This is a genomic window from uncultured Stenotrophomonas sp., from assembly GCF_913778665.1.
Taxonomy (GTDB): Bacteria; Pseudomonadota; Gammaproteobacteria; order Xanthomonadales; family Xanthomonadaceae; genus Stenotrophomonas.
Genome location: NZ_CAJYVQ010000009.1, coordinates 276,178 through 333,848 on the forward strand (window position 1 = coordinate 276,178; position 57,671 = coordinate 333,848).

At 66.8% G+C, this 57,671-nt stretch carries 43 protein-coding genes and 1 pseudogene (2 of these 44 only partly in view); 19 read left to right on the plus strand and 25 right to left on the minus strand.

Translation table 11 applies throughout. From position 1 onward, the window contains the following. On the plus strand, window positions 1-1,355 hold the 3' end of the coding sequence (locus QZ853_RS13610) for a VIT domain-containing protein (RefSeq protein ID WP_295574149.1). The gene continues 1,564 nt to the left of window position 1, outside the view; 1,355 of the gene's 2,919 nt are visible here — the last part of the coding sequence; its start codon lies beyond the left edge, outside the window; the stop codon is at window positions 1,353-1,355. A 60-nt stretch (window positions 1,356-1,415) separates the two neighbouring features. Here the strand turns inward: QZ853_RS13610 and QZ853_RS13615 are convergent, their stop codons facing one another. Together QZ853_RS13615 and QZ853_RS13620 are read right to left on the minus strand one after the other, a co-directional pair. Then, window positions 1,416-2,402, minus strand: a complete 987-nt coding sequence (locus tag QZ853_RS13615; protein ID WP_295574151.1) for a phosphatase PAP2 family protein — start codon at window positions 2,400-2,402, stop codon at window positions 1,416-1,418. Between the two features lie 9 nt (window positions 2,403-2,411). Then, window positions 2,412-3,620, minus strand: coding sequence for an acyltransferase family protein (locus tag QZ853_RS13620; protein WP_295574153.1), 1,209 nt, complete (start codon window positions 3,618-3,620; stop codon window positions 2,412-2,414). A gap of 135 nt (window positions 3,621-3,755) precedes the next feature. Here QZ853_RS13620 and QZ853_RS13625 point away from each other — a divergent pair, with 135 nt between their 5' ends. After that, window positions 3,756-4,658: a LytTR family DNA-binding domain-containing protein gene (locus QZ853_RS13625; RefSeq protein ID WP_295574157.1), complete on the plus strand. Its 903-nt coding sequence runs from the start codon at window positions 3,756-3,758 to the stop codon at window positions 4,656-4,658. 33 nt (window positions 4,659-4,691) lie between these two features. On the opposite strand, the gene QZ853_RS13630 is transcribed toward QZ853_RS13625, so the two are convergent. Continuing rightward, window positions 4,692-5,432, minus strand: coding sequence for a M48 family metallopeptidase (locus QZ853_RS13630; RefSeq protein ID WP_295574159.1), 741 nt, complete (start codon window positions 5,430-5,432; stop codon window positions 4,692-4,694). Between the two features lie 197 nt (window positions 5,433-5,629). On the opposite strand from QZ853_RS13630, the gene prfB reads away from it, so the two are divergent. The 7 genes from prfB (at window position 5,630) to QZ853_RS13665 (ending at window position 17,080) form a co-directional block, all read left to right on the plus strand. Continuing rightward, window positions 5,630-6,755 (plus strand): peptide chain release factor 2 gene (prfB, locus tag QZ853_RS13635; RefSeq protein WP_295574162.1). Its coding sequence is split into 2 segments (ribosomal slippage): window positions 5,630-5,704 and window positions 5,706-6,755, totalling 1,125 coding nucleotides; the frame shifts between segments, so codons are not numbered across the junction. A gap of 218 nt (window positions 6,756-6,973) precedes the next feature. Beyond that, the gene (locus QZ853_RS13640; RefSeq protein ID WP_295574165.1) at window positions 6,974-7,756 is read left to right on the plus strand and encodes a helix-turn-helix transcriptional regulator; all 783 of its coding nucleotides are present in this window, start codon (window positions 6,974-6,976) and stop codon (window positions 7,754-7,756) included. A gap of 496 nt (window positions 7,757-8,252) precedes the next feature. Continuing rightward, window positions 8,253-9,638: an NAD-dependent succinate-semialdehyde dehydrogenase gene (locus QZ853_RS13645; RefSeq protein WP_295574168.1), complete on the plus strand. Its 1,386-nt coding sequence runs from the start codon at window positions 8,253-8,255 to the stop codon at window positions 9,636-9,638. A gap of 63 nt (window positions 9,639-9,701) precedes the next feature. Further along, window positions 9,702-11,342, plus strand: coding sequence for an acetolactate synthase large subunit (locus QZ853_RS13650; protein ID WP_295574171.1), 1,641 nt, complete (start codon window positions 9,702-9,704; stop codon window positions 11,340-11,342). 162 nt (window positions 11,343-11,504) lie between these two features. After that, a complete protein-coding gene (gene lysS, locus QZ853_RS13655; RefSeq protein WP_295574174.1) occupies window positions 11,505-13,016 on the plus strand; it encodes a lysine--tRNA ligase in 1,512 nt (503 codons plus the stop codon). 205 nt (window positions 13,017-13,221) lie between these two features. After that, window positions 13,222-14,361: a two-component system response regulator gene (locus QZ853_RS13660; protein WP_295574177.1), complete on the plus strand. Its 1,140-nt coding sequence runs from the start codon at window positions 13,222-13,224 to the stop codon at window positions 14,359-14,361. 1 nt (window position 14,362) lies between these two features. Beyond that, entirely contained in the window at window positions 14,363-17,080 is a 2,718-nt protein-coding gene (locus QZ853_RS13665; RefSeq protein WP_295574181.1) for a response regulator, read from the plus strand. Between the two features lie 12 nt (window positions 17,081-17,092). Here the strand turns inward: QZ853_RS13665 and QZ853_RS13670 are convergent, their stop codons facing one another. From QZ853_RS13670 to betI, 5 genes are all read right to left on the minus strand, one after another. Further along, window positions 17,093-17,962 carry a crotonase/enoyl-CoA hydratase family protein gene (locus tag QZ853_RS13670; RefSeq protein WP_295574184.1) on the minus strand — a complete coding sequence of 290 codons (870 nt, stop codon included), beginning with the start codon at window positions 17,960-17,962 and terminating at the stop codon, window positions 17,093-17,095. Window positions 17,963-18,161: 199 nt separating this feature from the next. After that, window positions 18,162-19,838: a long-chain fatty acid--CoA ligase gene (locus tag QZ853_RS13675; protein WP_295574187.1), complete on the minus strand. Its 1,677-nt coding sequence runs from the start codon at window positions 19,836-19,838 to the stop codon at window positions 18,162-18,164. A 219-nt stretch (window positions 19,839-20,057) separates the two neighbouring features. Beyond that, window positions 20,058-21,740 (minus strand): choline dehydrogenase, encoded by a 1,683-nt coding sequence (betA, locus tag QZ853_RS13680; RefSeq protein ID WP_295574190.1) that lies wholly within the window; start codon window positions 21,738-21,740, stop codon window positions 20,058-20,060. Between the two features lie 99 nt (window positions 21,741-21,839). Beyond that, window positions 21,840-23,312, minus strand: coding sequence for a betaine-aldehyde dehydrogenase (gene betB / locus QZ853_RS13685; protein WP_295574193.1), 1,473 nt, complete (start codon window positions 23,310-23,312; stop codon window positions 21,840-21,842). Window positions 23,313-23,349: 37 nt separating this feature from the next. Further along, window positions 23,350-23,940, minus strand: coding sequence for a transcriptional regulator BetI (betI, locus tag QZ853_RS13690; protein WP_295574196.1), 591 nt, complete (start codon window positions 23,938-23,940; stop codon window positions 23,350-23,352). 170 nt (window positions 23,941-24,110) lie between these two features. Here betI and QZ853_RS13695 point away from each other — a divergent pair, with 170 nt between their 5' ends. Continuing rightward, window positions 24,111-25,661: a BCCT family transporter gene (locus QZ853_RS13695; RefSeq protein ID WP_295574199.1), complete on the plus strand. Its 1,551-nt coding sequence runs from the start codon at window positions 24,111-24,113 to the stop codon at window positions 25,659-25,661. 106 nt (window positions 25,662-25,767) lie between these two features. Next, a complete protein-coding gene (locus QZ853_RS13700) occupies window positions 25,768-26,217 on the plus strand; it encodes a hypothetical protein (protein ID WP_295574202.1) in 450 nt (149 codons plus the stop codon). A 121-nt stretch (window positions 26,218-26,338) separates the two neighbouring features. Here QZ853_RS13700 and acnA read toward each other — a convergent pair whose 3' ends face one another. Beyond that, the gene (acnA, locus tag QZ853_RS13705; RefSeq protein WP_295574204.1) at window positions 26,339-29,092 is read right to left on the minus strand and encodes an aconitate hydratase AcnA; all 2,754 of its coding nucleotides are present in this window, start codon (window positions 29,090-29,092) and stop codon (window positions 26,339-26,341) included. Window positions 29,093-29,263: 171 nt separating this feature from the next. Then, on the minus strand, window positions 29,264-30,166 hold the full coding sequence (locus QZ853_RS13710; protein ID WP_295574207.1) for a LysR family transcriptional regulator: 903 nt from the start codon (window positions 30,164-30,166) through the stop codon (window positions 29,264-29,266). A 109-nt stretch (window positions 30,167-30,275) separates the two neighbouring features. Here QZ853_RS13710 and QZ853_RS13715 point away from each other — a divergent pair, with 109 nt between their 5' ends. The 8 genes from QZ853_RS13715 (at window position 30,276) to acnB (ending at window position 39,032) form a co-directional block, all read left to right on the plus strand. Next, window positions 30,276-31,397 (plus strand): 4-oxalomesaconate tautomerase, encoded by a 1,122-nt coding sequence (locus QZ853_RS13715; RefSeq protein ID WP_295574323.1) that lies wholly within the window; start codon window positions 30,276-30,278, stop codon window positions 31,395-31,397. A 76-nt stretch (window positions 31,398-31,473) separates the two neighbouring features. Then, window positions 31,474-32,535, plus strand: coding sequence for an ABC transporter substrate-binding protein (locus QZ853_RS13720; protein WP_295574210.1), 1,062 nt, complete (start codon window positions 31,474-31,476; stop codon window positions 32,533-32,535). Window positions 32,536-32,549: 14 nt separating this feature from the next. Next, window positions 32,550-33,383 carry an ABC transporter ATP-binding protein gene (locus QZ853_RS13725; RefSeq protein WP_249844102.1) on the plus strand — a complete coding sequence of 278 codons (834 nt, stop codon included), beginning with the start codon at window positions 32,550-32,552 and terminating at the stop codon, window positions 33,381-33,383. Next, window positions 33,367-34,143: an ABC transporter permease gene (locus tag QZ853_RS13730; protein WP_295574214.1), complete on the plus strand. Its 777-nt coding sequence runs from the start codon at window positions 33,367-33,369 to the stop codon at window positions 34,141-34,143. Before QZ853_RS13725 ends, QZ853_RS13730 begins: the two co-directional genes overlap by 17 nt. Window positions 34,144-34,277: 134 nt before the next feature. After that, complete coding sequence (locus QZ853_RS13735; RefSeq protein ID WP_295574217.1) at window positions 34,278-35,702, plus strand: porin; 1,425 nt, start codon at window positions 34,278-34,280, stop codon at window positions 35,700-35,702. Between the two features lie 65 nt (window positions 35,703-35,767). Beyond that, a complete protein-coding gene (locus QZ853_RS13740; RefSeq protein ID WP_008268694.1) occupies window positions 35,768-35,992 on the plus strand; it encodes an AbrB/MazE/SpoVT family DNA-binding domain-containing protein in 225 nt (74 codons plus the stop codon). Between the two features lie 6 nt (window positions 35,993-35,998). After that, the gene (locus tag QZ853_RS13745) at window positions 35,999-36,397 is read left to right on the plus strand and encodes a type II toxin-antitoxin system VapC family toxin (RefSeq protein ID WP_010482492.1); all 399 of its coding nucleotides are present in this window, start codon (window positions 35,999-36,001) and stop codon (window positions 36,395-36,397) included. Between the two features lie 43 nt (window positions 36,398-36,440). Next, window positions 36,441-39,032, plus strand: a complete 2,592-nt coding sequence (acnB, locus tag QZ853_RS13750; RefSeq protein WP_295574224.1) for a bifunctional aconitate hydratase 2/2-methylisocitrate dehydratase — start codon at window positions 36,441-36,443, stop codon at window positions 39,030-39,032. Window positions 39,033-39,165: 133 nt separating this feature from the next. Here the strand turns inward: acnB and QZ853_RS13755 are convergent, their stop codons facing one another. The 15 genes and pseudogenes from QZ853_RS13755 to motD form a co-directional block, all read right to left on the minus strand. Beyond that, window positions 39,166-40,239 carry a chemotaxis response regulator protein-glutamate methylesterase gene (locus QZ853_RS13755; RefSeq protein WP_295574226.1) on the minus strand — a complete coding sequence of 358 codons (1,074 nt, stop codon included), beginning with the start codon at window positions 40,237-40,239 and terminating at the stop codon, window positions 39,166-39,168. Continuing rightward, window positions 40,236-40,832, minus strand: coding sequence for a chemoreceptor glutamine deamidase CheD (gene cheD / locus QZ853_RS13760; protein WP_295574231.1), 597 nt, complete (start codon window positions 40,830-40,832; stop codon window positions 40,236-40,238). Before cheD ends, QZ853_RS13755 begins: the two co-directional genes overlap by 4 nt. Beyond that, on the minus strand, window positions 40,829-41,698 hold the full coding sequence (locus QZ853_RS13765; protein WP_099554771.1) for a CheR family methyltransferase: 870 nt from the start codon (window positions 41,696-41,698) through the stop codon (window positions 40,829-40,831). The genes cheD and QZ853_RS13765 overlap by 4 nt, the downstream gene beginning before the upstream one ends. 37 nt (window positions 41,699-41,735) lie before the next feature. After that, the gene (locus QZ853_RS13770) at window positions 41,736-43,994 is read right to left on the minus strand and encodes a methyl-accepting chemotaxis protein (protein ID WP_295574233.1); all 2,259 of its coding nucleotides are present in this window, start codon (window positions 43,992-43,994) and stop codon (window positions 41,736-41,738) included. Between the two features lie 690 nt (window positions 43,995-44,684). Beyond that, the gene (locus tag QZ853_RS13775) at window positions 44,685-47,063 is read right to left on the minus strand and encodes a methyl-accepting chemotaxis protein (protein ID WP_295574237.1); all 2,379 of its coding nucleotides are present in this window, start codon (window positions 47,061-47,063) and stop codon (window positions 44,685-44,687) included. A gap of 101 nt (window positions 47,064-47,164) precedes the next feature. Further along, entirely contained in the window at window positions 47,165-47,548 is a 384-nt protein-coding gene (locus QZ853_RS13780; protein ID WP_295574239.1) for a hypothetical protein, read from the minus strand. Window positions 47,549-47,684: 136 nt separating this feature from the next. Next, complete coding sequence (locus tag QZ853_RS13785; RefSeq protein WP_295574241.1) at window positions 47,685-48,176, minus strand: chemotaxis protein CheW; 492 nt, start codon at window positions 48,174-48,176, stop codon at window positions 47,685-47,687. A gap of 157 nt (window positions 48,177-48,333) precedes the next feature. Then, the gene (locus QZ853_RS13790; protein WP_295574243.1) at window positions 48,334-49,107 is read right to left on the minus strand and encodes a flagellar brake protein; all 774 of its coding nucleotides are present in this window, start codon (window positions 49,105-49,107) and stop codon (window positions 48,334-48,336) included. 214 nt (window positions 49,108-49,321) lie between these two features. Next, window positions 49,322-51,571 carry a methyl-accepting chemotaxis protein gene (locus QZ853_RS13795; protein ID WP_295574245.1) on the minus strand — a complete coding sequence of 750 codons (2,250 nt, stop codon included), beginning with the start codon at window positions 51,569-51,571 and terminating at the stop codon, window positions 49,322-49,324. Between the two features lie 331 nt (window positions 51,572-51,902). After that, a complete protein-coding gene (locus QZ853_RS13800; protein ID WP_295574247.1) occupies window positions 51,903-53,894 on the minus strand; it encodes a chemotaxis protein CheA in 1,992 nt (663 codons plus the stop codon). A gap of 45 nt (window positions 53,895-53,939) precedes the next feature. Then, window positions 53,940-54,305 (minus strand): response regulator, encoded by a 366-nt coding sequence (locus tag QZ853_RS13805; protein WP_005409521.1) that lies wholly within the window; start codon window positions 54,303-54,305, stop codon window positions 53,940-53,942. Continuing rightward, window positions 54,302-54,610 (minus strand): STAS domain-containing protein, encoded by a 309-nt coding sequence (locus tag QZ853_RS13810; RefSeq protein WP_295574249.1) that lies wholly within the window; start codon window positions 54,608-54,610, stop codon window positions 54,302-54,304. The genes QZ853_RS13805 and QZ853_RS13810 overlap by 4 nt, the downstream gene beginning before the upstream one ends. Before the next feature lie 220 nt (window positions 54,611-54,830). Beyond that, window positions 54,831-56,021, minus strand: a complete 1,191-nt coding sequence (locus tag QZ853_RS13815) for a chemotaxis protein CheW (protein WP_295574251.1) — start codon at window positions 56,019-56,021, stop codon at window positions 54,831-54,833. After that, a complete protein-coding gene (locus QZ853_RS13820) occupies window positions 56,018-56,800 on the minus strand; it encodes a ParA family protein (RefSeq protein WP_295574254.1) in 783 nt (260 codons plus the stop codon). Before QZ853_RS13820 ends, QZ853_RS13815 begins: the two co-directional genes overlap by 4 nt. Before the next feature lie 175 nt (window positions 56,801-56,975). Then, a pseudogene (motD, locus tag QZ853_RS13825) lies at window positions 56,976-57,671 on the minus strand (flagellar motor protein MotD); its annotated part runs 150 nt beyond the window's last position; the annotation flags it as partial.

The window sequence follows — 57,671 nt, forward strand, 5'->3', positions numbered from 1 at the left end:
TGATCGTGCTGGAAACGCTGGAGGATTACCTGCGCTACGCGATCCGTCCGGCGGGCAAGCTGCGCGCCGAGTACGACGCCCGCTTCGCACGCCAGGTGAGCGACCGCGCCGCTGCCGATCGCCGGCGTCTGGACGAGGTGGCCGCACGCTGGAAGGAGCGCCAGCAGTGGTGGAGCCGCAGTTGGCCGAAGGACGCGCCGCCGCAGTTGAAGGGCAGGGCGCTGGAAGTGGCGTCTGCAGATGCTGCGATGGAATCGGCGCCGGTGGCGATGCTGGCGGCACCTGCTCCGGCAGCCCCGCCTGCGCCGATGGCAGCGGCGGCCGAACAGCGCAGGGAAGCTGGCAGTGCGCGTGCACGTCGCTCGGTGTCCGCACCGAAACAGGCGCTCGACGCGGTGGTAGTCACCGGGTCGGGCATCGATCAAGCCGGACTCGCCAACGAGGGCGAGCTTGGCATCCAGCTGGCCGCATGGCAGCCGGATTCGGCCATTGCCCGGCGCCTGCGCCAAGGGCCTGCATCGCAGTTGTACGACCGTTACCTGGCCGAGCGCGATGCGCATGCCGACAGCAGTGCGTTCTTCCTCGACGTGGCCGACCTGCTGCTGGAGCAGGGCCAGCGCGAGCTGGCGCTGCGTGTGCTGTCGAACCTGGCCGAGATGGACCTGGACAACCGCCACCTGCTGCGCGTGCTCGGCTACCGGCTGATGCAGGTCGATGCCCCGGCGCTGGCGGTGCCGGTGTTCGAGCAGGTGCTGGCAATGGGCCAGGAAGAGCCGCAGAGCTTCCGTGACCTCGGCTTGGCGCTGGCCGCCGCCGGGAAGCCGCAGCAGGCGCTGGCGCCGCTGTACCAGGTGGTGGTGCGGCCGTGGGACAGCCGCTTCGATGGCATCGCGCTGATCGCGCTGGATGAGCTGACCAATCTGGTTGCACGCAGCACGCCCAGGCTCGACACCCGCAGCATCGACCCGCGCCTGCTGCAGGCGATGCCATTGGACCTGCGCGTGGTGTTGTCGTGGGATGCCGACAACAGCGACATGGACCTGTGGGTGACCGATCCGAACGGCGAGCGCGCGTACTACGGCAATCGCCTGACCTACCAGGGCGGGCAGATGTCGCAGGACTTCACCGGTGGCTATGGGCCCGAGCAGTTCTCGCTGCGCAACGCCAAGCCCGGCACGTACAAGGTGGAAGCGAACTACTTCGGCAGCCGCCAGCAGCTGGTGACCGGTGCGACCACGCTGATGCTGCGCCTGACCACGCATTGGGGCACGCCGAAGCAGAAGGACCAGAGCGTCACGCTGCGGTTGAAGGACCGCGCCGAGACCGTGTTGGTGGGCGAGTTCGAGGTGAAGTAGAGCAACGCCATGCGTGGCCATCGTGCGGTCCGGAACGGCCTATCCACGCATGGCGTGGATCTACCGGGGGCCGTCTGGCATCGGCGGGCGTTGGCGCGGAATCCACCGCGCCAGCGCCACGCCGCCACCGAGGACCAACAGCGTGCCGACGGTCTGCCACAGCAGTTCGGTTGCCGGTGCATCGGGCAGCGGGATGCTGTCAGCCAGCCAATCAATGACCGGTCGCGCCAGCAGGTAGATCACCACCACGCCAAGCACGCGTGCTACCCGCTGCACAACGCCCCGCGGATCGACCGGCCAGCCGCGCCACTGCAGCCACGCCACCAGCAGGCCCAGTGCGAGCAGCCGCCCGGCCTCACCTACTGGAACGTAGCGCGTGGTTGCCGCCGCCCAGGCCAGCAGCGCGCCCAGGCCAAGCAGAACCGGCAACTGCCATCGCCGCGCCGCACGCAGCCCCGGCATCAGCTGCCAGGCCAGCACGGCTACACCGATGCCGATCAGCCAGCCGGCCAGCACGTCGGCAAGGAAATGCCGGCCCAGGTACATCCGTGACAGCGCCATCAGCAGTGGCCAGCCCAGCACCAGGGCCCAGCGCAGCCAGCGGCGGCGGATGCCGAAGGCCAGCAGCAGGCCAACGCAGGCGGCAGTGGCCACACCGACATGGCCGCTGTTGAAGCCGTAATCGGCATCAGGTTGTGCGCGCAGCATCGCGGTGGCCTGCGCGTCGGGCAGTGACCAGAACGTATGGCCGCCGCCATCGACCACGAACGGATGCGACGGTATCCCTTTATCCAGCACGCGTGCGTCCACGTCCGAAGGGCGGGGAAGGGCGGCACCCTGCTTGATCGCGTGGGTGGCGCAGGCCATCAGCAGCACCGCCAGCATCACGCACAGCCCGGCACGCAGGCGCGCACCGAACGCGCACAGCAGGATCAGCGCGGTATAGGCCATTTCGTAACCGAGCAGGCTGATGAACTGCATCAGCGACAGCATCCAGCCGCTGTCGAAGGTCTGCTGCAACCACAGGTGCCATTGCGTCTGGAACATCCGTTGTCCTCAATGCGCGGTCACGGCGCGGGCAGGTGCCGACAATAGCGGATCAGTGCGAAGGCCGAACAGGGGTCGCAGCCAGCGTACGCGGCGGATCAACAGTTCGTGGATCAGCAGGCAACCGCTGACGGTGCCGGCCACAAGCAGCGCAGGCTCCAGCCAGGGACCCAACTGCAGCGGCCGCAACGCGTACAGGAGCACGATCAGCACGGTCTGGTGCAGGATGTACCAGCTGAAAACGGCCTCCCGGCAATAGTCCAGACCGGGCCATGGACGGGACAGCAGCACCCGCGCCCAACCGAACAGGGCCAGCAGCATGCACCACGTATAGAGCGCACGGCCGATGCGTTCGGTCTGGCCCCAGGGCAGCGCCAACACCCAGGCATCAAGCTCGCCCACGTGCGGCAGGCGGGCCAGGGCACGGATACCCAGTTCCACGCACAGGCTGAGCAGGGCCAGGCCCAGGGTCAAGCGGCGCCCGCGCACCAGCAGGTCCCAGCCGCGCTGCCAGCGTGCCGCAAGAAAGCCGCCGAGGAACAGGGGCAGCGATTCGGCGTGCACATAGACGTCGTCCAACAAAGCGTGGGTGGGCGGCCAGCGTGGCATCAACACCAGCAGCGCCCAGGCCAGCCACGCCACCGGCAGCATCAACAGCAGGCTGCCCAGCACGTGGTCACCCAGCTGCCAGCGCGGCAGCGCCCCGCGCAGCGGCCGCAGCAGGCTGGCCAGCGCCACGGCCAGGAGGGTGTACGGCAGCAGGTAGGCCAGGTACCAGAGGTGATTCCAGGTGAAGCCGTACGCGGCGCCACTGAAGTGCGCGCCAGGCCAGGGCCGGAACTGCCAGTAGCGCCACAGGAACCGGGCCAGCCCCGGCGCTGCGTCGCCCTTGTCCACCGCCTCGCAGTAGGCCTGCAGGGACACGATCGCGACGATACCGAACAGCAGCGGCAGCTGCAGGCGCCAGCAACGACGCAGGGTATGCCGCAACCGCCCCTGGTCGGGCAGGCACAGGCCCAGCGCGATGCCGCTGATGGCGAAGAGAAGCGGCATGCGCCATCGGTTCATCGCGATCATCGGCCATTGCAGCCACTCGGCGGTGTAGGCGCTCTTGATGTGGAAATCCCAGCCGGCCACGTAGGCCATGGCGACGTGGTAGAGGATCAGCAGCCCGAAGGCGGCGACGCGCAGGGTGTCCAGGTCATGGCGACGGTGCATGGAAGGCGGCCTTCAGGAGGAAGCTGCACCCTCCGCCCGCCAACGGCTGGCCGCCAGTGGATGGGGCGCAATGGTGGGCGCGGAGGGCCCAGTGGTGGGGCGGCTGGGACCAATGGCGGATGCGCGCGCGCCCGGATGGGCAACAATGGCGGCATGGAAAATGGAGATCCGGCGGCATCGACCGCCTCTGTTTCAGCGCGGCCGCGGCGGCCGCGGCTTGCCGCCGCGTTCTGGTCGCTGCTGTTCCTGGGCACCGCGGCGGGCAACGTGCTGGCGCAGTGGATGCGGGCGTTGCGTGACGGGCAGCCCTTTCCGGTAACGGCAACCTCGATCGAGGAGTTCAGCAGTGCGCTGGCCAGCCTGGGCCTGCTGGCGCTGCTGCATGCGGCAGCGCGGCGCTGGCCGCTTCATGCTGACACCTGGCGGCGCCGGATCGGTTTCTATCTGCTGGGGGCCATTGCCTGGTGGCTGCTGCACGTCAGTGCGATGGTGCTGCTGCGCAAGCTGGCTTTTGCGATGATCGGCCAGCACTACACCTACGGCGACTGGCCAGCGCAGTGGTTCTACGAGTTCTTCAAGGATGCTCAGACCTACAGCCTGCTGGTGATCGCGGTGCACGCGGTGGCCTGGTTCGGCCGCCAGCGGCAGGGCGAGGCCCACCTGCTGGCGCCGCCCGACGAAGGGCCGCCGGTGGAACCGGTCGAACGCCCGCAGCACTTCCTGGTGCGAAAGCTGGGCAAGGAGTTCCTGGTCGCCACCGGGGATGTGGAATATGCCCAGGCCGCAGGCAATTACGTGAACCTGCGGGTGCGCGGCCACGACTACCCGCTGCGGATCACCATGGCGGTGCTGGAGCAGCGGCTGGACCCGGGCGTGTTCCTGCGCCCGCACCGCAGCTGGCTGATCCATCGTGGCCAGTTGCGCTCGATCGAGCCGCTGGATGGGGGCGAAGCGCTGCTCCACATGGCTGATGGCGTCAAAGTGCCGTGCAGTAGGCGACAGCTGCCGCTGCTGCGCCAGGCCCTGGCGGGGAGCTGAGCGGGCGGACCGGTCGGCCCGCCCGCGCAGGGCTTACTTCTTGTCCTTCTTGATCATCGCGTCGATGCGCGCGGCACGGGCCTCCGAGCCCGGGTGCGAGGACATCAGGCCACCGTCGCTGGACAGCTTGCGGAACATGCTGGCCAGGGCGGCCGGGTCGTAGCTGTGGCGCTTCATGAACTGGTAGCCGTACTCATCGGCCGCGCTCTCTTCCTTCTGCGAGAACTGCGCGTTGATGAAGCCTTCGGCCAGCTCGCCGAGCTGGCCCTGGCTGAGCTGGGTCAGGTTGCCGTTGCCCGAGGCCGCCAGGCCTTCACGGCCAGCCGAGGCGAGCAGGGCGGTACGCATCTTGGTCTTGCTGTGGCCGAGCTTCACGTGGCCGATTTCGTGGCCGATCACGCCACGCACTTCGTCATCGCTGGCCATGTCCATCAGGCCGGTGTAGACGCGCACGCAGCCGTTGGCCATCGCCCAGGCATTGACGTCGGCGGTACGGTAGACCTTGAAGTTCAGGTTCAGGCCGTCCTCGTTGGACAGGCCCTGGGTGATCTTGGCCAGGCGCTGGGCGTAGGGGTCGTTGCCGGTCACCACCTGGTTGTCCTTGTCCATGTAGGCGCAGGCCTGGTCGGCGGCGGCCGAGACTTCGGCGTCGGACAGGGTCAGCGCCTTGCCGGCCTTCAGGCCGGTGCTGGTCAGGCCCTTCAGGTCGATGGCCGAGGCGTTGGCGGCCAGCAGGCAGGCAGCCAGGCACAGGGTGGAACGCAGGATCGTCATTGAATTGGTGCTCCTTGGATGGGAATGAACCGCCGCGTGCCCCTGTTCGCGCGGCGGCCGGGAAGTCTACCGGCTGCGCGCGGGCCTGTGTCCAGCGTGGATGTCCCGCCACCGACGGGGGCCCCCGGCCCGCCTCGCCGGGGATGGGGCGGCTGCGGTATCATTCCCAGTCATCTTTTGAATGCACAACCGCCGACATGATCGAACTGAATCCTGTCCGCCAGCGCATCACCGATCTGACTGATCGCGTGCTGTCGCTTCGGGGGTATCTTTGACTACGACGCCAAGAAAGAGCGTCTTGAGGAAGTAACGCGGGAGCTGGAGAGCCCCGACGTCTGGAACAACGCCGAGTACGCGCAGAACCTGGGCCGCGAACGCTCCAGCCTGGAAAAGACCGTGGGCGGCATCGCCTCGGTGCTGGACGGCCTGACCGACGCGACCGAGCTGCTGGAACTGGCCGAGTCCGAACAGGACGAAGATACCGCGCTGGCGGTGGTCGCCGACCTGGACAAGCACCAGGCGCACGTCGAGAAGCTGGAGTTCCAGCGCATGTTCTCCGGCGAGATGGACAATGCGGCCGCGTTCGTCGACATCCAGGCCGGTGCCGGTGGCACCGAGGCCCAGGACTGGGCCGAGATCCTGCTGCGCATGTACCTGCGCTGGTGTGAATCGCGCGGCTGGAAGACCGAGCTGATGGAAGTGTCCGGTGGCGATGTTGCCGGCATCAAGTCGGCCACGCTGCGCGTGGAAGGCGATTACGCCTACGGCTGGCTGAAGACCGAAACCGGTGTGCACCGCCTGGTGCGCAAGTCCCCGTTCGATTCGGACAATCGCCGCCACACCAGCTTCACCTCGGTGTTCGTGTCGCCGGAAATCGATGACAACATCGACATCACCATCAACCCGGCCGACCTGCGCACCGACGTGTACCGTTCGTCCGGTGCCGGTGGCCAGCACGTCAACAAGACCGAGTCGGCGGTGCGTATCACCCACATCCCGACCAACATCGTTGTCGCCTGCCAGACCGGCCGCAGCCAGCACCAGAACCGCGACAACGCGATGAAGATGCTGGCTGCCAAGCTGTACGAGCTGGAAATCCAGAAGCGCAACGCCGAGAAGGATGCGGTGGAAGCCACCAAGTCCGACATCGGCTGGGGCAGCCAGATCCGGAACTACGTGCTCGACCAGAGCCGTATCAAGGACCTGCGCACCGGCGTCGAGCGTTCCGATACGCAGAAGGTGCTCGACGGTGACCTGGACGAGTTCGTCGAGGCCAGCCTGAAGGCCGGCCTGGCGGTCGGCTCCAAGCGTCTTGATGCCTGATCGGCGCGCCTGCGCGGAGATCGTCACCCTCGTGCGCAGCGCCGGGGGGGGCGTTATTTGTAGAGCTGGAGGCAGCGGCAAGAGCCGCTGCCAACGTCGCTCGCGACGGCCCGCAGGGTGCCGGTCAGGACGACCGGCATAGCCATGCTCAGCTGCTTTTCGCGGGGTAGCAGATGCGTCGAGCATGGCTCGACGCTACAACGGGCACGGCGGTAGTGATGATGCGCAGCGAAAGTGAACGCAAGGAACTGGGCGGCTTCCTCAAGGCCTGCCGCGCCCGTGTCGACCCCGCCACGCTCGGCCTGCCGGCCGGGCGCCGGCGTACCCCGGGCCTGAAGCGCGAGGAAGTGGCGCTGGCCATCGGCGTGAGCGTCAGCTGGTACACCTGGATCGAGCAGGGCCGTGAAGTCCGTGCCTCGCCCGAGGTGCTCGAGCGCCTGGCGCAGGTGCTGCGCATGAGCGATGACGAGCGCGCCTATGCCTTCGCGCTGTCCGGCTACGGCGTGCCACTGGAATCGCCGGACGAGAGCGTCACCGACGGCCTGCGCCAGCTGGTGGAGGCGATGCAGCCGATCCCGGCGTACGTGCGCAATACCCGTTTCGACATCCTGGCCTGGAACCCGGCCATCGCCGAGCTGTTCGTCGACTACAGTCAGCTGGCGCCACACGAGCGCAATACGCTGCGGCTGATGTTCCTGTACCCGCCGTACCGCACGCTGATCCTCAACTGGGAAGAAATGACCCGCGGTCTGCTCGCCGGCTTCCGCGCGGCGATGGCACAGGCGCCGGACAAGGCACCGTTCCTGGCGTTGGTCGAGGACATCGCCGCGCACAGCGAGGTGTTCCGCCAGTGGTGGCCGGAGCACGATGTGCGGCGTTTCGATGAAGGTGCCAAGAAACTGAACCATCCCACCCGCGGCTTGCTGGACCTGCAGTATGTGGCGCTGGTGCCGGAGAGCCGGCACGATCTTTCCTTGGTTACTTACCTGCCGCGAACGTAGGGGTTTACGGCAGGGCCTGCAGCCCTGCACCTGCTCAACGCAACGGTCAGAGCCAGAGCCAGAGCTGGATTCCGTGGTTTGGCGGGGCGGTGTCGGAGCGCGGGGGCGCCGCAAGTACGTCCGTGTAGGCTTGGCAGCCGCATCCATGCGGCTGACACCCCGCACTCCGACACCGCCCCACCTTCAACAGATCTCCGCGGCTGTCGGTAGGTGTCGACCTTGGTCGACACATCTGTCAGATATCGAAAGAAATTTCGGGGTCAGATCCGTTTTCCATACCCACCTCGCCATCCCACGGATGGCCAGCTTCTGCCGTTGCCCTTGCCTTGGCTTGAAGCCTCTGCGGGTGCAGGGCGCCGCCCTGCCTATAACCCCATTCAGGCAGGTAAGTGCAGGTCACAGGATAAGCAGACGCCTTGTTGCCTCCGCCAATCGGGTCCACATTCCTGTGCAGGAGACGGGCCACCGCCCGTTGTCGAGACACCAGGAGACCTGCATGTCCGCTGCCCCCAGTACCGCCATTTCCCGCGATCCGGCCACCGGCCAGCAGATCGCCAGCCATCCCTTCGCCAGCGATGCTGAACTGGACGCCATCCTCGATCGCGGCCAGGTTGGCTTCGCCGCCTGGAGCGCCCGCAGCCTCGAAGAGCGGGCCGAGGTACTGCGCGCAATGGCCGCCGTACTGCGCCGCGACCGCGAGACGCTGGCCGCGCTGGCCACCGCTGAAATGGGCAAGGTGCAGGCCGAATCGCTGGCCGAGATCGAGAAGTGCGCCGTGCTGTGCGACTGGTACGCCGACCATGGCGCGCAATTCCTGCGCGACGAACCGACCCTGGTGCCGGACGACAAGGCCTACGTCTCTTACCTGCCGCTGGGCGTAGTGCTGGGCATCATGCCGTGGAACTTCCCGTATTGGCAGGTGATGCGCGCGGCGGTGCCGATTCTGATGGGCGGCAACGGCTTTCTGCTGAAGCCGGCCGAGAACATCGTCGGTACCGCGCAGCTGCTCGATGCCGCCTGGCGTGACGCTGGCTTGCCGGAAGGCACGTTCATCGCCGCCAACATCAGCCGCGAGGGCACCAGCCGCGCGATCGCCGATGACCGCATCGCGGCGGTAACCCTGACCGGCAGCGTTGCCGCCGGGCGCAGCATCGCTGCCCAGGCCGGGCAGGCGCTGAAGAAGGTGGTGCTGGAGCTGGGCGGTTCCGATCCGTTCATCGTGCTGGCCGATGCCGACCTCGATGCCGCGGTAGATGCGGCGGTGGCCTCGCGCTTCCAGAACACCGGGCAGGTCTGCATCGCCGGCAAGCGCATCATCGTCGAAGATGCGGTCTACGACCGGTTCGTGGCGCAGTTCTGCCAGAAGGTGCAGGCGCTGACCATCGGTGACGGCCGCGACCCCGGCAACCGCGTCGGCCCGATAGCGCGCCAGGACCTGCTTGAACAGCTCGATGCGCAGGTGCGTGCGTCGGTCGACGCTGGTGCGCAGCTGTTGGTCGGCGGGCACCAGCTGGATCGTCCGGGCGCGTTCTATGCGCCCACCGTGCTGGCCGGGGTGGAGCCGGGCATGCAGGCCTTCGACACCGAAACCTTTGGCCCGGTCGCCTCGATCAGCCGCGCGCGCGATGCCGATCACGCGGTGGAATTGGCCAACCAGAGTGAATTCGGCCTCAGCGGCAACCTGTGGACTGGCGATCGTGCCCGCGCGATGCAGCTGGCGCGCCGTATGCAGACCGGCGGCGTATTCGTCAACGGCTTCTCGGCCTCTGACCCGCGCGTGCCGATCGGTGGGGTGAAGAAGAGTGGCTTCGGCCGGGAGCTCTCGCACTTCGGCATCCGCGAGTTCGTCAACGCGCAGACGGTCTGGTTCGACAAGCGTTGACGCGCGGCTTCCACCCTTCCTGCAACGATCCACTATCAGTCCAGCGAAAAGGACGGCATTCCCATGTCCAAGGGTTCAGACCTGCTCGTCGCCGCACTTGAGAACGAAGGCGTCGAGCGTATTTTCGGCATTCCCGGCGAAGAGAACCTCGACGTCGTCGAGTCGCTCCGCCATTCCAGCATCGAGCTGGTGATCACCCGCCACGAACAGGCGGCGGTGTTCATGGCCGCCACCTACGGGCGCCTGACCGGCAAGCCGGGCGTGTGCCTGGCCACGCTCGGCCCGGGCGCGCTCAATTTCACCACCGGCGCCGCCTACGCGCTGCTCGGCGCCTGGCCGGTCATCATGATCACCGGCCAGAAGGGCATCGTCGCCAGCAAGCAGGCGCGCTTCCAGATCGTCGACATCGTCAGCACGATGAAGCCACTGACCAAGCAGGCGCGGCAGATCGTCTCGGCACGCACCATCCCGACCATCGTCCGCGAGGCGTTCCGGGTGGCCCAGGAAGAGCGTCCAGGCCCGGTGCTGCTGGAGCTGCCCGAGGATATCGCCGCTGATGAAGCCGAGGGCGTGGCGCTGATTCCGCCGCACGCGGTGGACCGGCCGATTGCCAGTCCGGAGGCACTGGATCGCGCGGCGGAGATCATCCGCGCAGCCAAGCGGCCCTTGCTGATGATCGCATCGGCCGCCTCGCGGCCGCAGTCCAGCGAGGCGCTGTCCGCGTTCGTATTGCGTGCCGGCATTCCGTTCTTCACCACGCAGATGGGCAAGGGCGCGGTGGCGGGTGGTTCGGGCCTGTACATGGGCACCGCGGCGCTGACCGAGCGTGATTACGTGCACATGGCCATCGACCAGGCCGACGTGATCGTGACCATCGGCCACGAAGTGACCGAGAAGCCGCCGTTCGTGATGCGCGCGGGTGGCCCGACCGTGATCCATATCGGCTACTCGCAGGCGGCGGTGGAACAGGTGTACTTCCCGCAGGTGGAAGTGATTGGCGACATCGGCCGTTCGCTGACCCAGCTGGCCGATCGCATCGAAGGCGCGGTGCCGAACGCCGATGCGCTGCTGCCGCTGCGCGCGACCATCCTGGAGCACCTTGCCGACCGCGCCGAGGAGGCCGGGTTCACCCCGCAGCGGCTGGTGCATGACGTGCGCCAGGTGATGCCGGCGGACGGCATCGTGGCGCTGGACAACGGCATGTACAAGATCTGGTTTGCGCGCAATTACCGCACCCAGGTCGCGAACACGCTGCTGCTGGACAACGCGCTGGCGACGATGGGCGCAGGCCTGCCGTCGGCGATCATGGCCTCGATCCTCTATCCCGAGCGGCGGGTGCTGGCGGTCTGCGGCGATGGCGGCTTCATGATGAACAGCCAGGAGCTGGAGACCGCGCGCCGGCTCGGCCTGAACCTGGTGGTGCTGATTCTCAACGACGGTGCCTACGGGATGATCCGCTGGAAGCAGGCGGTGGATGGCTTCACCGACTACGGCATGACCTTCGGCAATCCGGATTTCGTCAAGTACGCTGAAGCCTATGGCTGCAAGGGCCATGAAGTGACCGCCATCGATCAGCTCATCCCGACCCTGGAGGCGGCGTTCAACGCGGGCGGGGTGCACCTGGTGTCGGTGCCGATCGACTATTCGGAGAACCAGCGCGTGCTGGTGGACGAACTGCGGCAGGCGTTCCCCGGGAATGCCTGAGGTAGCGCCGGGCCACGCCCGGCGGATTGCTGCCCCCTGACCGCCGGGCATGGCCCGGCGCTACCGGGTCCGGCGAGGCCCGGGCAGGGCGGTTTTGGTATGCTGTGGAGCCGGCTGTGCCGGGCGCAGCATCCCCCCTCACTACACGATTCCCGCAGATCCATGAGCGAAGCTACCGATACCCCCCCCGTCGACGAAAACAAGTTGATCGCCGAGCGCCGTGAGAAACTCAAAGCGCTGCGTGGGCAGGGCATCGCGTATCCGAACGACTTCCGTCGCGAGGACTTCGCCGGTCGCCTGCAGGACGAATTCGCCGATGCCGAGACCTGGACCGCCGAGGCGCTGGAAGGCAACGGCCGCAAGGTGAAGATGGCCGGCCGCCTGATGGCCAAGCGCATCATGGGCAAGGCCAGCTTCGCGCAGATCCAGGACGAGTCCGGGCGCATCCAGCTTTTCCTGCAGGGGGCCGCGCTGGGTGATGCCTACACCGCCTTCAAGGGCTGGGACGTGGGCGACATCATCGCCGTCGAAGGTGGCCTGACCCGCACCAAGACCGGCGAGCTGTCGGTCAAGGCCGAGTCGATCCGCCTGCTGACCAAGTCGCTGCGCCCGCTGCCGGACAAGTGGCACGGCCTGGCCGACGTCGAGCAGCGCTACCGCCAGCGTTACGTCGATCTGATCGTGACCCCGGAATCGCGCGCGGTCTTCATCAAGCGCTCGAAGATCATCCGCGCCATGCGCGCGTGGCTGGACAACCGCGACTTCCTGGAAGTCGAGACGCCGATGATGCATTACATCCCTGGCGGCGCGGCGGCCAAGCCGTTCACCACCCACCACAACGCGCTGGACCTGGACCTGTACCTGCGCGTGGCGCCGGAGCTGTACCTCAAGCGCCTGACCGTGGGTGGCCTGGAGCGCGTGTACGAGATCAATCGCAACTTCCGCAACGAAGGCGTCAGCACCCGCCACAACCCGGAATTCACCATGATGGAGCTGTACGAGGCCTATGCCACGTACAACGAGATCATGGACCTGACCGAAGGCGTGATCCGTGACGTGGCCCAGGCCGTGAACGGTGGCACCGAAGTGGAGTGGGACGGCGCGAAGATCGACTTGGGCCCGGCGTTCCGCCGCTGGCGCATGGACGAGGCGGTGCGCCACCACAATCCGGAGATCTCTGCGGCGGACTGCACCGACCGCGATGCGCTGTTGCGTCATTGCGAGCGCTTGAAGATCCGCGTCAAGCCGTCTTATGGCTGGGGCAAGCTGCTGCTGGAGATCTTCGAGGCCACAGTCGAGCACACCCTGATCCAGCCGACCTTCATCACCGACCATCCGGTCGAGGTCTCGCCGCTGGCCCGCGCCAACGACAACGACCCGGGCTACACCGATCGCTTCGAGCTGTTCGTCAACGGCAAGGAGCTGGCCAACGGCTTCTCCGAGTTGAACGACCCCGAAGATCAGGCCCAGCGTTTCCAGGCCCAGGTCGCGGCGAAGGAAGGTGGCGACGACGAGGCCATGCACTACGACGCCGACTACATCCGTGCGCTGGAGTACGGCATGGCACCGACTGGCGGCCTGGGCATCGGCGTCGATCGCCTGGTGATGCTGCTGACCGGCAGCAGCTCGATCCGCGACGTGCTGCTGTTCCCGTACATGCGTCCAGAGCAGTAAGTCGCTTTTCTGACTCCTGATTGTGCGCGCCGTCCCGAAACGAGACGGCGCGATTGACGCGTCCCGCACTCGGCGTATCGTTAATGCACTACCTTGACGCCTGTTATGGCTTGATCGGCGCCAGGGGGATGGCGCATTGTGGAGAGTCCGCTTCACAATGTGATGACGATCATGAACCGGGACGCATGACACGGGAGTCAGGCCGATGCAGGGTGCGAGCGTTCGCAGCGGCAGGGTATCCTCGCCTGCTGATGATCCAGCATGGTCGAGAAACCAGGCAGAGTACGCGTTGAATATCGTCATTGTTGACGACCAGACGTCCGCGCGGACGATGCTGCGTCACGTCATCGAGGACATCGCGCCCGAACTGAGCGTGTATGACTTCGGTGATCCGCTGACCGCATTGGCCTGGTGCGAAGCGCATCCGGTCGATCTGCTGCTGCTCGATTACCGCATGCCGGAGATGGACGGGCTCGAGTTCGCCCGCCGTTTCCGTCGGCTGCCCAAGCACCGCGACATTCCGGTGATCCTGATCACCGTGGTTGGCGACGAGCCGATCCGGCAGGCCGCGCTCGAAGCGGGGGTCATCGATTTCCTGGTCAAGCCGATCCGCCCGCGCGAACTGCGTGCGCGCTGCTACAACCTGTTGCAGCTGCGCCAGCAGACCGAGAACGTCAAGCAGCGCGCGCTGTCGCTTGAACAGCGCCTGCTGGCGAGCATGCACGAGGTCGAGGAACGCGAGCGCGAGACGCTGTCACGGCTGGCCCGTGCGATCGAGTTCCGTGATGCCGGCACCAGTGCGTACCTGGAGCGCATGGCGCGCGTGGCCGGGCTGATCGCCGAGCAGTTGGGCCTGCCCGAAGAGGACGTCAAGCTGATCGAGATGGCGGCACCGCTGCATGACATGGGCAAGATCGCCATTCCCGACGCCGTCCTGCTCAAGCAGGGCAAGCTCAACGACGAGGAGCTGGCGATCATGCGCCGGCACCCGCGCATCGGCCATGAGCTGCTGAGCGGCAGCCAGAACCGTTTCATCCAGGTCGGCGCGCTGATTGCACTGCGCCATCACGAGCGTTATGACGGTAGCGGCTACCCCGACGGCCTGGTCGGTGAGGCGATTCCGCTGGAGGCCCGCATCGTGGCCGTTGCCGATGTCTTCGATGCGCTGATTTCGCCCCGTCCGTACAAGGAAGCATGGACCATGGACGCCACGCTGGCCTATCTCTACGCCCAGCGTGGACGACTGTTCGACCCGCGCTGCGTGGATGCGCTGATGCGGGGTCACCAGCAGTTGATGGACATCTGCGCCCAGCACTCGACGGCATCGACGCGACCGGGTGGGTGACATGCAGGACCTGTTCGCACGCGCGAAGCGCCGGCTGGCGCAGCGTCCGGATTCGGAACATGGGCAGGCGATCGTGCGGGTGGTGCTGATCTCGCTGATCCTGGGCTATGTACTGTTATCGGGCGCGCGCCTGCATCGGCTGGAGCAGTACCAGGGCGCACTGGTGACGGTGCTGACCGGGCTGGGCATGTCGCTGCTGCTGTTCGGCTGGCTGCTGTGGAAGCCGCAGCGTTCGGACCCGCGACGGGTGGTCGGGATGCTGGCCGACTACGGCCTGATCGCGGTGGGCATGGTCCAGATGGGTGAGCCACTGGCCTGGGTCTATGCGGTGGTGATGTGGGTGACGGTCGGCAACGGGCTGCGCTTCGGCGCGCACTACCTGGCTGCCGCCATCGTGCTGGCGATGGCCAGTTTCGGTGCCACCGTACTGCTGACTCCGTACTGGCGGGCCAATCCCGGCCTGGCCCTTTCCCTGTGGCTGGGGCTTCTGGCGGTACCGTTGTGCTGTTCCTCCCTGCTGCGCCGAAGGATGCGACATCCGACCATGGATACCACCCCTGCCGCCGACGCCCGCTCGCTGCTGGCCCGTTTCCGGCAGCGCCTGTCCGGGCGCGAGGACAGCGAGCACGCGCAGAATCTGATCCGCATCGTCATCACCGCGCTGTTCATCGGCTATCTCGGATGGCGCTCGCTCAGCGGAGGCGGTGAGGCGCTGACCGCGACCTGGCTGATCCTGGCCTTCGAGCTGACCATCTCCGCCGGGCTGTTGGCGGCGATCCTGGTGCACCCGGGCATCTCGCACGTGCGGCGGGTGATCGGCATGCTGACCGACTACACCTGCATGGCCTGGATCATGACCATCCAGGGTGAGCCGGCCGCGCCGCTGTACGCGGTGATGCTGTGGGTGACGATCGGAAACGGCATGCGCTATGGCAGCACTTACCTGCGCGTGGCCACCGCCATGGGCTTCCTGGCGTTCCTGTGCACGGTGGTGCTGTCGCCATACTGGCGCAGCCACGATTATCTGGGCTGGGGCCTGTTGCTGGGCCTGGGCGCGATTCCGCTGTACTTCGATTCGCTGCTGCACGCCCTGACCCGTGCGGTGGCCGAGGCGCGCCAGGCCAACGAGGCCAAGAGCCGCTTCCTGGCAAACATGAGCCACGAGTTCCGCACACCGTTGAATGGCCTGGCGGGCATGACCGAGGTACTGGCCACCACCCGCCTGGACGACGAGCAGCGCGAGTGCCTGAACACCATCCAGGCCTCTACGCGCAGCCTGCTGGCGCTGGTGGAAGAAGTGCTGGACATCTCCGCCATCGAGGCCGGCAAGGTGCGCGTGGAGTGGCATGAGTTCGCGCTGTCCGACGTACTGCAGGCGATCAACCTGATCCTCACCCCGCAGACCCGTTCCAAGGCGCTGGACTACCGCGTGCAGGTGGACGACAACGTGCCACCGCGCCTGCTGGGTGACGCCGGCCACCTGCAGCAGATCCTGCTCAACCTGATGGGCAACGCGGTCAAGTTCACCGACAGTGGCTACGTGCATCTGCGCGTATCCAGCCACGATGCGCGGGGCAGTGAGCGGGTGCGGCTGCGCTTCGAGATCGTCGACAGTGGCATCGGTGTGCCGGTGGCGCTGCGCGGACGCCTGTTCAATGCGTTCGAGCAGGGCGATGTCGGCCTTGCCCGTCGCCACGAAGGCACCGGGCTGGGCACGGCCATTGCCAAGGGCCTGGTCGAGTCGATGGGCGGGCAGGTCGGTTACGCGCCGAACAGTCCGCGTGGCAGCGTATTCTGGGTCGAGATCACGCTGGATGTCGCCATCGCTTCCGAGGCACCGGCGGCGCCGTCCGAAGTGACCGAAGCAGGCAACGTCATCGCCTTCTCCAATCCGTTCCTGCGGCATCGCGCGCGCGTGCGCAGCCTGCGGGTGCTGGTGGCTGACGACCACGAAGCCAACCGCATGGTGCTGCAGCGCCTGCTGGAGAAGGCCGGGCATAAGGTCACCTGCGTCAACGGTGGCGCTGAAGTGCTGGATGCGCTGGAGCAGGCCAGCTATGACGCGGCGATCGTCGACCTGCACATGCCCGGCATGAGCGGGCTGGACCTGCTCAAGCAGCTGCGGGTGATGCAGGCCAGCGGCATGCCCTATGTTCCGGTGATGGTGCTCAGCGCCGATGTCACCCCCGAATCGATCCTGCGTTGTGAACAGGCCGGCGCGCGCGCCTTCCTCGCCAAGCCGGTGGTGGCCACGCGCCTGCTGGAGGTGCTGGCCGATGTGGCGGCCAACACCCGCCCGGAGGCAGGCATCCAGTCGGTGCCTGCGCTGCCGGTCGGTGATGGCGTGCTCGACACCGCGGTGCTGGATGAGCTCGCCTCGCTCGGCATGGGCGATGGCTTCGAACGCAAGTTCATCGACCAGTGTCTGGTGGACGTGGACGCGAGCATGGGCCAGCTGCAGGCCTGCGGTGAGCGCCAGGCCTGGGAAGATTTTCGCGAGCACGCCCACGCCTTGCGGGGCGTGGCGAGCAACCTGGGCCTGGTCCAGGTTGCCGCCTCCAGTGGCGAGATCATGCGCATGGCGGACTGGCAACTGAAGGGCGAGTGGATCACCCGCCTCGCCAGCCTGGCGTCCGCGCTGCGCAACGGCAGGAACGCGCTGGCGGCGCGCAGCGCGGGCGCGCCGCACCGCGATGACAGTGAGCGCAGCCCGTCCTGAACCGCCAGCCTGTCAGGCCGGGTCGCCATTGCGCCGGGCCTGCGCCCGTACCAGCCGGTCCATGGTGCGCAGAGACTTCTCGCCGAGCTGCATGGCGGTGTCGACCCAGATCTCGGTGATCCGCATCATTTCGTGCAGCGGCACCATGGTGGCAATCTCATTGACCTCGCGCATCGCGGCCCGCGCATGCGGAATCCGCTTGCTGTCCTTGATCACCTGCTCGACTGCGGCCACGCCTTCGCCGGCCGGCACCACGATGTCGACCAGGCCCATCTCCTTCAGCTGGCGGGCGGTGTACAGATTGCCTTCCAGCATGAGCTTCTCGGCCTGGCGAGGGCTGATCCGCTGGCAAAGGAAGGAGTAGGCGCCCATGCCCGGGAACAGATCGAACAGCACTTCGGGCAGGCCCATCAGCACGCCTTCCTCGGCGACGATGGTATGGCAGCTCAGTGCCGCTTCGAAGCCGCCGCCGAGCGCGTTGCCCTGGACCAGCGCGATGCTGTGGGCGCGGACGCCGAGACCGGCATGGAAAGCGTGCACGCCGCGCACGCAGCGCTGGGCGTAGTCGAGCAGGCGGGCGCGATCGCCCTCACGGATCAGGCGGCAGAACAGTTCAAGGTCGCCACCCAGGTTGAACACGTCGCTGTCCGAGGCCAGAACGACATGAGGTGACAGCGTGTGCGAGGCGCTGAGGCGATCACCCAGTTCGCGCTGGTAGTCGACGATGTCGTCGACCAGGCGCGAAGCGAAGCAGGGCCGGCCCGGCTGGTTGGCCAGATTGGCATGCATGTGGATCCAGTAGACATCCCGCGCGGCTTCTTCGGTGATGCGCAGGGTCGGGTGCTGGGACGGGCGGCTGATGATGGGGCGTACTGCGGACATGGAAGTTCTCCGTGTGACCGTCCGGCCAACCGCTGTGCGGACGGAGAAGGGTGAGGGGGCGAGCTGAACGTGCGGCGGCGATTGATTCTATGCACCCGTCGTGAACCGCCCGCAAGCGTTCTGCCGGCCATGTTCCGGCAACAAAAAGGCCCCGCCGTTGCCGGCGGGGCCCCTGCAGATTGAGGTTGTCCCGAAACCCTTACGGGGCGGGCGTATCACGCAGCTCGCGACGGAGAATCTTGCCGACGTTGGTCTTCGGCAGCTCTTTTCGGAATTCTACGATTCTAGGGTGCTTGTAACCGGTCAGGTTTGCCCGTGCGTGTTCCTTGACCATTTCCGCGGTCAGGTTCGGGTCCTTCTTCACGATCACGACCTTGACCACTTCGCCGGACTTCTCGTCCGGGACACCGACCGCGGCCACTTCCAGCACGCCCGGCATCATCGCGATGACGTCCTCGACTTCGTTCGGGTACACGTTGAAGCCGGACACCAGGATCATGTCCTTCTTGCGGTCGACGATGTAGAAGAAGCCCTGTTCGTCCATCCTGGCCATGTCGCCGGTGTGCAGCCAGCCGTCGGCATCGATGGCAGTGGCGGTCTCTTCCGGGCGCTGCCAGTAGCCCTTCATCACCTGCGGGCCCTTGATGCACAGCTCGCCGACGTCGCCCAGCGGCAGGATGTTGCCGTTGTCGTCCTTGATGCAGGCATCGGTGGACGGGATCGGCAGGCCGATGGAGCCGTTGTACTCGGGCAGGGTGAGCGGGTTGATGCAGGCCGCCGGCGAGGTCTCAGTGAGACCGTAGGCCTCGACCAGGGTCACGCCGGTGGTCTTCTTCCAGCGCTCGGCCACCGCGCGCTGCACCGCCATGCCGCCGCCGAGGGTGAACTTGACCGAAGAGAAGTCGATCTCGTCGAAGCCGGGGGTGTTGAGCAGGCCGTTGAACAGCGTGTTGACGCCGGTGATGGCGGTGAAGCGGGTGCCCTTCAGCTCCTTGACGAAGCCCTTCATGTCACGCGGGTTGGTGATCAGGTGGTTGCAGCCACCGAACTTCATGAAGACCAGCCCGTTCGCGGTCAGCGCGAAGATGTGGTACAGCGGCAGCGCGGTGATGATGACCTCCTTGCCCGGCTCGATGCCCGAGGTGGACAGCCATGCCGACGCCTGCTGCATGTTGGCGATCAGATTGCGGTTGGTCAGCATCGCGCCCTTGGCCACACCGGTGGTGCCGCCGGTGTACTGCAGGAAGGCAATGTCATCGTGATCGATCTCGACCGGCGGCAGCGTGTGGCGGCTGCCCAGCTTGAGTGCCTGCTTGAAGCGGACGGCGCCCTTGATGTGGTAGTTGGGCACCATCTTCTTGACGTACTTCAGCACGAAGTTGACGATCGCGCCCTTGGCACCGAGCAGGTCGCCCAGGCCGGTGGTGATCACGTGCTTGACCGGCGTCTCGGCGATGACCTGCTGCACGGTGTCGCCGAAGTTGTCGACCACCACCAGTGCGCTGACACCGGCATCGATCAGCTGGTGCTTGAGTTCGCGCGCGGTGTACAGCGGGTTGACGTTGACCACGGTAAGGCCGGCGCGCAGCACGCCGAAGGTGGCTACCGGGTACTGCAGGCAGTTGGGCATCATCAGGGCGACGCGGTCACCCTTCTTGAGCTTGAGCTCGCCCAGCAGATAGGCCGCGAACCGGGTGACCAGCGCATCGGTCTCACCATAGGTGATGACCTTGCCGAAACTGGAGTAGGCGGGACGGTCGCGGAATTTCGCGACGGAAGCGTCGAAGACCGAGGCGACCGAATGGAACTCGTTGACGTCGATTTCGGCGGGAACGCCTTTCGGATAGCTCTGCAGCCAGGGACGATCCAGACTCATATTCCCCCTCCAGGAATCGTGATGTATTAGGTTCCGGCCCTGAGCGTATCGACAATGGCCGGTCATTGCAGCATACCCCGCCGTAGGGAAAACGCGAAGAGGCCCCGAAGGGCCTCTTTGCTCGGTAGTGCCGGCTGCTGGCCGGCATCTGCGCAATCGGCATGTCCGGCAATGCCGGCCAGCGGCCGGCACGACCATGGCCCGTAGGGGCCGCATGCGTCAGCCCTTGTTGCGCGCCGGTGCGCCGTTGGCCTTGTAGTACGGCGCGGTGCTGCGTGCCAGCGGGGTGCGGCCGCGGATCACGTCGGCCAGCTTCTCGGCCATCATGATGGTCGGTGCGTTGAGGTTGCCGGTCACCACCTGCGGCATGATCGAGGCATCGACGATGCGCAGGCCTTCCAGGCCATGCACGCGGCCCTGGCCATCAACCACCGCCATCGGATCATCGGCGTGGCCCATCTTGTTCGAGCACGACGGGTGGTAGGCGGTCTCGGCATGCTCGCGCACGAACGCGTCGATCTGCGCATCGGTCTGCAGCGCGCTGCCAGGCGAAATCTCGCGCCCGCTGTACGGCGCCAGCGCCGGCTGCGCGAAGATCTCGCGGGTGATGCGGATCGCCGCGCGGAACTCGCGCCAGTCCTGCTCATGCGACATGTAGTTGAACAGGATGCTCGGATGTTCGCGCGGGTCCTTCGAGCGCACGTGGATGCGGCCACGGCTGGGCGAGCGCATCGAACCGACATGCATCTGGAAGCTGTGCGCCTTGATCGGATTGGAGCCGTTGTAATTGATCGCCACCGGCAGGAAGTGGTACTGCAGGTTCGGCCAGTCGAACTCGGCGTCGCTGCGGATGAAGCCGCCGGCCTCGAACTGGTTGCTGGCGCCGATGCCGGTGCCCAGGAACAGCCACTCGGCACCGATCGCCGGCTGGTTGTACAGCTTCAGCGCCGGCGCCAGCGACACCGGCTTCTTGCACTCGTACTGCAGGTACATCTCGAGGTGGTCCTGCAGGTTGGCACCGACGCCTGGCAAGTGATGCACCAGGTCGATGTCCAGGCTGCGCAGCAGGTCGGCAGGGCCGACGCCGGAGCGCTGCAGGATCTGCGGCGAGGCGATGGCGCCGCCGCACAGGAGCACTTCGCGACGTGCCGTGGCCCGCTGCGGCTGCTCGTTGTGCAGCCACTGCACCCCCACCGCGCGCTTGCCCGAGAACAGGATGCGGTCGGTCAGCGCGTGGGTGACGATGGTCAGGTTCGGGCGCGGCTTGGCCAGGTCCAGGTAGCCCCGGGCGGTGCTGGAGCGACGGCCCTTCGGGGTCACCGTGCGGTCCATGGGGCCGAAGCCTTCCTGCTGGTAGCCATTGAGGTCGTCGGTGCGCGGGTAACCGGCCTGCACGCCGGCTTCGACCATCGCTGCGAACAGCTCGTTGTTGCCAGCCTTCGGCGTGGTCACCCGCAGCGGGCCGTCGCCACCGTGGTAGTCATTCGGGCCGATGTCTCGGGTTTCGGCCTTGCGGAAGTATGGCAGGCAGTCCAGGTAGGTCCAGTCTTCCAGGCCCGGCATGCTGGCCCAGTTGTCATAGTCCATCGCGTTGCCGCGGATGTAGCACATGCCGTTGATCAGCGACGAGCCGCCCAGGCCCTTGCCGCGGCCGCAGTCCATGCGGCGATTGTTCATGAAGGGCTCGGGATCGGTCTTGTACGCCCAGTTGTAGCGCTTGCCCTGCAGCGGGAAGGCCAGCGCGGCCGGCATCTGGGTACGGAAGTCGAGCCGGTAGTCCGGGCCACCGGCTTCCAGCAGCAGCACGCTGACATCGGCATCTTCGGTGAGGCGGGTGGCCAGCACGTTGCCGGCCGAACCGGCGCCGATGATGATGTAGTCGTACTCGTTATGGGTGCTCATGGGTGTCTCCTGCAGGCCGGTATGCGCTGCATGCAGGCGTACCGGCGGAATGTCGGATCGGCGCGATGGCCGCACGATGGCGCGCGCAGGGCGCGACGGTCAGAACACGCTGGCGTAGTCGCCCAGCTCGACCTGCACCGACTTGATGCGGGTGTAGTGGCCGAGGGTGGAGATGCCGTTCTCGCGGCCGACGCCGGATTCCTTGTAGCCGCCGACCGGCATTTCGGCCGGCGATTCGCCCCAGGTGTTGATCCAGCAGATGCCGGCTTCCAGGCGGTGGATGATGCGGTGGGCGCGGCTGACATCCTTGCTGACCACACCGGCGGCGAGGCCAAAGGTGGTGTCGTTGGCGCGACGCACCACTTCGTCCTCGTCGTCGTAGGCGAGGATGCTCATCACCGGCCCGAAGATCTCTTCGCGGACAATCGTCATGTCATCGCGGCAGTCGGAGAACACGGTCGGCAGCACGTAGGCGCCATTGGCAAGTGCGCCTTCGGTGGCACGACCGCCGCCGATCAGCAGGCGCGCGCCTTCGGCCTTGCCGCTTTCGATGTAGCGCAGCACGTTTTCCATGTGCGGGAAGCTGGTCAGCGGGCCGAAGTTGGTCCCGGCGGCCATCGGGTCGCCGATGCGGATGCGCTTGACGCGCTCGACCACGGCGGCTTCGAAGGCGGCCAGCATGCTGCGTGGCACGAACACGCGGGTGCCGTTGGTGCAGACCTGGCCGGAGCTGAAGAAGTTGGCCATCACCGCGATATCGGCGGCGCGGTCGAGGTCGGCGTCATCGCAGATCACCAGCGGCGACTTGCCGCCCAGTTCCATGGTCACTTCCTTCAGCGACGAGGCGGCGGCGCTGGCCATTACCTTCTTGCCGGTGGCGACGCCGCCGGTGAAGGAGATCTTCTCGATCACCGGGTGCTCGGTCAGCCACTGGCCGATCTCGCGGCCCGGGCCCTGCACCACGTTGAACACGCCGGCCGGCACGCCCGCTTCGGTGTAGATCTCGGCCAGCTTTATCGCGGTCAGCGGCGTCACTTCCGACGGCTTGAACACCATCGCGTTGCCGGCGGCCAGCGCTGGGGCCGACTTCCACATGGCGATCTGGATCGGGTAGTTCCAGGCGCCGATGCCGGCGACCACGCCCAGCGGCTCGCGGCGGGTGTAGAAGAAGCTCGACTCGCGCAGCGGCAGCTGGATGCCTTCGATGGCGGTGGCCAGGCCGGCGTAGTACTCGACCACGTCGGCACCGGTGACGATGTCCACGGTGGTGGTCTCGGCCAGCGCCTTGCCGGTGTCAAGGGTTTCCAGGTGGGCCAGCTCGTCGTTGCGCTCGCGCAGGATCTCGACGGCGCGGCGCAGGATGCGCGAACGCTCCATCGCGGTCATCGCCGCCCACACCTTCTGGCCTTCGGCCGCGCTCTGCACGGCGCGCTCGACGTCGGCCTGGCTGGCGACCTGGACCTCGGCGATCACCTCGCCTGTGGCCGGGTTGACGCTCTTGAAGGTCTTGCCGCTGGTGGCGTCGACGCGCTGGCCGTGGATGTAGAGCTGTTGGACGGGCAGGGTGGTCATGGGGCGTACTCCTTGGAGGGGGCGGGTGCTGATGCGCTTATAGCGCGTCGGCCTGCAACTGGAAGTCGATGTAACCGTAAGCGATGCGCCGTGATTTCTCGGCGTTGAACTGGCCGCCGACCAGGCTGCCGCGCAGCCACAGGCCATCGATCATCGCGGCCAGGCCACGGGCGGCCAGGCGGGCCTGCGCGTGGGGCAGCAGGCGGTTGAACTGGTGGCACAGGTTGGAGAACAGGCGCTGGTCGTTGGCGCGCTGCAGCCGGGCCAGTTCCGGCTGGTGCATGCTCGCGGCCCAGAAGGTCAGCCAGACGCGCATCGCCGTACCGTTGATCTGGCTATCGTCGAAGTTCCCATCGACGATGGCGCGCAGCTGGCCGCGCGGGTCATCGTCGGCGTCGGCACGGCAGCGGGCGACCGCGTCCTTCAGCTCGCGCAGGATCTGCCGCATTGCAGCATTGAGCAGCCCGTCCTTGTCGCCGAAGTAGTGGGCGACGATGCCGCTGGACAGCCCCGCCTTCTTCGCGATGGTGGCGACGGTCGCATCGGCCATGCCGATCTCGTCGATAGTCTGGAAAGTGGCCCGGATCAGCTGCTCGCGCCGTACCGGTTCCACGCCTTTCTTCGGCATTGTCTCTCCACGGATTGCGACCCGATGGATCGGGGCTGCCGGCCATTATGCTTTTTATTGATTGAACGTTCAATCAATAAACCCTAGGATGCGCTCGCGCCCCACGCCATGGGCCCGGTTTACCGGTCCGGCCCCGCCCATGTGCTTCCCCGGACTGATGAGACGACCCCATGTCTTCCCTGGCTCATCCGAAGCGTTCGCCCCTGCGCTTGAACCGTTTTGTCTTCTTCAGCTCCTCGGTGTCGATCGGCATCCTCGGGCTGCTCACCGTTCTCTATCCCGAAGGCAGCGAGCACTGGCTGCAGTGGGCGCAGGCCGAGGTCTCGGCGGCGTTCGGCTGGTGGTACATGCTGCTGATCGTGCTGTGCCTGGGCTTCGTGCTGTGGCTGGCGTGCTCGCCGTATGGCCGCATCCGCCTCGGCCACAACGAGGAATCACCGGCGTTCGGCTACGTGGCCTGGGTGTCGATGCTGTTCTCGGCCGGCATCGGCATCGCGCTGCTGTACTACGGTGCCTACGAGCCTCTTGACCATTTCCTGCATCCGCCCGGGCAGCCCGGTGGCACCGTGGCCGCCGGCCGCGAGGCGATGGTGCTGACCTTCCTGCACTGGGGCCTACACGGCTGGGCGCTGTACGCGCTGGTCGGCGTGGCGCTGGGCTACTTCGCCTACCGCCGCGACCTGCCGCTGGCGCTGCGTTCGGCGCTGTACCCGATCTTCGGTGAGCGCATCCACGGCCGCATCGGCGACATGGTCGATGGTTTCGGCATCCTGGCCACGCTGATCTCGATGGTGACCAACCTCGGCATCGGCGCGCTGGTGGTGCAGTCCGGCCTGGTCTACCTGTTCCACATTCCGGATACGCCGCAGGTGCTGGTAGCGATCGTGCTGGTGATGATGGTGGTAGCCACCATCGGCGTGGTCGCTGGCGTGGAGAAGGGGATTGCCTGGCTCTCCAATCTCAACGTGCGCCTGCTGTGCGGCCTGCTGCTGTTCGTGCTGGTCACTGGCCCGACCCTGCACCTGTTCGACGGACTGATCCAGAACACCGGCGATTACCTTGGCGCGTTCGTGCGCAAGAGCTTCGACATGTACCTCAACGACCCCAAGGGCCGTGAGTGGATGGGCTCGTGGACGCTGTTCTACTGGGCATGGTGGATCGCCTGGGCGCCGTTCGTGGGCCTGTTCGTGGCACGCATCTCGCGTGGCCGTACCATCCGCGAAGTGATCATGGGCGTGCTGCTGATCCCGCTCGGCTTCACCTTGGCGTGGCTGTCGATCTTCGGCAATACCGCCATTGACCTGGTGCTCAACCACGGCCAGGCGATCCTGGGTGAAGTGGCGCAGCACGATGCGGCGATGACGCTGTTCAAGCTGCTCGAATACCTGCCCGCCGCGCCCTACGTGGCCGGTGCCGCGGTGGTGATCGGTTTCGTGCTGTTCCTGACTCCGGTCGATTCCGGCACGCTGATGATCGCCAACCTGTGCACCCGTCGTGTCGATGACGGTGTCGAGGACGGCCACGACGCGCCGATCTGGCTGCGTGTGTTCTGGGCGGCCGGCATCACCGTGGCCAGCGTCGGCCTGCTGCTGGCCGGCAACTTCAGTGCGATGCAGACCGCGGTGGTGCTGTGCGGCCTGCCGTTCTCGTTCACGTTGGCGTTCTACATGTGGGGCCTGCTGAAGGCGCTGCGTACCGATCCGGACGCGCCGCGGCGCTGAGGGTGAGCAGCGCCGCGTGCCGATGCCTGCCACATTTCATTGCATTCCTAGATACGTCGCATGGGGTCGTGATCGACCATAGGGTCTCCTCAAACAGGAGATTCCGATGAAGCCATGCTTCTGTGGCCTTTTGCTGTCCGTTGCGATTCCGCTGCGTGCCGAGCCGATGCCGCCGCCGATGCGGCAGCTCGATTTCCCGGTGCTGGCTGTGGGCGACATCGGCCAGTTCCGTGTCCACGTGCCCGCCTATGCCGGCGGGCAGGGCCGGGTGTCCTACGCGGCCCACGCGCTGATGCCCGGCACCGATGATGACCCGGGCTACCGCTTCATCGCGGCCGAGTGCGGTGAGGGATTCACGCCCTACGTGCACTACAACGACCGTGGCGTGGTCTGCTCGCGCTTCGGCGAAGCGCCTCACGCCGCGTTCGAGATGGTGGTGACGGTGTTCAACGTGGGCGCGGCCGACGGTGAAACCGTGATGCCCGAGGGCCTGGGGGCGCTGGTGTACGACATCGGCTCGGCGGTGGCGCCGTGGCGGATCTACGGCGTGCGTTGAGGCGACCGGCGCATTTCCTGCCGCGCCCAGCAGAAAGGCCGGGCCCCTGCGGACCCGGCCCTCGGCAGTCGGCGGAGGTGCCTGGGCCTGTTGCCCGTCACCGCCGCCGTCCGGCGCCGCCTTACTTGGCGGCCAGCTGGCGTAGCACGTACTGCAGCAGGCCGCCGTGGCGGAAGTACTCCACTTCCTTCGGAGTCAGCAGCATCACCGATACCTCGAAGGTCTTCTTCGCGCCGTCGGCCTTGGTCGCGGTCACCGTGGCACGCTTGCTGGCACCGTCCTGCAGGCCGGTGATGTCGATCACTTCCGAGCCGTCCAGGCCCAGGCTCTGTGCGTTTTCGCCGTTGCGGAACTGCAGCGGCAGCACGCCCATGCCGACCAGGTTGGAACGGTGGATGCGCTCGAAGCTTTCGGCGATGACCGCCTTGACCCCCAGCAGCAGGGTGCCCTTGGCCGCCCAGTCACGCGACGAGCCGGTGCCGTATTCCTTGCCGGCCAGCACCACCAGCGGCACCTTGTCGGCCTTGTACTTCATGGCCGCATCGTAGATCGCCAGCTTCTCCGGCTGGCCGCCACCGGGCGGGTAGTACAGGGTGTTGCCGCCTTCCTCGCCACCGAACATCAGGTTCTTGATGCGGATGTTGGCGAAGGTGCCGCGGACCATCACGTCATCGTTGCCGCGGCGGCTGCCGTAGCTGTTGAAGTCGGCCGGCTGCACGCCGCGTTCCTGCAGGAAGCGGCCTGCCGGCGAGTCCTTCTTGATGTTGCCGGCCGGGGAGATGTGGTCGGTGGTGATCGAGTCGCCGAACAGGCCCATCACGCGTGCGCCATGCACGTCGTCGATGCTGCCGGTCTGCATGGTCATGCCATCGAAGTACGGCGGGTTCTTGATGTAAGTGGAGGCGTCGCTCCACGCGTACAGGTCGCCGTCCGGCGAGGCGATGGTGTTCCAGCGCGTGTCACCCTTGAACACGTCGGCGTAGTTCTGCTTGAACATCTCCGGACCGATGGTGGTGGCAATGACGTCGCCGATTTCCTTGTTGCTCGGCCAGATGTCGCGCAGGAACACCGGCTGGCCATCGCTGCCGGTACCCAGCGGCTGGGTCGTCAGGTCGATGTCGGTGGTGCCGGCGATGGCGTAGGCCACCACCAGCGGCGGACTGGCCAGATAGTTCATCTTCACTTCGGGGTGCACGCGGCCTTCGAAGTTGCGGTTGCCCGACAGCACCGAGGTGACCACCAGATCGCCGGTGGCGATGCCGGCGCTGACTTCGGTGGGCAGTGGGCCGGAGTTGCCGATGCAGGTGGTGCAGCCGTAGCCGACCACGTAGAAGCCGATCTTCTCCAGCTCCTTCAGCACGCCGGCTTTTTCCAGGTAATCGGTGACCACGCGCGAGCCTGGGCCGAGCGAGGTCTTCACCCACGGCTGGCGGTTCAGGCCCTTGGCGGCCGCATTGCGGGCCAGCAGGCCGGCGCCGATCATCACTGCCGGGTTGGAGGTGTTGGTGCAGGAGGTGATGGCGGCGATCACCACCGCGCCGTCCTTCAGGCGCACCTTGCGGTTCTCGATCTCGATGTCGGCGAAGCCCTTGGCCAGCTGCTCGTTGCCGACCGCTGCGCCGCCGCCTTCATTGACGAACGTGGACACATCGTCGCTACGCTTGTCACGGTTGGCGGTCATGCCGACCAGCGCTTCACGGTAGTTCTTCTGCACGTCTTCCAGCAGCACGCGGTCCTGCGGGCGCTTGGGGCCGGCCAGCGACGGCTTCACCGTGCCCATGTCCAGTTCCAGCGTGGTGCTGTACTGAGCGTGCGGGCTACCCGGTTCGTGCCACAGCCCCTGCGCCTTGGCGTAGGCCTCGACCAGGTTGATCTGCTCCTCGCTGCGACCGGACAGTCGCAGGTAGTTCAGCGATTCGGCGTCGATCGGGAAGATGCCGCAGGTGGCGCCGTATTCCGGGGCCATGTTGCCGATGGTGGCACGGTCGGCCAGCGGCAGGTGCTGCAGGCCATCACCGTAGAACTCTACGAACTTGCCGACCACACCGAGCTTGCGCAGCATCTGGGTAACGGTCAGCACCAGGTCGGTGGCGGTGGCGCCCTCGGGCAGCTTGCCGGTCAATTTGAAGCCCACCACCTGCGGGATCAGCATCGACGACGGCTGGCCGAGCATGGCCGCCTCGGCCTCGATGCCGCCCACGCCCCAGCCGAGCACGCCGATGCCGTTGATCATGGTGGTGTGGCTGTCGGTGCCGAACACGGTATCGGGGTAGGCCACCGCCTTGCCATCCTTGTCCGCGGTCATCACCACGCGGGCCAGGTTTTCCAGATTCACCTGGTGGACGATGCCGGTGTTGGGCGGCACCACCTTGAAGTTGTCGAAGGCCTTCTGGCCCCAGCGCAGGAAGCCGTAGCGTTCCTGGTTGCGCTGGAATTCGATCTTGCCGTTGAGGTCCAGCGCGTCGGGCTTGCCGAACACGTCGACCTGCACCGAGTGGTCGATGACCAGTTCGGAGGGAATCTGGGGGTTGATCTGCTCAGGCGAGCCGCCGAGCTTGACCACCGCATCGCGCATCGCGGCCAGGTCGACCACGCAGGGCACGCCGGTGAAGTCCTGCAGGACCACGCGCGCGGGCATGAAGGCAATTTCGGTGTCCGGCTCGGCGTTGGGCTGCCACCGTGCCACCGCTTCGATGTGGTCGGGGCCGACGGTGGCGCCGCCGTCCTCGTGCCGGAGCAGGTTCTCCAGCAGGATCTTCATCGAGTAGGGCAGGTGGGAGATATCGAAGCGCTGGCCGAGCTTGGGCAGGCTGAAGTAATCGTAGGTCTTGCCGCCGACGTCCAGCTGGCTGCGGGTGGAGAACGAATCGCTCATGCGGGGTGACTCCTCTTGCGGATGGCTTGCACTGGCCCGCCGTGGCAGACCTGCTTGCGTTTGACGGTGGCGTTCCCGCCGCCGGATCCCCGTCAGTATGGCCGAGCGGGGAGGGGCCGGAACGCCCTTGGCGCAGGACGCAAGGTTACAGGGCTGTATGTAGTGCTGATGTCACGGTTCGCCGCGCCACTGGCTCATCAGCATCTGCAGGAAACGTTCGGCGGTGGGCGAGAGCAGGGCACCGCGACGGCGCACGATGCCGATGGTGCGCGAAACCACCGGGTTGCCGATCGGACGGGTCACCAGGATCGGGTGGTCGCCATCAGGGGTGGCCATCTTCGGCAGCACCGACACGCCGATTCCGGCTTCGACCATGCCCAGCGAAGTGGACAGGTGGGTCACCTCGTAATGCCAGCTGAGCTTGAGGTTCTCGCGCGCCAGTGCGCCGTCCAGCAGGGTGCGGTTGCCGCTGGTGCGATGCACGGTGATCAGCTGGTGCTGGGCCAGATCGGCCCATTCCACCTTGCGCTTGCGGGCCAGCGGATGGTCGCGGCGGCACGCAAGCACGAACGGATCTTCAGCCAGGACGTCGAAATCCAGGTTGGGATCGTTGGCCCCCATGAAGTTGATGCCGAATTCCACTTCACCGCGTTCCACCGCCTGCAGGCCTTCGGTGGCCGGAATATCGAGGATGCGGAAGCGCACGTTGGAGTGTGCTTCGTGGAAGCGCGCCATGACGCTGGGCAGAAAGTAGAACGCGGCCGTCGGCAGGCAGGCGATGGTCACCGTGGCGCCGCGGGTGTCTTCGCGGCCGCGCAGTGAGAACAGCGAGCCATCGAATTCTTCCAGCATGCGTCGCACCAGTGGCAGCAGGTTCTCACCGACGGCAGTGGTGCTGACGCTGCGCGTGGTGCGCTCCAGCAGGGGCGAGCCGACAGCCTGCTCCAGCTTCTGGATGCGGCGGCTGAGGGCGGGCTGGGAGACGTGCAGGCTTTCTGCGGCCCGATGGAAGCTGCGCGTTTCCGCCACGAGAAGGAAAGCGCGGAGGTCGAGGATTTCGCAATTGATGCTCATTGGGTATCAATCATCAAAAAATCAGCAATTCACAGATCAATCGGCGTCATGCCAGTATCGAATCACAGAGGGGGTATTCATCCCCTATACGCATCAATCTAGCACACGTATGGCCAACGATCTGCTCAGCATTCCCTGTGTCCTCATGCGCGGCGGTACCTCCAAAGGCCCCTTCTTCCTGGCATCCGACCTGCCGGCGGACATCGCCCAGCGCGATCGGCTGCTGCTGGAAGTGATGGGCTCGGGCCACCCGCTGCAGATCGACGGTATTGGCGGCGGCAACGCCCTGACCAGCAAGGTGGCGATCATCGACCGGTCCAGTCGCGACGACGCCGACGTGGACTACCTGTTCGCCCAGGTGCGGGTAGAGCAGCAGGTGGTGGACACCTCGCCCAACTGCGGCAACATGCTGGCCGCAGTCGCCCCGTATGCCATCGAACGCGGCCTGGTACAGGCGCAGGACCCGCAGACGCGGGTGCGCATCTTCAACGTCAACACCGGCAAGCTGATCGTGGCGACGGTGGAAACGCCGGGCGGCGAGGTGGTCTACCGCGGCGATACGCGGATTGCCGGCGCGCCGGGCTCGGCCTCGCCGGTGCGGCTGTCGTTCCTGGACGCGGCCGGTGCCCGCACCGGCAAGCTGCTGCCCAGTGGCCACGCGCAGGACACCATCGATGGCGTGGCGGTGAGCCTGATCGACTGCGCCATGCCGATGATGCTGGTGCGCGCCGAGGACCTGGGGGTGCGCGGCGATGCGTCGCCGGCCGAACTGAATGCGGATGGGGTCCTGCTCGCACGGCTGGAGGCAATGCGCATTGAAGCTGGTGCGCGGATGGGGATCGCCGATGCCGGCAACAAGGTGATTCCCAAGCCAGTGCTGCTTTCTGCGCCGCAGCACGGCGGCCATCTGCAGGTGCGCTATTTCATGCCGCAGCAGTGCCATACGGCGCTGGCCATCACCGGTGCGGTTGGCCTGGCCACCGCCGCAGTCACTCCAGGCACGCTGGCCAACACTTTCGTCGGATGCCTGGGCCTGCCCGGGAGCATTACTCTCGAACATCCGAGCGGGGCGCTGGACGTGAGCCTGAGCCGCAGCTCGGACGATGCGCCGGTGGTTGCCAGCGTGGTCCGTACCGCCCGCCGCCTGTTCGAAGGCCGCGTGTTCGCGACCTCGCCCGCAACCCCCGAGATCTGTTCCACCCAAGCCCGCCAATGGACTTCAGCGGCATGACCTGAAACCGGTCGGGCCCGCGCAGCCGCGCGCGGTCGGCCACCACAACGTAGATGCTTCACTCCTGGGAGGGATGATGTACAAGCAGATGTTCATGGCCGCACTGTGCGCGGCAGGCCTGGCCATGGCCGGGTGCAGTAACAAGGGGGCCCAAGCACAGGGCACCGCCGGCGGCAGTGCCGACACCGCGCCGGTGCGGATCAGCGTGGGGTCCTACAACCTCAACAATCTGCCGTTCTTCATTGCCGATGCCAAGGGCTATTTCAAGGAGGTCGGTCTTGACGTGAAGACCGAGAACTTCGCCCAGGGCGGTTCCAAGGTGCTGCAGGCGCTGGTGGCCAATTCCACCGATGTGGCAGTGGGCTTCTATGACCACACCATCCAGATGCAGGCCAAGCACAAGGACGTGGTGGGTTTCGTGTTGCTGTCGCGCAACTCCGGCCTGGTGATGGCCGGGCGCGATGACGCGACGTTCGACCCGGCACGCCCGGCCACCATCAAGGGACAGAAGGTCGGCATCACGGCGCCGGGCTCGTCGTCGGATTTCTTCGTGCGCCATTTCCTGGCCCAGCATGACATTCCGGTGGACAGCATTTCGCTGATCGGCGTCGGCTCGGGCGCGGCGGCTGTCGCGGCGCTGGAACAGGGCAAGATCGACCTGCTGGTCAACTACGACCCGGCCGCCACCCTGATCACCGAGCGCAAGGTTGGGAAGATCATCATCGATGCACGTAGTGACGAGGGCGCACGTCAGGTCTACGGTGGCCTGTATCCGACCTCGGTGATGTATGCCAACCGCAGCTTCCTGGAGCAGCGTCCGGAAGCGGCCGAGAAGATCGCCCGTGCCGAGCAGATGGCCCTGAAGTTCATCGCCGACAACAGTGCCGAGGACATCGTCGCCGCGTTGCCGGACAGCTATGTCTCCGGCGACCGCGCCACCTATGCGCGTGCCGTGGAAAACGCACGCGCGATCTTCACCACCGACGGCCACTTCACCGCGGCCGATCTGGAGACGCCGCTGAAGGTGTTGCGCGAGTTCAACAAGGATGTCGCCAACGCTGACATCGACCTGTCCAGGACCTACACCAATGCCTTCGTCGAGCGTGCCCACGCTGCGACGCCGGCTGCCCAACGTTAAGCGGAGGTAACCCCATGGCCCTCAACGCCACCGTGCGCCAACTCAACGGCGCGCCGCAGCTGGAGCCTGCACAGACCATGGTTGCCATCAACAAGGTGACCATGTCCTTCGGCGAATTCACCGCCGTGCGCGATGTCGACATCCAGGTGGGCGACGGCGAATTCCTCGCGATCGTCGGCCCCACCGGCTGCGGCAAAAGCACCATTCTCAATTCCGTGGCAGGGCTGCTCAAGCCCTCGTCCGGTGACGTGGCCATCGATGGCCGCACGGTCAACGGCGTGCAGGAGTCGGTTGGCTACCTGTTCCAGCAGGATGCGCTGCTGCCGTGGAAGACCGCCTACCAGAACGTCGAGCTGGGGCTGCGTTTCCGTGGCGTGCCCGAGGCCGAGCGCAAGGCCAAGGCCAACGCGTGGCTGGCCAAGGTCGGCCTTGCCGGCTTCGAGCACCGCTATCCGCACCAGCTGTCCGGTGGCCAGCGCAAGCGCGTACAGATGGCGCAGGCGCTGATCGTCGAGCCGAAGGTGATCCTGATGGACGAGCCGTTCTCGGCGTTGGACATCCATACCCGCCACCTGATGCAGAACGAGCTGCTGCGCCTGTGGCAGGAGGATCGCCGCTCGGTGATCCTGATTACCCACGACCTGGAGGAAGCCATCGCCCTGGGTGACCGCGTGGTGGTGCTGTCTTCCGGCCCGGCCAGCCGGGTCGTGCGCAGCTTCGATGTGGACCTGGAACGCCCCCGCAACGTAGCCGAGATCAAGCTCGACGAACGTTTCACCGACCTGTACCGCGACATCTGGGCCTGCCTGCGCGGCGAAGTGGAGAAGAGCTATGCACGCCAAGACTGACCGTTTCATCCAGATCGCACTGGTCATCGCCGTATTCGGCGGCTGGGAGGGCGGCATCGCGCTGGGCTGGATCGACCCGTTCTTCTTCCCTGCGCCCACCGCCATCGCCCAGCAGGCGTGGAACTGGTTGTCGGATACCTCGTTCTACCAGCACGTGTACATCACCCTGACCGAAACCGCGCTGGGCTACCTCATCGGTACGGGGTTGGGCGTTGCAGGCGGTGTGTGGCTCGGCCTGAGCCGGCGCTCGGCGCGCATCCTCGATCCTTTCATCAAGGGCTTCAATGCGATCCCGCGCGTAGTGTTGGCTCCGATCTTCGTGCTCTGGCTGGGCCTGGGTCTGTGGTCGAAGGTGGCGCTGGCGGTGACCCTGGTGTTCTTCACAACGTTCTTCAACGCCATGCAGGGCGTGCGCGAAGTGAACCCGGTGGTGCTGGCCAATGCGCGCATCCTCGGTGCGGGCCGCAGTGACCTGCTGCGCCACGTGTACTTCCCCGCGGCCGCCAGCTGGATCCTGTCCTCGCTGCGTACCTCGGTGGGCTTTGCCGTGGTCGGCGCCATCATTGGCGAATACCTGGGTGCCTCGGCAGGCCTGGGCTACCTGATCGCGCAGGCCGAGGGCAATTTCAATGCCGTGGGCGTGTTTGCCGGCATCATCATCCTGGCCGCCTTCGTGCTGGTCATTGATGCCCTGCTCGACCTGGTCGAGAACAAGCTGATCACCTGGCGCCCCAACGCCCAGGCACAGGCCACCAGCTGACCGCGCTGCGCTGAGCCCGCATGCCACGCCGCCGGGCCGATCCGGCGGCGCGCGCTGCCTCCCCCGATCTTCCCCCGCACCACCGCAACAGGCCAGCGCCAGGCCAGGGGGCCGGCTGGCCGGAGAGAGAATCCATGAACACGCACACCGTGCTGCCCCGCGCAGCGCTGTCGGTCGCGCTCGGCCTGCTGTTGGCCAACGGCCATGCCGGGGCACAGTCCGCCCCGGCCCCGTTGAGCCAAGCCGAACTTTCGGCGCTGGTGCAGCAGCAGGCGCTGCAGATCCAGCAGCTTGAAGCCCGTCTGCGCGCCGTCGAGGGCGGGCAGGGAGCCGCCGCTGCCCCGCTTGCGGCAGCGGCGCCTGCGCTTGAGACCCGGGTGGCCGCGCTGGAGTCGAGCCAGTCCAAGTCGCCCAAGGTGTCCTGGACAAAGGGCGCGCCGGAATTCAGCAGCGCCGATGGCAAGGTGGCCTTCCGCCCGCGCGGCCGCCTGTTCGTCGATGGCTCCAGTACCGACGGCTCGTCGGTGGCCGACCGCAACATCTCCGGTACCGAGATCCGCTCGGTACGCCTTGGGGCCGAGGGCCGCTACGGCATCCTCGGCTGGGTGGTCGAGGGCGACTTCGCCGACAACGCGGTGGCCTGGAAATCGGTCTACGCGACTGTGGACCACCGCCTGTTCGGGCTGCCCGCCGACCTGACCGTGGGCAACCGGCTGAACGACCGTGGCATCGACGGCTCCAGCAGCACGTCCAACACCCCGTTCCAGGACCGCAATGTGGTCGGCACGCTGATGCTGCCGCAGCGCGGCCTGTTCGGCGTCGGCCTGACCGAGCGTGTGTATGGCAAGGGCTGGCATGCCAGCGTGTCGGTGGCGGGCAACGACCTGAACAACGCTGGCACCGACAACGACAGCCAGACCTGGGCCACGCGCGTGCACTGGAATCCGGTGGCGAGCAAAGCGGCCACCGTGCACCTCGGCGCGTGGGCATTCCACGAGGAGATCGCCGCCGGCGCCAGCGGCGTGCTGCGCAGCTCGGCCATCGCCGGGCACTTCAACGATCTGGTGAAGATCGCCCCGGGCACGCTGGTGGGCGCCGAGCGCAGCACGGCCTATGGGCTGGAAGCGGCCGGGTTCTTCGGCCCGGCGTGGGCCACCGGCGAATGGGGCACGCGCAACCTGCGCGGGGTCGACGCCAGCGGCCGCTATGACCTGGACCACCAGGCCTGGGCGGTTTCCGCTGGCTGGTTCCTGGCGGGCGCGCTACCGGCGTACTCCGGCAAGGCGGGCACCTGGGGCAAGGTGAAGGTGTCCGATCCGGTGACCGACGGAGGCGCCGGTGCCTGGGAGCTGAAGGCGCGGTATGAGGACGTGGATTACGCCGAGCTGCCCAGCGGCGGAACCGGCCATGCCTGGACGGTGGGTATGAACTGGTACCTGAACGACTACAGTCGCGTCATGTTTGAAGCGATCCGCTGGCAGACCCGAAACCGCAGCGGCAGCGGGCAGGGCTGGGACGAAGGCACGACCTTCAATACCCGCCTGCAGGTGGCGTTCTAGGTACATGGCTGGCGGTATGGACCCTTCGGTATGTATAATTCGTGCATACCGAAGAGGGCCTACCCATGGAAGCCACTGTTGCAGAACGCGGACAGATCACCCTGCCCAAGGCGGTGCGTGATGCCCTCGGCCTGACCAAGGGCACGCTGCTGAAGGTCGAGCTGGACGGCAGCCGGATCATTCTGCGCAAGAGCGTTGACGATGCCATTTCGCGGGCGCGCGGCAAGTTCGCGCTGGACGGTTTCGAATCGTCCGACGCGGCCGTGCGTTCGGTACGCGACGAGGACTGATCGGTGATGATCGCCGTCGATTCGCCGGTGCTGGTCGAACTGCTCAGCAATGGCCCGCAGGCCGATGCGGTGGAAGCCATCCTGCGCCAGAGCTTGGTCGGCGGCCGCGTGGTCGTTTGCGGCGCGACCCTGGCAGAAGTGTGCGCCTCGCTGCGCGGCGGCGCCGAGGTGCTTGAAGCGCTGGAAGAAATGGGCGTGCACTTCAACCCGATGGAGGCCAAGTCGGCGCTGCGCGCCGGCGAGATGCACCGCCGCCACCGCCAGCGCAGCGGCAGCCGCCGCAGCCTGGACGAATTCATGGTCGGCGCCCACGCACTGCTGCAGTGCGATGGCCTGATCACTTGGAACGATACGTTTTACCGCGACTACTTCAAGGGCCTGAAGCTGATCGTGCCGCACGCCTGAGCCCACTTTGTTATTTCAACCTACGCATTACCCGGGAGTTGTCATGTTGGAAGCCTACCGCCACCACGTCGCCGAGCGCGCTGCGCTTGGCATCCCGCCGCTGCCGCTGAGCGCGCAGCAGACGGCCGATGTCATCGAACTGCTGAAGAACCCGCCGCAGGGCGAGGCCGAGTTCCTGCTCGACCTGCTGACCCACCGCGTGCCGGCCGGCGTCGATGACGCAGCCAAGGTCAAGGCGTCGTACCTGGCCGCGATCGCGCTGGGCAGCGAGCAGAATCCGCTGATCAGCCGCGAGCGCGCCACTGAGCTGCTGGGCACCATGCTCGGCGGTTACAACGTGGCCCCGCTGGTGCAGCTGCTGGACGACGCCAGCGTCGGCACCATCGCCGCCAACGGCCTGAAGAAGACCCTGCTGGTGTTCGATGCGTTCCACGATGTGCAGGAAAAGGCCAAGGCCGGCAACGCCAATGCCCAGGCTGTGCTGCAGAGCTGGGCCGACGCCGAGTGGTTCACCAGCAACCCGGAAGTGCCGCAGAGCCTGACCGTTACCGTGTTCAAGGTGCCGGGCGAGACCAACACCGACGACCTGTCGCCGGCACCGGACGCAACCACCCGCCCGGACATCCCGATGCACGCTCTGGCGATGCTGAAGAACAAGCGTGACGACGCGCCGTTCACCCCGGAAGAAGATGGCAAGCGCGGCCCGATCCAGCAGATTCTCGACCTGAAGGACAAGGGCCACCTCGTTGCCTACGTCGGCGACGTGGTCGGCACCGGTTCCTCGCGCAAGTCGGCCACCAACAGCGTGCTGTGGTGGACCGGCGATGACATTCCGTTCATCCCGAACAAGCGCGCCGGCGGCGTCTGCCTGGGCGGCAAGATCGCCCCGATCTTCTACAACACCATGGAAGATGCCGGCGCCCTGCCGATCGAGCTGGACGTGTCGAAGATGGAGCACGGCGACGTGGTCGAGCTGCGTCCGTACGACGGCAAGGCACTGAAGAACGGCGAAGTGATCGCCGAGTTCGAAGTTAAGAGCGAAGTGCTGTTCGACGAAGTGCGTGCCGGTGGCCGCATTCCGCTGATCATCGGCCGCGGCCTGACCGGCAAGGCGCGTGAAGCGCTGGGCCTGGCCCCGACCGACCTGTTCCGCCTGCCGGTGCAGCCGGCCGACACCGGCAAGGGCTTCTCGCTGGCGCAGAAGATGGTCGGCCGCGCCTGTGGCCTGCCGGAAGGCCAGGGCATGCGCCCGGGCACCTACTGCGAACCGAAGATGACCTCGGTCGGCTCGCAGGACACCACCGGCCCGATGACCCGCGACGAGCTGAAGGACCTGGCCTGCCTGGGCTTCTCGGCCGACCTGGTGATGCAGTCGTTCTGCCACACCGCGGCGTACCCGAAGCCGGTGGACGTCAAGACCCACCACACCCTGCCGGAGTTCATCTCGACCCGTGGCGGCGTCTCGCTGCGTCCGGGCGACGGCGTGATCCACAGCTGGCTCAACCGCATGCTGCTGCCGGACACCGTCGGTACCGGTGGTGACTCGCACACCCGTTTCCCGGTGGGCATTTCGTTCCCGGCCGGTTCGGGCCTGGTCGCCTTCGCTGCGGCCACCGGCGTCATGCCGCTGGACATGCCGGAATCGGTGCTGGTGCGCTTCAAGGGCCAGATGCAGCCGGGCGTGACCCTGCGTGACCTGGTCAACGCGATCCCGCTGTACGCCATCAAGTCGGGCCTGCTGACCGTGGCCAAGGCCGGCAAGAAGAACATCTTCTCCGGCCGCATCCTGGAAATCGAAGGCCTGCCGGAGCTGAAGGTCGAACAAGCGTTCGAACTGTCCGACGCCTCGGCCGAGCGTTCGGCGGCCGGTTGCACGGTGCGCCTGAACAAGGAACCGATCATCGAGTACCTGACCAGCAACATCACGCTGCTGAAGTGGATGATCGCCGAGGGTTACCAGGACCCGCGTTCGCTGCAGCGCCGTATCGAAAAGATGGAAGCGTGGCTGGCCAACCCGGAGCTGCTGGAACCGGATGCCGACGCCGAATACGCCGCCGTGATCGAGATCGACCTGGCCGACATCCATGAGCCGATCGTGGCCTGCCCGAACGACCCGGACGACGTGAAGACCCTGTCCGAAGTCGCCGGCGCCAAGATCGACGAAGTGTTCATCGGTTCGTGCATGACCAACATCGGTCACTTCCGTGCCGCTGCCAAGCTGCTGGAAGGCAAGCGCGACCTGCCGACCCGCCTGTGGGTGGCCCCGCCGACCAAGATGGATGCTTCGGAGCTGACCAAGGAAGGCGTGTACGGCACCTTCGGCGCCACCGGCGCACGCATGGAAATGCCGGGCTGCTCGCTGTGCATGGGCAACCAGGCGCAGATCCGCGAAGGCTCCACCGCGATGTCGACCTCGACCCGCAACTTCCCGAACCGTCTGGGCCGCAACACCAACGTGTACCTGGGTTCGGCCGAGCTGGCCGCGATCTGCTCGCGTCTGGGCCGCATCCCGACCAAGGAAGAGTACATGGCCGATGTGGGCGTGATCGCCCAGAGCGGTGCGGAGATCTACCGCTACATGAACTTCGACCAGATCGAGGAATACCAGGACGTGGCCAAGACGGTTGCTGCCTGATGCGGTAAGTGAAAACCCCCGGCTTTCGCCGGGGGTTTTTGTTTGCCGGGTGAACTGGTTGCGTGATGCGCGACGAGTGGAGCGTGGCTCGACGCTACAAAGGCATCGACGCGTGGCGTGGATCCACTTCGTGTCAGCTGCGGGCAAGGGCGAGCAGGCGTTCGGCGATGCGCTCCAGCGGGACCTGTTCTTCGGCTGCGCCCAGCTTGAACGCTGCTCCCGGCATTCCCCAGACCACGCTGGTGGCTTCGTCCTGTACCAGCGTGGGGGCGCCGGCCTGGCGCATTTCCAGCAGGCCGCGCGCGCCGTCGTCGCCCATGCCGGTGAGGATGGCGCCGATCGCATTGCCACCGGCGCTCTGCGCGACCGAACGGAACAACACGTCCACCGCTGGCTTGTGCCGGTTCACTGCCGGGCCATCGTCGACGCGGCAGCGCCAGCGCGCACCATCGCGGATGATGCGCAGGTGCTTGCCGCCCGGTGGCAGGTAGGCGTGGCCGGGCAGCACCGCTTCGCCGTCGCTGGCCTCGCGCACGGCCATCGCCGAGTGGCGGTCCAGGCGTTCGGCGAACGCGCTGCTGAAGCTGGCCGGCAGGTGCTGGGTCATCACCACCGCAGGCGCATCGGCGGGCAGGCCTTCCAGCACCACGCGCAGGGCTTCGGTGCCACCGGCGGACGAGCCGATCGCGATCAGACGGTCGGTGGTGCGGAACTGCGGCGCGGCCGGGCGCAGCGCGGGAGCTGCGTCCAGCAGGAGCTTCGGTGCGGCGGCCCGCACCAGCGGGCGTACCCGCGAGCGCGCCGCCATCTTCACCTTGGCGATGATCTCGTCGGCGTAGCCCTGCAGGCCACGCGCCACATCGAGCTTGGGCTTGGACACGAAATCCACTGCGCCCAACGCCAGCGCCTGCAGGGTGGTGTCGGCGCCACGTTCGGTCAGCGAAGAAATCATCACCACCGGCAGGGGATGCAGGCGCATCAGGTTTTCGAGGAATGCCAGTCCATCCATGCGCGGCATTTCCACGTCCAGCGTGATCACATCCGGGGCCAGGCGCTTGATCTTCTCGCGCGCCAGCAACGGGTCGGCGGCGGTGCCGACCACATCAATGGACGGATCGCTGGACAGAATCTCGGTAAGCATCTGGCGCACGACGGCGGAGTCGTCGACGATCAGGACCCGGCAGGGGGCGTTGCCGGTCAGGGTCATTCGAACAGCTCCACGCCACCGGTGACCGGGGCCTTGGACAGGCGTGCACGCACCGCCGACTCGGTGGCGGCGACTTCGGCTTCGTGCGCATGCGGCAGGCGTTGCACGACCACGCGGCCGGTATCGGCGAAGAACCAGATCTTGCGCGGATGGATGCCGCACAGGTCCTCGGCGACGATCGGGATGTGCTCGGCCTGCAGGTATTGGCGCACGAATTCGGCGTTGCGGGTGCCGACCGGGTTGCTGGTGAAGCCCTTGAGCACGTTGGCACCGCCGAACACCTTGGCCTCGATGCGCTTGCGGTGCGCGCCGCGCTTGAGCATGTCGTTGATCAGCAGTTCCATCGCATAGCTGCCGTAGCGCGCGGGCGCGCCGTCGCCGGCGTTGCCTTCCGGCAGCAGGAAGTGGTTCATGCCGCCGATCTTCAGCACCGGGTCGCGCAGGCAGGCCGCCACGCACGAACCCAGGGTGGTGGTCAGCGCGGTGGTGTCATCGACCACCAGGTACTGGGTCGGCAGCAGTTTGGCGGCGATGGTCTTGAAGCGCGCGTCCTGGTAGCGCATCACATCGTCGGTACGCAGGGCGGCGTTCATGCGCCTGCCTTTGCCGCACGGCGGTATAGGGTGCGCCCGCAGGGCTGGATCAGGTCGGCCGCGTGCAGGTAGTTCTCCGAGTGGCCGGTGTAGAGCAGGCCGTCATCGGCCAGATGCTGCACCAGGCGGCCGAGGATGGCGCGCTGGGTTGGCTTGTCGAAATAGATCATCACGTTGCGGCAGAACAGGGCATCGAAGGGGCCGCCGACGTCGTAGCGAGGGGCGAGCAGGTTCAGCGGGCGGAACTCGATCAGCTCGCGCAGCGCCGGCAGCACGCGGCACTGGCCTTCGTTGGGGCCGCTGCCGCGCTGGAAATAGCGGCGGCGCAGGTCGGGGTCGAGGTTGGCGACGCGATCGATGTTGTAGACGCCGCGGCCAGCGGTGGCCAGCACCTGGGTATCGACGTCGGTGGCGACGATGCGCACCGGCGGTTTCAGCGTGCCGAACGCCTCGCAGGCGGTAATTGCCATCGAGTAGGGCTCTTCGCCGGTGGAGGCGGCGCACGACCACAACAGCAGCGGCGTGCGGCTCGAGCGCTGCTGCAGCTCTTCGCGCAGCTTGTCGAAGTGGTGCGGCTCGCGGAAGAACGAGGTCAGGTTGGTGGTCAGTGCGTTGGTGAACGCCTGCCACTCATCGCCGTCTTCCTGTTCCAGATGGTCCAGGTACTGCTGGAAGCTGCGCATGCCCAGCGTGCGCAGGCGGCGCGACAGGCGGCCATACACCATGTCGCGCTTTGCCGGCGCCAGGGCGATGCCTACGCGCTGATAGATCAGGTCGCAGACGCGGCGGAAATCACGGTCGGCGAACTCGAATTCGCGCGGGCCGGTGACGATGGGAGTAGGACTTTGCACTGGGGACGTGTCCATCGGCGAGGGCGGTGGCCGGAGCCACCGCGGGTGGGTCTCAGAATTCCTGCCAGTCGCTGTCGCTGGCGACGAAGGTGCTGCGGCGGGCCGGCGCGGGCGTGCTGGCCGTCTGCGGATGCGCCACGGTGGTGCTGCGCGCCGGCTCCACGCGTGCGGCCGCAGCCTTTACTGCAGCGGCAACCTGGTTGTCGAGGCGGAAGATCGCCACGGCATCGGCCAGCTGGCCTGCCTGGTCTTCCATTGCACGCGCGGCGGCCGTGGCTTCCTCCACGAGCGCGGCGTTCTGCTGGGTGGTTTCGTCCATCTGCACCACGGTCTGGTTGACCTGCTCGATGCCAGCGCTCTGTTCCTGCGAAGCGGCGGAGATCTCGGCCATGATGTCGGTCACGCGCTGCACCGAGGCGACGATCTCGCCCATGGTCGCGCCGGCCTTGTGCACCAGTGCCGAGCCGTCGTTGACCTTGCCGACCGAATCATCGATCAGGCCCTTGATCTCCTTGGCTGCAGCAGCGGAGCGCTGGGCGAGGGTGCGCACCTCGCTGGCAACCACGGCGAAGCCACGGCCCTGTTCACCGGCGCGGGCGGCTTCCACCGCGGCGTTCAGCGCGAGGATGTTGGTCTGGAACGCGATGCCATCGATGACCGAGATGATCTCGGCAATCTTCTTCGACGAGGCTTCGATGGCTGACATGGTGGTGACGACCTGGCCGACCACTTCACCCCCCTGCGAGGCGACACCCTGCGCACCGATGGCGAGCTGGTTGGCCTGGCGGGCGTGTTCGGCGTTCTGGCGCACGGTGGAGGTCAGTTCCTCCATCGACGCGGCGGTTTCTTCCAGGTTGGCGGCCTGCTGCTCGGTGCGGCGCGACAGGTCGCCGTTACCGGAGGCGATTTCGCCCGCGGCCAAGGTGATGCTGGAGGCGCTGGCCTGGATCTGGCCGACGATCTGGGTCAGCTGCGCGACGGTGGCGTTGGCGTCGTCACGCATGCGCGCGAACACGCCCTGGTAATCGCCGTGCATGCGCGCGGTCAGGTCGCCCTCGGCGATGGCCGACAGCAGTTGCGACAGCTTGCCGAGGTTGTCATCGCTGACTGCCATCATGGCGTTGAGGTTTTCCAGCATCAGGCGGAAATCGTGATCAAAGCGCTGCGCGTCGCCACGGCGGCTGAAATCGCCTTCGGCGGCGGCACTCGCCAGCTGCTTGATCTCGGCATTGATGAGGCCGAGGTTGGCCTTGACGGTGTCGACCGTGGTGGTCATCGCCGCCTTCTCGCCTGGATAGCGCGCGATGTCGCGGCTGAGGTCGCCGACGGCGTACTGCTGCACCACCTCCAGCACATCGTGCAGGGTCTGCACGTGGCTGCCGACCAGGGTGTTGGTTTCCTGCACCATCAGCCCGTATTCGCCGGGGAAGGCGCTGGCGTCGATGCGGTAGCTCAATTCGCCGCCATCGTGGCGGCGGGCCATCTCGCGCTGGCCGCCGATCACCGCATGCAGCTGCTGCTGCATGCCGGACATGGCGTGGAGCAGGCGGCCGGGTTCGTCGTGCGGCTGCGGGCCGATGTGGCTGTCCAGCCTGCCGTTGGCGATGCCTTCGGCGACGGCGGTGGCCTGCTTCAGCGGGCGCGCGATGCGGTTGCCGATGACCCAGCTCAGGGCCAGCACGATCAGCACCAGTACGCCACCGGATACCGCCATGATGGCGGTGAACACCAGGGCTTGCTTCTGCACGTCATCCATGTAGACGCCGCTGCTGACCACCCAGCTCCAGGGCGCGAACAGGCCGGCGTAGGCCACCTTCTCGACGTCGCCCTGGCTGCCGGGCTTGGCCCAGCGGTAGTTGACGAAGCCGCCGCCGGCCTTGGCCGCTTCGACCTGGTCGTAATAGATGCGCACGCCGTCGTCGGTGCGGAAGTCCTTCATGTCCTTGCCGACCAGGTCCTTGCGGAACGGGTGCATCAGCAGGTGGTAGCCGGTGTCGTAGATGTTGAAGTAGTACGTATCGTTCTCGGCGCGCATCGATTCCAGCGCCTGCAGTGCGGCGCTCTTGGCGGCCGCTTCGCTGAGCTCGCCGGTGCCGGCCAGGCGGTGGTAGTGCTGGAGGATGCCGTAGCTGAGTTCTACCTGGGTCTTCAGCGCGGTCTTGCGGGTCTCGGTAAGGTCCAGGTACTGCATGCGGGCGGCGATCACCGAGAGCGCGATCACGCCGAGCGCGATGAGCAGCGTCAGCAGATTGAGCTTGCGCCGGACGGAGAGATTGCTGAAGTAGTGTTGCCAGCGATGCAGGAGATTCATCGAGCAGGACCAGGTTGAAACAGGCGGGCGTCGCCGAGCCGGCCAGCGACGGGATACGCCGTGGCAACCCCGTTATCGGCCGCGCGGGCGGGGGATTGAGGTGCGGTGTTCGAGCGTATTCAGGTTTCCGTGCAGCGGCGTCTGCGGCGCTGCCTGCGGCAGGCTGGTTCTGAAGCAACAGCAACAGCAGTTGGTCGGCGCTGGATTGTCAGTAGGTGGCTGGGCCGGGGTGGGCAGGAAGGACACGCCGTAAACCCCACTCCGCGGTCCGGCCCAGCCGCTGGCGGCTGTGCGTTCGGGTGCTTGCGAAGCAGTGCTTCGCAAGCAAAGCGCCCTCACCCCTGGGGCTCGATGGCGCCACCCATGGCGCCAACGGTCCTGCCTGGCAGCTGTTGCTGTTGCTCTTGCTCTTCCTTCTTCAATCCGGGGTGGACGCGCACGCAAACTGTCCGTGGCCGGGAGGGTGGGTTGCGCAGGGGCGTAAGCGCCATGGATGGCGCGCCCGAGCCTTCAGGGACGTATTCACGGCGTCCCCTGCGCAGCCCACCCTCCCGGCCAACCCTCAGTAACCCAGCGCTTCTGCCGACCACCCCGAGGGGCTTCGCCGTTGGCTGGATGTCCAGATACCCCGTAAACGAAAACGCCCCAGCGCGGGGCCGGGGCGTCTTCGTCCGTCAGATCAGGCAGGCATCAGAATTCCTGCCAGTCTCCGTCCGCCAGTTCGGCGGCCATTGGGCGACCACCCGCGGTACGGCGGGCCGGCGGGGCAGCCGGGGCCGGTACTGCCGGTGCAGCAGCACGCGGGGCCGGGGCCACGATACGCGGCGGCGCAACCACGGTATCGGCTTCGTCGACAACGAAGATCGACACCGCCTCGCTGAGCTGGCCGGCCTGTTCTTCCATCGCACGCGCGGCAGCGGTGGCTTCTTCCACCAGCGCGGCGTTCTGCTGGGTGGTTTCGTCCATCTGCACCACGGTCTGGTTGACCTGCTCGATGCCGGCCGACTGCTCCTGCGAAGCGGCGGAAATTTCGGCCATGATGTCGGTCACGCGCTGCACCGAGGCGACGATCTCGCCCATGGTCGCGCCTGCCTTGTGCACCAGTGCCGAACCGTCGTTGACCTTGCCGACCGAATCTACGATCAGGCCCTTGATCTCCTTGGCGGCAGCAGCCGAGCGCTGGGCGAGGGTACGCACTTCGCTGGCGACCACGGCGAAGCCGCGGCCCTGCTCACCGGCACGTGCGGCTTCCACCGCGGCGTTCAGCGCCAGGATGTTGGTCTGGAAGGCAATGCCGTCGATGACCGAGATGATCTCGGCGATCTTCTTCGAGGAGGCTTCGATGGCCGACATGGTGGTGACGACCTGGCCGACCACTTCACCCCCCTGCGAGGCGACACCATGCGCGCCGATGGCGAGCTGGTTGGCCTGGCGGGCGTGCTCGGCGTTCTGGCGCACAGTGGAGGTCAGTTCCTCCATCGAGGCAGCGGTTTCTTCCAGGTTGGCGGCCTGCTGCTCAGTGCGGCGCGACAGGTCGCTGTTGCCCGAGGCGATCTCGCCGGCGGCAGAGCTGATCGCACGGCTGGACTGCTTGATGCGGGTGACGATCTCGCTCAGCTGCGCGGCGGTGGCATTGGCATCGTCGCGCATGCGGGCGAACACGCCCTGGTAGTCGCCGTGCATGCGCACGGTCAGGTCACCCTGCGACAGTGCGGCAAGCAGGCCGGAGATCTGTTCGATGCTGCCGGCGTTGGCGTCGAGCAGGCCGTTGATCTGCTGGGCCAGCTGCAGGAAGAAACCTTCCTTGTCGCTGGCATCGATGCGACCGGACAGGTCGCCGGCTGCGGCCTGGGCGATGACGCGTGCCACTTCGGCTTCGACCATGGCTTCCTGGGTGCGGTCGCGCCATTCCACCACGTATCCGACCGTGTCGCCGTCCTCGTTGCGGATGGTCGACACGACCTGGGCGAACTGGGCGTCGCCGTACTGCATCGGGCGACGCGCCACGCCGTGCGCCTTCAGGTTGCCCAGCAGGGTCTGGTCCATTTCACCGTGGTGTTCCAGCACAGTGACCGGCTTGCCGATCAGCGAGGCCTGGGCATCGAACTCCGGCAGGTCGCGGCGCACCTCGTCCTGGTACTGGGTGAGGGTCTGCTGCAGGGCGCGGTTGCTGTAGACGATGGTGTTGCTGGTGTCGGTCAGGTAGACGCCGGTCGAGCTGTAGTCCAGCGCGGTACGGATGCGCAGGTTTTCGCGGGCAACAGCCTGGTCGGTTTCAATGCGTTCACGCAGGTCGCGCTGCATGCGCTGCATGGCCTGCATCAGCTCGCCGACTTCGTCCTGGCGGCTGACATCGATGTGGCCATCGAGCTTGCCGCCGGCCACGTCGTTGGCCACCGACACGGCGCCACGCACGCTGCCGACCAGGGCACGGGCGAACAGCCACACCAGTACCAGGCCGAGCGCAGCGCCGCCGAGCAGGGCGATCACCGTCAGCACGGCCGAGGCGGAATAGGTGGATGCAGCCTCTTCGCGCGAGGCGCGGGCGAGGCGGTTGTCTTCGGCGATCAGGTTCTCCAGCGCCGAAGCGGCCTTGCGGTGCTTGGTGCGGGTTTCGCCGACGAAGGTATCGATGGCGTCGTCCGGCAAGTCCAGTTCCAGCATCTCGGTGACGCTGTCATAGGAGGCCAGGGCGTCCTTCCATTCCTTGGCAAAGGTGTCGAACAGCGCCTTCTGCTGCGCGTTGTCGATCAGTGCCGGGTAGCTCTTGATCGACTTGTCCATGCTGGCGCGCAGATCGGCCGCCTGCTTGCGTGCGTCAGACTTGACGTCATCGCTGGCGCGGATCAGCTGCTGGTAGGCCGCATTGCGGTACTCGCCCAGCATGCCACGCATCTCGCCGGCCATGCGGATGCTCTCCATGCGAGAACCTGCCAGCTCGGTGGTGACGTTGTTCAGCGAATGCAGTCCGCGATAGGCGACGATGCCCTGCAGCAGCATCACCAGCAGGAGGACGCCGAAGGTCAATAGCAGCTTCGGCATCAGTTTCAGGTTGTTGATCCACGGCATGGGCGTTGCGATCTCCTAAGGCAGACGCGTCCGGGCGTCGGGCCCGGTTGCGGCAGAAACCACGCCGGCAAAAGCTCCGGCGTGGTTCGACGGACAGCGGATTACTTGATGTTGGCCAGCTTCAGGCCGGCCGGCGAGCTGACTTCGATTTCAGCGCGCGAGGCGTCGCGCTGGATCTTGCCGATCACGCAAACGGTCTTGCCTTCCAGGGTTTCCAGCGGGAAGGAGAACTTGCTGCGGTTCTCGCCAGCGATGCGTGCCGAGAAGGTGTGGCGCGGGAAGGCGCCGCCCATGTACAGGAAGGTCGGCTGACCTTCGGAACCTTCTGCGTAGCGGGCCTTCTCGACCTTGCCGCAGACCATGCCGTCCTTGCCGACCGCGCGTGGGGCCAGTTCCGGCGGGATCATGTCGGCCGCCTGGGCAAACGCGGAGGAGGCGGTGGTGGCCAGGACAGCGGCCGAAACGAACGCAAGCAGGGACTTCATCGAGGTGTATCTCCGGGGATGGTGATGGTCGTTCCGGTCCTGCGCGCTCCTGCGCGACCGGCTTCTGTCCCCCTATCGGCACCGCCGCGGGGAACTGAAGGGCTTTGTGACCAGAACGTGAAGCAGGTCCGCTCGATCAGGCGGCAACGTCTTCGGCAACGGCTGCCTGGCCCATGTCGGCGCTGTCGAGCAGGGTTTCGATGTCCAGCAGGATCAGCATGCGGTCGTCCTGGGTGCCAATACCGGAGATGAAGCGCGTATCCACTGCGGCGCCGAATTCCGGGGTCGGGCGGATCTGTTCGCCCGACAGCGGGATCACGTCCGAGACGCTGTCGACGACGATTCCGACCACGCGGTCGTCGACGTTGAGCACGATCATCACGGTGAAGGCGTCGTAGCGGGCGTTGTCCAGGCGCAGCTTCAGGCGCAGGTCGATAACCGGCACGATGGTGCCGCGCAGGTTGATGACGCCCTTGATGTAGTCGGGGGCGTCCGGCACGCGGGTCACCGCGTCATAGCCGCGGATTTCCTGGACCTTGAGGATGTCCACGCCGTAGTGCTCGGCACCGAGGGTGAAGCTGAGGAATTCGCCACCGGCGCTGGCGGCGGGGCTGGTCTTGTCGTTCATCGAGGGGTCCTGGTTCTGCCGGAAGTCCCGGTGTCAGGCTCGATATCGGCCCCATGGTGGGGGACTTTAGGTGCTGGGGAACGGCATCCGCGCATGGCGTGGTCCGCTGGCGATCGGTAGCGCCGGCCAGCGGCCGGCACTGCCCCATGGAACGTGCCTACATCTCGCCGTTGCGGCGGGCTTTGCGCTGGCGATCGATGCGGAAGATGTAGCGCTGGATGGCGCTGTCGGCGCCGCGCGGCAGCGTGTCGAAGCGCATGCCCACGCGCTTGACCTCGATGCCGTTGGGCTGGCGCTGCGGCAGCAGATTGCAGACCACCAGCGCGATATCCAGGTCCGGGCCATCGGGCAGCGACAGCTGCGCCGGGTAGCGCTTCTGCAGGCTGAACACCGCGCAGTCGGTGGGCACGACCACGGCGAGGCCGCCGCCGCTGATGTCGACCACCCGCATGGAGAGTGCCTCGGCACGGGCTTCACCGGCGGGCAGCAGCAGCTGCGGTGAATCGGTGACCGGCGTCTCAAGCCGGTACAGTTCGCGGCGCTGCAGGTGCACCAGCTCGTCCGGCAGCGGCGCGCGGAAGGCGACGTGGCCGTCATTGTCCACGCGCTGCAGCGCGTGCAGGCGGAAGCGCACCAGCACCCTTTCGAGCTGCGCGAAGCACAGCAGGTGGTCGGACTGCTCGGCGGCGCGGTTGGAGGCTTCCTGCGGGCTGCCATCGAGCAGTAGATAGTCCTCATCCTCGTCCAGATCGAGCAGGGCGGTCGGGAACGAGCGGTCGCGGCCGTCGATGTGCGCATTGATCAGCGAGCGTTGCTCGATCAGCGAGCGCAGCAGCTGGCGCAACTGGCGCGGGTTGCGGACCAGGAAGCGTTCGTCGGCGGCGTCAGCCGCATGGACTTCGTGCAATTCAGTGTCGTGGCCGTCGGACATGGAATCTGTGGTCTGGGGCGGGCGCCAGCACGCGTTGGCGCAGGCTCGATGGGGGTATCGGCTTCTGCACCGGATTATGAAGTGAGAATTGCATCACTTTCCATGCATAAGGGGTCAGATCCCTTTCCCGCAAGAATGGGATCTGACCCCTGGCTCTCTTCCTGCATGGGACCAGAGCCCTCTCTCATGGAAGAGGGACCCGACCCCGGTGTCCTCAGAACTCCTGCCAATCACCTTCTGCAGCCAGCGCCGGCTGCGCGGCCGATGTGCGCAGTGGGCGCGACGGTACCGCCTTGGTGATGGGCAGGGTGGCGGCGACCTGGCGCGGCTGCGGCGCGGTGGCCAGTCGTGCCGGTGCCACGGTAGAGCCCTGCGATGCCAGCCGGAAGCGGGCGACGGCCTCGCCCAGCTGCACGGCCTGGTCTTCCATCGCACGTGCCGCAGCAGTGGCTTCCTCCACCAGTGCAGCGTTCTGCTGGGTGGTTTCGTCCATCTGCACCACGGTCTGGTTGACCTGCTCGATGCCGGCCGACTGTTCCTGCGAGGCAGCGGAGATCTCGGCCATGATGTCGGTCACGCGCTGCACCGAGGCGACGATCTCGCCCATGGTGCTGCCGGCCTGATGCACCAGGCTGGAGCCTTCGGCGACCTTGCCGACCGAATCGTCGATCAGGCCCTTGATCTCCTTGGCGGCGGCTGCGGAGCGCTGGGCGAGGGTGCGCACTTCGCTGGCGACCACGGCGAAGCCACGACCCTGTTCGCCGGCACGTGCGGCTTCCACCGCGGCGTTGAGCGCCAGGATGTTGGTCTGGAAGGCGATGCCGTCGATGACCGAGATGATCTCGGCAATCTTCTTCGAGGAGGCTTCGATGGCCGACATGGTGGTGACGACCTGGCCGACCACCTCGCCACCCTGCGAGGCGACGCCGTGCGCGCCGATGGCAAGCTGGTTGGCTTGGCGGGCGTGTTCGGCGTTCTGGCGCACGGTGGAGGTCAGTTCCTCCATCGACGCGGCAGTTTCTTCCAGGTTGGCGGCCTGCTGCTCGGTGCGGCGCGACAGGTCACTGTTGCCGGAAGCGATTTCGCCGGCGGCCAGGGTGATGCTGGAAGCGCTGGCCTGGATCTGGCCGACGATCTGGGTCAGCTGTGCAACGGTGGTGTTGGCATCGTCACGCATGCGCGCGAACACGCCGTTGAACTGTCCGTCCATGCGCGCGGTCAGGTCGCCGGCGGCGATCGACTGCAGCAGCTGCGAGAGCTGGCCGAGGTTGCTATCGGCCACCTGCATCATGGTGTTGAGGTGCTCGATCATCAGCTTGAAGTCGTGCTGGAACCGCTCGGCGTCACCGCGCTGGCTGAAGTCACCGGCCGCCGCTGCCGCGGCCAGCTGCTGGATCTGGGTGTTGATTGCCAGCAGGCTGGCCTTGGCCGCATCCATCGATTCGTGCAGGATCGCGCGGCTGCCGGGCAGGCGGCGTGCGTCCGGGGTCAGATTGCCGATGGCATACTGGTTGAGTACGTCAATGGCATCGACGATCGCATCGAGGTGTTCGAAGATCACCGTGTTGATGCCGCCGGCCAGCTGGCCGTAGACGCCGGGGAAATCTTCAGGGATGCGATGGCTGATGTCCGGGCCGGCATGCATCTGCGCCATCAGCTGGGTCTGCTCGGAGAAGCGGCGCAGCATGGTGGTCATCTCGCTGGTTGCGGCGAGCATGCGACCGGCTTCATCCTGGCTGGTGGCCTGGGTGTTGACGCTGAGATCGCCGCGAGCGACGGCCTGGATGGCGGCAAGCGCCTTGCCCAGCGGGCCGGTGACCGCGCGCGAGATGACGATGGCCAGCGCGGCTGCGAGCAGGGACAGCAGTACCACGCAGCTGACCACGGCGATGATGCTGTTGCGGTGGGTGGCGTTGGCGCCCTCGATCTTGCCCTGCATCTGCTTGCTGAGAAATCCGCTCAGAGCCTTCAGGTCATCGAACGCCTTGCGTCGTGCCGGCCGCGATTGCTCGTCGGAAATCTGCTGGGCCAGCGCGGCGTCGCCGCTGTTCACTGCTTCACGCAGCCTGGCGTTGGCAGCGAAATAGGCATCTACGTCGGCTTTCACCGGCGTGAACAGCGCACGCTCGGCGTCACTTGCAGGAATGACGGCGTAGGCCGCCAACTCATCGCGTACCGTCTGCGCGGTGTCATCCATGCGCTTGTTGTAGTCGGCAACCCGGTCAGGCTGGTCCAGCATCGTCAGCAGTGCCATTTCGTAAGTGCGGAACTCGCCCAGCAGCGAGCGCGCCTCGCCCAGGTGCTGCAGAGAGGGCATGTCGTTGGTCGCCATCGAGCCCAGCTGTGCATTGGCTTCGGAGAGGCGCAGCAGCGCGAACACGCCTAGGACCACCGTCATCAGGGTGGTCAAAGTGAAACCCAGCGCCAGCTTGCGGGCGATGGGCAGATCGTGGAACCACTTCATGAAATGCTCCAGGTGACAGTGGAGCCGCGCGCGGGCGGCCTGGGAAGGGGCAATGCGTAACGGCGTGGCTGGGCGTCTTGATAGTGACCGCCGTCACAGACAGATAGCGGCGTCAGACCAGAGGACTTTACGATCAATGTCACAGTCCCTAGCCCGGCAAGCCCATGCGGAAAGCGTTGCAGTGCCATCGCCCTGGCCCGCGCAGCTGGTTTCAAGTGCGACCGTTGGCACGACCAATGTCACACAATGCGGTCAGCGCGATTGAAGCGCGCGCAAACGAAAACCGCCGCCCCTGCGGGCGGCGGTTCCGGATAAAACGCGGCGCGGTAGGTCAGGCGGCCTGCGGCATCCGCAGCGAGCGCACCAGGCCGCCGATGTCGACGATCAGGGCCACGCGGCCATCGCCGAGGATGGTGGCACCGGACACCCCACCGATACGGCGGTAGTTGTTCTCGATGTTCTTCACCACCACCTGCTGCTGGCCCACCAGCTCGTCAACTTCCAGCGCGATCTTCTGGCCATCGCCTTCGACCACCACCACCAGCGATTCGCTGTTCGCGCGGCGGCTGCCGTAACCGTAGTACTCGGTAAGCGAGAGGATCGGCAGGTACTCGCCGCGCACGCGCAGCACGCGACCTTCGCCGGCCATGCTGCGGATGTCCTCCGGTTGCGGCTGCAGTGCTTCCAGCACGTAGGCCAGCGGCAGGATCAGGGTTTCGCCGGCCACGGCCACGGTCATGCCATCGAGGATGGCCAGGGTCAGCGGCAGGCGGATCAGCGTGCGGGTGCCGGCGCCGAGGCTGCTTTCAATCTGCACTTCGCCGCCCAGCGCCTGGATGTTGCGGCGGACCACGTCCATGCCAACGCCGCGGCCAGACAGGTCGGTGACCGCATCGGCGGTGGAGAAGCCGGGCTGGAAGATCAGGTCCCAGACCTGCGAATCGGTCGGGTTGTCCGGCACGGCCAGGCCGCGCTCGGTGGCCTTGGCCAGGATCTTGGCGCGATCCAGGCCGCGGCCGTCGTCGCTGACTTCGATGACGATGTGGCCGCCCTGGTGCGATGCAGCCAGGGTGATCGTGCCGGTCTCGTCCTTGCCTGCACCGCGACGCACGTCGGGCATTTCCAGGCCGTGGTCGATCGAGTTGCGTACCAGGTGCACCAGCGGATCGGCGATCTTCTCGATCAGGCCCTTGTCCAGTTCGGTGCCTTCGCCGACGGTGCGCAGGCGCACCTGTTTGCCGAGGCGGCTGGACAGGTCGCGGACCAGGCGCGGGAAGCGGCGGAACACTGCGTCGACCGGCAGCATGCGCACGCCGATCACCGCTTCCTGCAGGTCGCGGGTGTTGCGTTCCAGCTGGTCCAGGCCGGCGAACAGGCTCTCGGCGTGGACCGGATCCAGCGCGTGCGAGACCTGCTTGAGCATGGCCTGGGTGATGACCAGTTCACCGACCAGGTTGATCAGCGCATCGACCTTGTCGACGCTGACGCGGATCGAGGTTTCCGCTTCCTGGGGCGCGTTGGTGCTGGCGGCCGGTGCAGCGGGGGAGGACGGTGCCGAAGGCGCGGGGCTGGAAGGGGCGGCGCTAGGGTGCGCCTGGGTGGCGAGGCTCGGCGGTGCGGCCGGACGGATGTCCAGTTCGCAGTCGTCCAGCACCCAGGCAAAGGTGTCTTCGATCTTGCTGCGCGGCACCTTGCCGACCAGGCCCAGGTCCCACGCCAGGTGGGCCTCGAGCGGGTCGAGCTGGGCAAAGCCGGGCAGGCGTTCCATGCGCGCGGCCACCTGCAGCGAACCGAGGTGTTCCAGTTCGCGGATGATGCGCAGCGGGTCGTTGCCGCTCATGAACAGCGACGGCGCGGGGGTGAAGCCGATCTGCCAGGCTTCCGGCGTGTCGTCCACCTTGGCTGCGGGAGCGGCCGGGGCGCTCGGCGCGGCCTGTCCGGAAAGCACGGCTTCCAGGCGTGCCTTCACCGCAGCGACGGCGGCGGGGTCTGCGGCCTGGCCGTGCTCGGCTTCGCGCAGCAGGGCGCGCAGCACGTCCACCGAGGACAGCATGGCGTCGACGGCGTGGCCTTCCAGCGCCCGCTTGCCGGCGCGCAGCTCATCGAGCAGCGTTTCCAGCACATGGGTCAGGCCGGCGATCGTATCGAAGCCGAAGGTGCCGGCGCCGCCCTTGATCGAGTGGGCGGCGCGGAACACCGAATTGATGATCTCCGCGTCCTGCTGCCCCGATTCCAGGGCCAGCAGGCCAGCCTCCATCGCGTCGAGGCCTTCGCGGCTCTCCTCGAAGAAGGTGGCGTGGAAGCGTTGCAGGTCCATGCTCATGGCAGTGGTGGTCCGGAAGCGAAGAGGGGGAACAGTGCGGGGCGATCAGCCCAGCACTTTCTGCACGGTGGCGACCAGCTGTTCGGGATTGAACGGCTTGACCAGCCAGCCGGTGGCGCCGGCGGCTTTGCCTTCGGACTTCTTGTCGGCGGCCGATTCGGTGGTCAGCATCAGCAGCGGGGTGAACTTGTAGTCCGGCAGCTGGCGCAGTTCGCGGATCAGCGCGATGCCGTCCATGTTCGGCATGTTGACGTCGGTCACCACCGCATTGAAGCGCTGGCCCTTGGCGCGACCGAGCGCGACCGCGCCGTCTTCAGCTTCTTCGACGGCAAAACCGGCCGAGGTGAGGGCGAAGGAAACCATCTGGCGCATCGACGCCGAATCGTCCACCACCAAGATACGTGCGCTCATGCAGCGTTCTCCACAGATTTCAGGTTGTCATGGGTTGCGTCCAGGCCCAGGGCCTGGGTGACGCCCAGCAGGCGCGCGGCGTCAAGGAAGGTTGCGGTGCAACCGTGGAAGCCGGTGGCCAGGCCGGCTTCGCGGCGGGCCTGCACGAAGGCACACAGCACCTGCACGGCCGCCGTGTGGATGCGGGCGACCTGGCTTGCATCCAGGGTCAGCTCGCCAGCCTGCGCCACCAGCGGGGCGAGGCGGTTCTTGAGCTCGGTAGTGCTCTCGATGCCGAGATCCCCACCCAGTTCGACAGTGCTCATCGTTGCTCCGGACAAACGGTTCCGTGATCCATAACGGCACCCCGCAGAAGTTCTTTAGGGGAATCGACGGGGTGCGTCGATGCGCTCGAAATGAGAATGAGACGGAGGGGATGAACTCGCAAACGCCGACGGGCTTCCGAGGCTGCCCGTGGCAACGGCGACCGTGCTGATCGCAGGGACATTTGCGGCTTGATCCCCTCCGTCCCCTTTGAGTGTTGGCTCAGTTCAGCAGCTGTGTGGCGTCGAGCAGGATCATCGGGCGTTGGGCGACCCGGGCGACGCCTCGGAACAGATCATTGGAAATCTGGCAGATGCGGGCGGTATCCGGGGGTTCGATCTGCGAATCGGTGAGGTTGGCGACGTCTTCTACTGCCGACACGCGCAAGCCGATGGTTTCGCCGTCTTCTTCCAGCACCACGATGCGGGTCTGGGCGTCGTCCTCGGTCGCAGTGGCGCCCAGGTGCAGGCCGAGGTCCATTACCGGTACCACCTGTCCGCGCAGGTTCATGATGCCGAGCATTGCCGGAGCGGTGCCGCGCAGCGGCAGCAGCGGGACCGGCAGCACCACTTCCTGCACCTTCAGCAGTTCCAGGGCATAGGCCTGGGTGCCACAGCGCAGGCGCAGCCAGCGCGAGGTGCGTTCACCGGCGCGGCGATTCTGCGGATGCGGGCTGCTGGCCGGTTGACGGGCCTGCGCCTGCAGTTCCTGCCAGCTGCTGGGGCGATCACCGCTGGGCGCGTCTACGGCCACCCGTGGCGGTGGCGCGGCGGCGCGTGCGGCAGTGGCGGGCGCTGCGCGCGCCGCCGCATAGGCGGCCGCTGGCGCGAGCACCGCTGGTGGCGGCGTGGCGACATCGTCGCCGCCGGCAGCCGCTTCGAAGGCGGCCTGCAGGCCGGGGCTGTCGGTGTGGGCGAGGCACTGGCTGCCGGCCGGATCGGTTTCGTAGATCACCTCGTCCGGCAGGTCATCCCAAGTGGGTTCGCGTTCTGCGGGCGCTGCGCTCGCCGGGCCGGGCACGGCGCTACCGTGGGCGGCTGCGTTGAAGGCGGCTTCCAGCGCGGCGTCGTCCTGCGCCGGCGGCGCGGCGACGCTTCCGGTTTCGTAGATCACTTCGGCGGGCAGGTCATCCCAGGTCGGTTCGCGTTCTGCCGGCGCTGCGCTTGCCGGGCCGGGCACGGCGCTACCGTTGGCAGCAGCGTCGAAGGCAGCTTCCAGCGCGGCTTCGTCCTGTGCCTGGGGGGCGGCGACGCTCCCGGAATCGTAGATCACTTCAGCGGGCAGGTCGTCCCAGGTGGGCTCGCGTTCCCCGGGCGCTGCGCTTGCCGGGTGCGGCGCGGCCGGCGGCGCCGCGACAATCGCTTCGCCCAGCAGTTCGTCCAGGTAATCGTCCAGTACGCCGGTGCTGTTCATGCGGCCTGCTCCAGCGCGCGGGCGTCTTCGCCCAGCACCCAGCCCAACGCGCGGCGGTAGGCGGCCAGGCCGCGGCCCGGGTAGTCTTCGCCGACGCTCGGTAGGGTCAGGCCGGCGGCGTTGCTGATGCGGGTGTCGATCGGAATCGCGTCTTCCCAAACGCGCGCGCCATGACGATCCTGCATGGTGCGCAGCGATTCGTTGCCGGCACGCGTGCGGCGGTCGAACAGGGTCGGCAGGATCGAGATCGGTAGCGGCCGGCGGCGCGAGCGTTCGACCATCTCGCCAGTGCGGACCATGCCATCCAGGCCGTGCAATGCCAGCGGCTCGGCCTGGGTCGGGATGATCAGGCGGTCGGCCGCCGCCAGCGCATTGATCATCAGCAGGCCCAGCGTCGGTGCGCAGTCGAGCAGGATGTAGTCATGCTGGCCCTGGTGGCGTGCCAGTGCATTCTGCAGGGCCAGGCCGAGGCCGGGCTGGTTGGCGCTGCGGCGCTCCAGCGTGGCCAGCGCCGATTGCGCGCAGACGTAGTCCAGGCCGTGGATGTTGCTGGCGTGGCACAGGCGGGCGAGGTCGGCCGGTGGTGCGCCGAACAGTTCCAGCACGCCGGCCGGCGGTGGGTCCACGGGTACGCCGAACGCGCGGCTGAGCGAGGCATGCGGATCGAGGTCGATCAGCAGCACGCGATGGCCAAGTGCGGCCAGGCCGCGGCCGAGGGCGAGGGTGGTGGTGGTCTTGCCGACTCCGCCCTTCTGGTTGGCGACTGCCCAGATGCGCATCGGTTTACTCCTTCATTGCCGGGGGAACAGCGGCGCCGACACGGCTGCCAGCCGGCACCGGTGGCAACTTCACCGGTGCGATGGGGGAGGTGGGTGTGCTGGCCGGAGTTGCGGCGGCTTGTTCGGTAGTGGTGCTGCCGGTGGCGCCGGTGGCCGCGTTCAGGCGCTGGCCGAGCGGATCCACCGAATGCGAGGTATCGGCCAGGATGATGACCATCACCCGGCGGTTGCGGTTGCGGCCCTGCGCGCTGTCGTTGTCTTCGCGCGGGCGGAACTGGCCGTAGCCGACCATCGCCAGTCGCGACGGCTGCACGCCCTGGTCAGCGAACAGGTGAACCACGCTGGCTGCGCGTCCGGCCGACAGTTCCCAGTTGGAAGGGAAGGTGGCGGTGGCGATCGGCACGTTGTCGGTGTGGCCTTCCACGCGCACGCTGTTGGGTACGTCGCGCAGCACGTCGGCAAGGCTGGCCAGGGTCTGCCGGGCGTGCACGTCCAGTGCGGCCGAGCCGGTGGGGAACAGGATGTCGCTGTTGATCTCGACCTCGATCCACAACTCGGTACGGCGCACGCTGATCATGCCGCGGTCGATCAGCGGCGCCAGTGCGGCGGTGAGGCGGTCGGCGATGCTGTTGAGCTGGCGCTCGGCGCGGGCGATCTGTTCCTGGTTGTGCACCGAGACCGGCACACGCATCTGCGAGGCCATCGACGGCAGCAGGGTCGGGTCGTGCGAGGGCGCCGGTGCGGACGGGCCGATCTTGGTGCCGGACTTGATCACCGAGGGGCTGTCCCAGCCGCCGCCCTGCACCTGCTTGTTGCCGACCTGTACCGGGTTGATCGTGCGCGGCGCGCCACCGAACGCATCGGTGAGCGC

Excerpts from the sequence above, each read along its gene's own strand:
- QZ853_RS13700 (WP_295574202.1), top strand. The coding sequence starts at position 25,768 with ATGAAGCCATGCTTCTGTGGCCTTTTGCTGTCCGTTGCGATTCCGCTG.
- QZ853_RS13790 (WP_295574243.1), bottom strand. The coding sequence starts at position 49,107 with ATGTCCGACGGCCACGACACTGAATTGCACGAAGTCCATGCGGCTGAC.
- QZ853_RS13785 (WP_295574241.1), bottom strand. The coding sequence starts at position 48,176 with ATGAACGACAAGACCAGCCCCGCCGCCAGCGCCGGTGGCGAATTCCTC.
- QZ853_RS13625 (WP_295574157.1), top strand. The coding sequence starts at position 3,756 with ATGGGCAACAATGGCGGCATGGAAAATGGAGATCCGGCGGCATCGACC.
- QZ853_RS13725 (WP_249844102.1), top strand. The coding sequence starts at position 32,550 with ATGGCCCTCAACGCCACCGTGCGCCAACTCAACGGCGCGCCGCAGCTG.
- QZ853_RS13615 (WP_295574151.1), bottom strand. The coding sequence starts at position 2,402 with ATGTTCCAGACGCAATGGCACCTGTGGTTGCAGCAGACCTTCGACAGC.
- QZ853_RS13630 (WP_295574159.1), bottom strand. The coding sequence starts at position 5,432 with ATGACGATCCTGCGTTCCACCCTGTGCCTGGCTGCCTGCCTGCTGGCC.
- QZ853_RS13795 (WP_295574245.1), bottom strand. The coding sequence starts at position 51,571 with ATGAAGTGGTTCCACGATCTGCCCATCGCCCGCAAGCTGGCGCTGGGT.
- QZ853_RS13645 (WP_295574168.1), top strand. The coding sequence starts at position 8,253 with ATGTCCGCTGCCCCCAGTACCGCCATTTCCCGCGATCCGGCCACCGGC.
- QZ853_RS13715 (WP_295574323.1), top strand. The coding sequence starts at position 30,276 with ATGGCCAACGATCTGCTCAGCATTCCCTGTGTCCTCATGCGCGGCGGT.
- QZ853_RS13640 (WP_295574165.1), top strand. The coding sequence starts at position 6,974 with ATGATGCGCAGCGAAAGTGAACGCAAGGAACTGGGCGGCTTCCTCAAG.
- QZ853_RS13720 (WP_295574210.1), top strand. The coding sequence starts at position 31,474 with ATGTACAAGCAGATGTTCATGGCCGCACTGTGCGCGGCAGGCCTGGCC.
- QZ853_RS13710 (WP_295574207.1), bottom strand. The coding sequence starts at position 30,166 with ATGAGCATCAATTGCGAAATCCTCGACCTCCGCGCTTTCCTTCTCGTG.
- QZ853_RS13735 (WP_295574217.1), top strand. The coding sequence starts at position 34,278 with ATGAACACGCACACCGTGCTGCCCCGCGCAGCGCTGTCGGTCGCGCTC.
- QZ853_RS13815 (WP_295574251.1), bottom strand. The coding sequence starts at position 56,021 with ATGAACAGCACCGGCGTACTGGACGATTACCTGGACGAACTGCTGGGC.
- QZ853_RS13765 (WP_099554771.1), bottom strand. The coding sequence starts at position 41,698 with ATGGACACGTCCCCAGTGCAAAGTCCTACTCCCATCGTCACCGGCCCG.
- lysS (WP_295574174.1), top strand. The coding sequence starts at position 11,505 with ATGAGCGAAGCTACCGATACCCCCCCCGTCGACGAAAACAAGTTGATC.
- QZ853_RS13755 (WP_295574226.1), bottom strand. The coding sequence starts at position 40,239 with ATGACCCTGACCGGCAACGCCCCCTGCCGGGTCCTGATCGTCGACGAC.
- QZ853_RS13620 (WP_295574153.1), bottom strand. The coding sequence starts at position 3,620 with ATGCACCGTCGCCATGACCTGGACACCCTGCGCGTCGCCGCCTTCGGG.
- acnB (WP_295574224.1), top strand. The coding sequence starts at position 36,441 with ATGTTGGAAGCCTACCGCCACCACGTCGCCGAGCGCGCTGCGCTTGGC.
- QZ853_RS13665 (WP_295574181.1), top strand. The coding sequence starts at position 14,363 with ATGCAGGACCTGTTCGCACGCGCGAAGCGCCGGCTGGCGCAGCGTCCG.
- QZ853_RS13670 (WP_295574184.1), bottom strand. The coding sequence starts at position 17,962 with ATGTCCGCAGTACGCCCCATCATCAGCCGCCCGTCCCAGCACCCGACC.
- QZ853_RS13780 (WP_295574239.1), bottom strand. The coding sequence starts at position 47,548 with ATGAAGTCCCTGCTTGCGTTCGTTTCGGCCGCTGTCCTGGCCACCACC.
- QZ853_RS13660 (WP_295574177.1), top strand. The coding sequence starts at position 13,222 with ATGCAGGGTGCGAGCGTTCGCAGCGGCAGGGTATCCTCGCCTGCTGAT.
- QZ853_RS13745 (WP_010482492.1), top strand. The coding sequence starts at position 35,999 with ATGATCGCCGTCGATTCGCCGGTGCTGGTCGAACTGCTCAGCAATGGC.
- QZ853_RS13810 (WP_295574249.1), bottom strand. The coding sequence starts at position 54,610 with ATGAGCACTGTCGAACTGGGTGGGGATCTCGGCATCGAGAGCACTACC.
- QZ853_RS13740 (WP_008268694.1), top strand. The coding sequence starts at position 35,768 with ATGGAAGCCACTGTTGCAGAACGCGGACAGATCACCCTGCCCAAGGCG.
- QZ853_RS13730 (WP_295574214.1), top strand. The coding sequence starts at position 33,367 with ATGCACGCCAAGACTGACCGTTTCATCCAGATCGCACTGGTCATCGCC.
- QZ853_RS13775 (WP_295574237.1), bottom strand. The coding sequence starts at position 47,063 with ATGCCGTGGATCAACAACCTGAAACTGATGCCGAAGCTGCTATTGACC.
- QZ853_RS13820 (WP_295574254.1), bottom strand. The coding sequence starts at position 56,800 with ATGCGCATCTGGGCAGTCGCCAACCAGAAGGGCGGAGTCGGCAAGACC.
- betI (WP_295574196.1), bottom strand. The coding sequence starts at position 23,940 with ATGCCGAAGAAAGGCGTGGAACCGGTACGGCGCGAGCAGCTGATCCGG.
- QZ853_RS13800 (WP_295574247.1), bottom strand. The coding sequence starts at position 53,894 with ATGAGCATGGACCTGCAACGCTTCCACGCCACCTTCTTCGAGGAGAGC.
- QZ853_RS13650 (WP_295574171.1), top strand. The coding sequence starts at position 9,702 with ATGTCCAAGGGTTCAGACCTGCTCGTCGCCGCACTTGAGAACGAAGGC.
- acnA (WP_295574204.1), bottom strand. The coding sequence starts at position 29,092 with ATGAGCGATTCGTTCTCCACCCGCAGCCAGCTGGACGTCGGCGGCAAG.
- QZ853_RS13695 (WP_295574199.1), top strand. The coding sequence starts at position 24,111 with ATGTCTTCCCTGGCTCATCCGAAGCGTTCGCCCCTGCGCTTGAACCGT.
- QZ853_RS13770 (WP_295574233.1), bottom strand. The coding sequence starts at position 43,994 with ATGAATCTCCTGCATCGCTGGCAACACTACTTCAGCAATCTCTCCGTC.
- cheD (WP_295574231.1), bottom strand. The coding sequence starts at position 40,832 with ATGAACGCCGCCCTGCGTACCGACGATGTGATGCGCTACCAGGACGCG.
- QZ853_RS13805 (WP_005409521.1), bottom strand. The coding sequence starts at position 54,305 with ATGAGCGCACGTATCTTGGTGGTGGACGATTCGGCGTCGATGCGCCAG.
- betB (WP_295574193.1), bottom strand. The coding sequence starts at position 23,312 with ATGACCACCCTGCCCGTCCAACAGCTCTACATCCACGGCCAGCGCGTC.
- betA (WP_295574190.1), bottom strand. The coding sequence starts at position 21,740 with ATGAGCACCCATAACGAGTACGACTACATCATCATCGGCGCCGGTTCG.
- QZ853_RS13675 (WP_295574187.1), bottom strand. The coding sequence starts at position 19,838 with ATGAGTCTGGATCGTCCCTGGCTGCAGAGCTATCCGAAAGGCGTTCCC.